Here is a 53,210-nt window from a genome sequence, read left to right as displayed (position 1 = left end):
GGTAATGACAATAACGAGAATAGAGCATCTACAACCATGGCATTACTGACTGAACACGAGCAGCGCCAAGTCGCCGAAGCGATCGCCCGGGTCGAGAAAACCACCGACGCGGAGTTGGTCACCGTGCTGGCGGCGCGCGCCGACGACTACGCCTACATTCCGTTGCTGTGGGCGAGCTTGATCGCGTTGGTGGTGCCGGGTGTGGTGCATTACCTGTCGGGCTACCTGACCATGTACACCTTGCTGGTGGCGCAGTGGGCGACGTTCATTGTGCTGTGCCTGGTGTTCCGCTTGCCCAAGGTCACTACTCGGCTGATCCCGCGTTCGGTACGCCACTGGCGTGCGTCCAACCTGGCGCGGCGGCAGTTTCTGGAGCAGAACCTGCACCACACGGTGGGCAGCACCGGGGTGCTGATTTTTGTCAGCGAGGCCGAGCGTTATGTGGAGATCCTGGTGGATGACGGGATTTCCAAGCGCCTGGATGACAGCAATTGGGACGCTATTGTCCAGGCGTTTACCCAGCAAGTTAAACAGGGGCAGACGCTGGCCGGGTTCATCGCCTGCGTTGAAGCCTGTGGCGAGTTGCTCAAGGTGCATGTGCCCGTTACCCAAACCCGCAACGAACTGCCCAATCGCCTGGTTGTACTCGAATAACTGCTTTTTTGTAGGAGCGAGCTTGCTCGCGAAAAACTCATCGACGCCGCGTTCATTCAGGACACCCGCGTTATCGTTGACGTTTTTCGCGAGCAAGCTCGCTCCTACACAAGGCAGCATCCTTATTCGGGTTGATTGACCGTTGATCAAATAACCCCGTGCCCTGAACCCCCATCCCGCCTAAAATGCCCGGCATTCTTTACCCGAGGCGTTTTTGTTCATGTCCGTCACCGCTCAACCTGCCCGCCCTGCGCCGGATCATCATGCCCAGTTCATCGAACTGTTGAGCGCAAGCTTGGCCCAGAACGCTTTTATCAAGCTGGTGCTGGCCAAGTACGTCGGTGAGGAAGCCGAGTTGCAGCGGCTGATCATCAAGCCGGTGGTGGTCAAGGAGCAGCCTTGCCTGTCGTTCGTCTATCGCTACAAGACCCGCGACATCACCAAGAACTTCCCCTTGGCCGACGGCGTGGCGGCGATCGCCGAGCTGTTGCCCAGCTCGTTCAAGAACGCGCACTTGCTGGCGCTGACCGACGAAGCCCAGTTGGAATACAGCAAGAAGAACAAAAGTTCGCTGTTCAAAAGCAAACCGCAGCAACTGCGCGAAGCGCCTTCAGCCGAGCATAACCGTGAAAAAAATCGCTTCCTCGACCTGAGCCGGCCGTTCCTCTCCGACCTGGGCGTGACCGACGCCAAGCAGGCGCTGATCCCCTCGATGTCGCGCAAGTGGAAGCAGATCAACAAGTTCATCGAAGTGTTCAGCCATGCGCTGACGTCGTCGCCGTTGCAACTCGACCGCCCGGTGCGTGTCGCCGATTTCGGCTCGGGCAAGGGTTACCTGACCTTCGCTATTCACGATTACCTGCGCAATACCCTCAAGGCCGAGGGCGAGGTCACCGGTGTCGAGTTGCGTGAAGACATGGTCACCCTCTGCAACAGCGCCGCTGCGCGCCTGGAGCATCCGGGGCTGGTGTTCAAATGCGGCGATGTACGCAGCGTGGCGCCCAGTGAGCTGGACGTGATGATTGCCTTGCATGCCTGCGACATCGCCACCGACTACGCGATCCACACCGGCATCCGTTCCGGTGCGTCGATCATCATGTGCTCGCCGTGCTGCCACAAACAGATCCGCCTGCAGATCCAGAGCCCGGCGTTGCTCAAGCCGATGCTGCAATACGGCCTGCACCTGGGCCAGCAGGCGGAAATGGTCACCGACAGCCTGCGCGCATTGTTCCTTGAAGCCTGTGGCTATGAGACCAAGGTGTTCGAGTTCATCTCGCTGGAACACACCAACAAGAACAAGATGATCCTGGCGGTCAAACGTGCCGAGCCTGTGGACAACGCGCAGCTATTGGCAAAAATCCAGGAGCTCAAGGCGTTTTATCACATCACCGAGCACTGCCTGGAAACCCTGTTGCGCGGGGATGGCTACCTGGCCTGAAATGGGCGCGGTTCCCTGTGGGAGCTTGCTCCCGTGACGGCCCTGGCGGCCAGCGCATATCTACCTGACGCCCCGCGATCAAATTGTGGGAGCTGGCTTGCCTGCGAAGACGGCCTGACAGCCGACCGGGATGTGGGATCAGACTGAGTACATATCCGTTATTTAGGTAACGGCCACTTAGGGTTCCGCCCTGACGGCGGCTCACTTTGCAAAAGCGGCAAAGTAAGCAAAACGCTCTTGCCCCACCACTCGGCACCTCGCCTAGGCTCGGTGTGCCCGTAATCCGCCAGTGATTTGGGGGGCCGCCGCCACGCGCCATCCATGGCGCGGGGCGGCTAAACCGGCATCCCTGCCGGTTTACCCCCCAAATCCCTGGCGAATTCCGGCCAGCGTGGTTTAACGGGGCGCCTGAGATCAAGATCACAAGCAGATCAAGATCAAGAGCGGCTCGCTTCGCATCGTGGTTACCGGTGGCTGCGGCGAACTGCACAGTTGTGTAGATACCTATGGCTATCGCAGGCAAGCCAGCTCCCACATTTGGAATGCGTGTGTGCTTAGAAGAACCGCGTCACGCTGATCTTCGCATCACGCCCCTTGGTATAGGCACGGTCGCCGCTCAAGGCCGGGCGGAAGTTTTTGTTGAACAGGTTGTCCACCGTGAAGTTCACCTCGGTGCCTTTGAGATATGCCTGCTGCGGCGCCCATTTGGCGAACAGGCCCTGGGTGTTGTAGCGCTTGTTGCCGTACTGGTCGTAGAACACATCGCCGATGCTGGAGCCCGGGCCGCCCGAGTATTTGTCGCTGGGCAGGCGGTCGGTGGCGCCGATGAATTGGCCCATCCAGCCCACCTGGGCATCCCAGGCCGGGATGTGAGTGCCCAGTACCAGCACCCATTTGGTCGGCGGAATATCCCGCGCGGCCACGTCCGGGCCCCAGGGATTGGTGTAGGCGCCTTGGTGCTGGCCCTTGGCATAGGCGAACGACACCGAGCCAAACAGGTAGGTGGAGTTGTAGATCGATTCGAGCTCAACGCCCTTGATGGTCAGGCTGCCGATATTGCGGTAGTTGGACATCGGCCCAGGCGGGCAAGCTGAAGCGATGCTGCCGCCATTGACAGCCTGGTTCTGGCAACCCACGCCGGTGGCCTTGAAGATCTCGTCTTCGACTTTGTTGTGAAACAGGGTGGTGCGCAGTTGCAAGTTGTCGTCCTGGGCGAGCAGGTTATCGAAGCTGGTGATGTTGCCCAGGGTGATCGAGGTGATGCGCTCCGGGTCCAGGTCGACGCTGGTGGCGGTGCGACTGCCCACGCCCTGCACTTCGTATTGTTCGTCGATCACCGGGGCGCGCCAGGTCTGGCTCCAGTTGGCGAACAGCCCCACACTCGGCGTCACGGTCCAGAATAGCGCCAGGCGTGGCGACCAGCCAGTGTAGGTGCGGTCGCTGTAGTCGTGACCCACTGCCGGGTTGTTGTAGTAGGGCGCATCGTTGCCTTCGCCGCGGTTGCGCACATGGTCGTAGCGCAGCGACGGCGTGATCGTCACGTCGCCCAACGTCACCGCGTCCTGGATAAAGAAGCTGTTGGTATCGACTTTGCCGTGGGGCATGAAGCCCGGCTGGAAGTGCCCGTAGTTGTAGCGCGGCGTGTTGTAGGTGGCGCCGGGCATCCACATCTCGGTTTCGCGGGTGTGCTTGCGGATTTGCCCGCCGACCGTCACGGCATGCTGCAAGGGGCCGGTGTCAAACAGGCTGACGTTACGGATATCCAGGAGCTTGTCGGTGTAGGCGGTGTCCATCTTGCGCCCGCCGGTGGCCAACTGGAAAAACGCCGTGGCGTCACGCTCATCGGTCTGCTCGGTGTTGGACTGGGAGTACTTGATGGTCAAGTCCACCAGCGGGTTGTCCAGCGGCTGGTATTCATACTTGCCCGACCAGGTGGTGTCGACCGTGTCACGGTGGGCGAGGAAGCGCTTCAACGCGCCTTCGTAGCCGTAGCGGTCGATGTTGAACTGGGTCGGTGGCGTGGGGTAACTGGCGGCGGAAAACGGGGTCCAGCGGTTGCTGTGGGAGCGCGAGTATGACAGCCCGACACTGTGCTCATCGGTAAAATGCGCGTTGACCTTGAACAGCTTGCCGTCCACATCCTGGGCGCTGTTGGGCAGGCGCTGGGGGTTGATCGGGTACTCATTGTTGTCGTTGGGCAATTTGGCGGCCACCTTCATATCGCCGCCGTCGCGTTGGGTCAGGTAGGCCAGCGCATCGAAACGGCCGTCGTCGGTACGGCCATAGACGGCACTGCTGTAGACCTGTTCATGGTCGTTGCTGGAGTAGCCATATTTGAGCATCGCACCGCTGTTGCGGCCGTCCTTGAGCAGGTCCGGGGCGTCCTTGGTGACCATGTTGACCGTGCCGCCGAAGCCGCCATTACCGGTGAACGGCGAGTTGGGGCCTTTTTCCACTTCAATGCGCTTGATCAGCTCGGGCTCGATAAACACCGTGCCTTGCTGGTAACGCTCAAAGCCTGTCTTGGTGGCACCGTCAACGGTCAGCGGCACGTCTTCGGCATCGCCGAAACCACGGATGTTGATGGTCTGGCCGCCGGGCTTCAGCGAGCCGCCCTGGCTGACACCGGGCAAGGTCTGCAACAGGCTGGGAATGTTATTGGACTGGTAACGGTCGATGTCGGCCTGGGTCAGGGTGGAGCGGTTGACGGTGCTGGCGTTTACCTCATTGCCGGTACCGATCACGCTCAGGGTGTCCAACTGGATTGCACCACCGGTGGTGGTTTTGCCCTCGTCGGGGCGCACCACATAGGTACTGCCGACCTTGATCAGGTTGAGCTCACCGTTTTTGAGCAGGGAACGGATGGCCACTTCCGGGGTGTAGTCACCGTCAAGCGCTGGGGCCTGCACGTTCTTGAGCAGGGTTTCATCGAACAGCAGCTGGATTTTCGCTTGCTGGGCCACCAGGCTCAGGGACGTGGCCAGCGACTGGGCCGGCAGGTGCAGCTTGAACGACTCGGCTTCGGCGCTGAGGCTCAAGGCCAGGCACGTAGCCATGAGTGTCGGTCGAATAAACAGGTGCGAAGCGTGGCAAGGCGCGCGAAACATGAAATCCCCCGGAGCGGCTAAATAGCCAAAAAGGTGTGCGTATCAAACACAGACAGGAGGAAGACGGGGCAGGCAAAAAAAACCACACATGCGAATGCAAAATATTCTCATGTGTGGTTTCTGCCGTTTATTTGCTCGGCTCGATTCTCATGATGCCATCCGCCGAGAGCACGGTTTTCACTGGCAACAGCGCGGGCAAGGCGTTGAGCAGGGCGTCCGGGTCGCTCACATCAAGGTTGCCCGACACCTTGAGCTGCGCGACGGCCTTGCTGACCTGCAACGGCGCCTGTGGACGGTAGAGGCTCAGTTCGTCGATCAGGCTGGCCAGCTCTCGATTGCGAAACGACAAATGCCCGCTGCGCCAATCGGCGATCTCTTCGGCGCTGAGGCTTTGCGATTGCACGGTGCCTTTGGCGTAGTTGTATGAGGCCCGTTGCTGGGCGCCGAGCAGGGTGACGGGGCTTTCGCCATTTGGCGCGAAAGCGACCTGGCCATGGGCAACGCTGACCACCAATTGCTGCTGCCCACGGCGCACATCGAAAGCCGTGCCCACCACCCGTACGCTCGACTCGCCGGCCTGCACGTAGAGGGGGCGTTCCTTGTCGGCGGCCACTTCGATGTACAGCTGGCCTTTGTCCAGATGCAGCACCCGTTGATGGGCGCTGAAGTCCACGCGGATATGGGTGTTGGCATTCACATACAAGGTACTGCCATCTGGCAGATTCAAAGTGCGCATGCCCTTGGCATGGGTGGCAACCTGGTTGTGATACAGCTCGCGCGGTGCGCCGATAGAGGTCGCCAGCACGGCGCAGAGCAGAGCAGCCGCCATCGCCAGGGCAGGGCGCCAAAGGCTGGGCTTGCGCTTGGGCAGTGCCAACGGTTTGTTCAATTGTTGCAACTGGGCGAGGTCGGCCCACAGCTGTTCGAATTCGGCATAGGCGCGCGCATGCGCGGGCACCGCCTGCCAGTCGGCAAAGGCTTTACGGTCGGCGCGGCTTGCTTCGTTGCGGTTGCGTGCAAACCAACTGGCGGCTTGGGCGTCGATGCAATCGCTCGCTTGGCTGTCCAGCGCGTCTGTGTCGCTCGGGCGGTTCATTCTGGCTGCTCCGTGCCGGGGGCGGGTTGAAGGCGGCGCTTGCAGTGCAGCAGGGCAAAGGCGATGTGCTTTTCCACCATGCTGGTGGAGATGCCCATGCGCGTTGCTATCTGCGCCTGGCTCAAGCCTTCGAAGCGGTGCAGCATAAGGGCTTCTCGTCGGCGCGGCGAGAGTTCGGCAAGGACTTCTTTCAACTGTTCCAGGCGTTGCAGGCGAAGGGCGGCGGCCATGGGGTCGTTGTGCTCGTCGGTGACCGGCTCGGCATCCATTTCGGCGTGATCAGGGTGGACGGTTTGCCGTACCTTCTGTTTGCGCCAGTGATCGCGCAGCAGGTTGCGCGCCATCTGGAACAGAAACGCTCGTGGCTGCTCGACCTTGGCACGGTCGCGGTAGCCCAGCCATTGGGTAAATACATCCTGGGCCATGTCCGCCGCGTCGCTGGCGTTGTCCGTGCGTTTACGCAGGAAATACAGAATGTCTGCATAAAACCCGCGACAGGCATCGGCCGCCGACGGGTCGGGCTGGGGACGAGACATGGATACCCTTCTTGACGAAGTACGACGTGGAAAAGTCGCGAATGATATCGAGAATTATTGTCATTTATCTCCAGCTAAATAGGTCTCCCGTGTTTGGCTGGAAAAAATTGGGGCATGGCCTTTAATCCTACAAGTTTGGGAGCGATATCCCACTCAAAGGAGAAAGTCATGGCTGGATGGTATGAGTTGAGTAAAAGCAGTAACGGGCAGTTTCGTTTCGTGCTTAAGGCGGCGAACGCAGAAACCATATTGACCAGCGAGCTTTACACCACCCGCGGTGCTACTGAAGCCGGCATTGCTTCAGTGCAGGCAAACAGCCCACATGATGAACGTTATGAGAAAAAAGTGGCCAGCAACGGCCAACCGTTCTTCAACCTCAAGGCGGCCAATCATCAAGTGATCGGCAGCAGTGAGCAGTACACCTCTACAGCCGCACGAGACAATGGCATTGCCAGCGTCAAGACCAATGGTCCCAGTGTCACTATCAAGGACAAGACCTGACGGTTGTGCAAGAAGACCTGCGCCCGGCTCGTGAGAGCCGGGCGTTTTTTATACCGATGACAGCAACGCTTTGAGCTGTCCGATCCCTGCCTCACCCAACGGGAACACCGGCAAGCGCGGATTACCCACCTCCAACCCGGTCAAGCGCAACCCGGCCTTGATCGTCGCCGGCAGCCCGCCTTTGAGGATGAATTGCAGCAAGGGCAACTGTCGGTAGAACAGCTCCCGCGCCTTGCTCAAATCATCGGCCAGTACGGCCTGATACAAGCTCAGGTTCAGTTGCGGGATCAGGTTCGGCGCCGCGGTGCACCAGCCTTTGGCGCCAGCCGCGAAGGCTTCCAGCGCCAGCGGGTTGCAACCGTTGTAGAACGGCACGTCACTCTGCAGTTTCAACTGGTGCATGCGCTGGATGTCGCCAGTGCTCTCCTTGACCATGGTCACGTTCTCGACCTGCTTGAGGATACGCAGGATCAGCTCCACCGACATGTCGGTGCCGCTGGTGGCCGGGTTGTTGTAGAGCATGATCGGCACGCCGATGCTGTCGCCGATGGCGGCGTAGTGAGCGAGGATTTCCGCGTCACTGAGTTTCCAGTACGAGGCCGGCAGCACCATGACCACATCGGCGCCGTGCTCTTCGGCGTAGCGGGCGCGGCGCACGGCCTTGGCGGTGGTCAGGTCGGACACGCTGACAATGGTCGGCACGCGCTTGGCGACTTTCTTGATGCTGTAGGCGCTGACTTCATCCCACTCGGCATCGCTCAGGTAAGCGCCTTCGCCCGTGCTGCCCAAGGGCGCAATGGCGTGGACGCCGCTGTTGATCAAGCGGTCGATGGAGCGCCCGAGGGCGTCGAGGTCAACGCGCTGGCCGTCGGCGCTGAAGGGCGTGATGGTGTAGCCGATGATGCCGTGAATGGTTGGGTTGGACATGGGGGAAACTCCGGTCGAAAAGGGGGGCAATCAGTTCAGGCAATCGGCGTGCTTGCGCAGGTTTTGCCGGGCGTAATAGTTGAACGCGGCGCCGTGGCGTTTGGGTTTGGAGATCCAGTCGTGGGCCTCGCGCCCCAGCTCCGGCAGGATCGGTTTGACGGTACCAGCAGACATCGCCAGCAACTGCAACTTGGCAGCCCGTTCGATCAACTGCGCAATCACGCAGGCTTCTTCGATGCTGGCCCCGGTGGACAACTGGCCGTGGTGCGAGAGCAGAATGGCGCGCTTGTCGCCCAGGGCCGCGGTGATGATTTCCCCTTCTTCATTGCCCACCGGCACGCCGGGCCAGGCCTCCAGGAACGCGCAATCTTCGTACAGCGGGCAAAGGTCCATGTGCGACACCTGCAACGGCACTTCCAGCATCGACAGCGCGGCAATGTGCGTGGGGTGTGTGTGGATGATGCAGTTTACATCCGGGCGGCCGCGGTACACCCAGGTGTGAAAACGGTTGGCGGGGTTGGGAATGCCATGGCCTTCCAGTACTTCGAGGTCTTCGTTGACCAGCAACAGATTGCTGGCCGTGATTTCGTCAAAACCCAGGCCCAGTTGCTGGGTGTAGTAGGTGCCGGGCGTCGGCCCACGTGCGGTGATCTGCCCGGCCAAGCCGGAGTCGTGGCCGTACTCGAACAGGATTCGGCAGGTCAGCGCCAGCTTTTGCCGGTCGGTCCACGTATTATCTGCCAGGCTGTTTTGCATCTGGCTCAGTGCTTGCCTGACCAGTTGGTCTTTTGGGAGTGCTAATGTCTTGGCCATATCGGTGTCCTTTGGGTGGTTCAATGGACGTCGGATTTGCTGGTCGCCCGCTGCTCGCAAGGTCGTTGGGTGAATGCAAATGACACTAAAGATGCTATATGACACTTTGTGTCATTGGCAAGCCTGTCTCATCGCTTTCTGCAGGGATTAACCGCAGCACATGTCTATCCGCTTGAAAATATTAAGAAAAAAACTTGGCGTGACCCTGGAGGCCTTGGCCGAAAAATCCGGGATGACCAAGAGTTACCTGTCGAAAGTCGAACGCGGGATTAATACGCCATCCATCGCTGCGGCGTTGAAACTCGCCAAGGCGTTGAACGTGAAGGTCGAAGAACTGTTCAGCGAAGACAACGTCAGCCTCGACAGCTACAGCCTGGTGCGTAGCCATGAGCGGCCCGACACCTCGCCGGGTTATGCGGTGCTGGCCCATCAAGTCAGCGAGCGCAGCTTGTTGCCGTTCATCATCTACCCGCCGGCGGAGTTCACCGACAAGACCTTCAAGGAGCACCTGGGGGAGGAGTTTTTATTCGTGCATGAAGGCCAGGTTGAGGTGGATTTCATGAGTGAGCGCGTGCTGTTGGCGCGCGGTGATGCGCTGCATTTCAACGCGCAGAAACCCCACCGGATTCGCTCGGTGGGAGAGGTGCAGGCGCAGTTGCTGGTGGTGGTGCACAGCGCTGAGGAGTGAGACTGAGCCCGACTTGAAATGCATTCAATGTGGGAGCTGGCTTGCCTGCGATAGCGGTTTATCGGTGCCCAATCTGTCGCTGACCCACCGCCATCGCAGGCAAGCCAGCTCCCACATTTTGCTCAGCGTTCTACAGGGACGGACAATGCCGGATTGCCCAGTGGGTGCGTACGCGCGGTAAAGAACCTCAGTTCCACATTAGAGCCCTCGAACAGCTCCAGATACCGCCGCTTCTGCTGACGAACAAACCCATCACTGCGCCCCGACACCGAGATCGCCAGGGTGCTGATGCTGGCCTGGCCGATAGCATCCACCAGGTGTTTATCCTGCGGCCCCAAGTCATGGCCGAAGATGCACAGCGCGCCTTCATGGCTCAACAGCTGTTCATAACAGAACGACAGATAATCCGAACTGCGGATACTTTTGAGTTTCTCCTGCACCTTGCCTTCACTGACAAACAGCGGCACATCGTCGAGGGTCTTGATCGTGTTGTTGATGGCAAAACTGCTGAGCAGGGTGCTGTCGGTGGACGGCAATTTGCGCGCCGTGCCGTCGAGGTTGCGCACCAGGTGCAGGCCTCCGTGCAGGTACAGGATGCGGGTGATGTCGGTGCGCGTATTGCGCAGGTCGAAGCTTGAGTCGGCGCTGCGAAACAGGTCGTCGATACCCGGTGCGTGCAGGGTCGCCCAGTAGTTGAGCAAATCGTAGTTACTGGTGAAGACGGTGGCGTAGGTGGCCAGCTCCGCGTTGATCGTCGCCAGCGTCGACGGTTGCACCAGGCGCCAGGGAATGTGCACGGCATGGATGGTGTTGATCAGTGCTTCCTTGATCGCGTAGTAACGGTTACGCGGCGCCGCCGAGCTGACCGCCAGGGCCTTGTTGACCCGGCTGGTGGTTTTCAAGGCGCCCAGGGCTTGCTCGAAACTGCGGGTTTGCAAGGCGTCGAACACGCTGAGCTCGGAGGCGCTCAGGGGTTTTTCTTCGACGGTACGGGCGTTTTCGAACAGCGAGTCGTAGGCAAAGTCTTCCCAGATCGTGCGGCTGGCGCCGTTGCCGATCAGAATCCCGCTGAAGTCGACGGCAGCGCGCAGGGAGCTCCAGTCTTCAAGGTGGGCGTCAATATCCTGGAAATCCTTCATTGCGGCGGGTCTACTCGAAATCGGCTGGGGGGTGACTTTATCACGAGCCGGCATTGATCCTGATCAAGATGCGCCAGGCGGTACAGGTTGATTCTGTCGGCATAAAGCCTTTGAGGATTGATCATGAGCAGCACGTTCTTTATCCCCGCCGTCAACATCATGGGTATCGATTGCCTCGACGAAGCGATGACCGCCATCCGCAACTACGGCTTTGGCAAGGCGTTGATCGTCACCGACGTCGGCCTGGCCAAAGCCGGTGTGGCCGGCATGATCGCCGAGAAGCTGGCGATGCAGGATATCGACTCGGTGATCTACGACGGCGCCAAGCCCAACCCCAGCGTGGAAAACGTCGAAAAAGGCCTGGCGTTACTGCAACAGAGCGCCTGTGATTTCGTCGTGTCCCTGGGCGGCGGTTCGCCCCATGACTGCGCCAAGGGCATTGCCCTGTGCGCCACCAACGGTGGGCGTATCGGCGACTATGAAGGCGTGGACCGATCGAGCAAGCCGCAACTGCCGCTGGTAGCCATCAATACCACCGCTGGCACGGCCAGCGAGATGACGCGTTTTTGTATCATCACCGACGAAAGCCGCCACGTAAAAATGGCCATCGTCGACCGCAATGTCACGCCGTTGCTGTCGGTCAACGACCCGGCCCTGATGGTCGGCATGCCCCAGGGCCTCACCGCCGCCACGGGCATGGATGCGCTGACCCACGCCATCGAAGCCTACGTGTCCACCGCTGCGACACCGATCACCGACGCCTGCGCGATCAAGGCCATCGAATTGATCAGCGCCAACCTGCGCCTGGCGGTGCGCGACGGCACTGACAAGGCCGCACGGGAAAACATGGCCTACGCGCAATTCCTCGCTGGCATGGCCTTCAACAATGCGTCCCTGGGTTTCGTGCATGCCATGGCCCACCAATTGGGCGGCTTGTACGACCTGCCCCATGGCGTGTGCAACGCGGTGCTATTGCCCCATGTACAAAGCTTCAATGCCAGTGTCTGCGCCAAACGCCTGAGCGACGTGGGCCGGGCCCTTGGTGCAGATATCAAGGGCATCACCGCCGAGGAGGGCGCCCAGGCTGCCATCGCGGCGATTCGTCGGTTGTCCCAGGACGTGGAAATCCCTGCGGGCTTGCGTGAGCTTGGCGCTAAGTTGCAGGACATTCCGTTGCTGGCCAGCAATGCGTTGAAAGATGCCTGCGGGCTGACCAACCCACGGCGGGCGGACCAGCGTCAGATTGAGGAGATCTTTCGTAGCGCTTTTTGATAGGGGCAGCCTTTGGCAGCACGCGGTAAGCTACACGCTCAATGCATTCAAGCATCAAGCGTGCGGCGTGCCGCTGAGGTCACTTCATGAGAGTTCTGTTATTCGGCGCCACCGGCATGGTGGGCCAGGGTGTGCTGCGCGAGTGCCTGCTGGCGGCCGATGTGCAGGAAGTGGTGGCCGTCGGCCGCACGCCCTTGACCCAAGAGCACGACAAGCTGCATCAGGTGTTGCACAACGACATGCTGGATTTTCAGCCCCTGGAAAACCTGTTGCAGGGTTTTGATGCATGTTTCTTCTGCCTGGGTGTTTCGTCGGCGGGCATGAAGGAGGCGCGCTATACCCACCTCACCTATGACCTGACCCTCGTGGCGGCCAGCACCCTGGCGCGGCTCAATCCGCAGATGACCTTTATCTATGTGTCCGGCGCCGGCACGGACAGTTCCGAAGCCGGCAAGTCGATGTGGGCGCGGGTCAAGGGCAAGACCGAAAATGCCTTGCTGCGCTTGCCGTTCAAGGCGGTGTATCTGTTCCGCGCCGGGATCATCCAGCCGTTGCACGGTGTGCGTTCGAAGACGCCGTTGTACCAATCCTTCTACAGCGTGCTTGGGCCGGTGCTTTCGTTTGTGCGGCGACTGAAACCGGATTGGGTGGTGAGCACCGAGACCGTCGGCCGTGCGATGTTGCAGGCGGCCAGCCAAGGCGCGCCGCAGCCCGTGGTGGAGCAGGCCCAGATCAATCGCCTGGCGGCTGAGCGCCGCTGAGCTGAATCAGCGCAACGCCGCTGATCAGCAGTAACGCGCCCAACGCCCGGGAGGTTGTCAACTGACGTTCCACCAGGCCGAACAGGCCGAAATGGTCCAGCAGCAACGACGCGAGAATCTGCCCGGCCATGGCCAGCGCAATGAAGCCCGATGCGCCGAGCTTGGGCAGCAGCATCAACGCCAATGAAATAAAACACACGCCAAAGGCACCACCGGCCCACATCCACAACGGTGCCTTGCTGATAAAGGCCAGGCTCGGCAGGGGTAAACGCATCGCCACAATCACCGGCAGCAGCACGATGATGCTCACCAGTAACGACGCCAGGGTGGCCCACAACGGATGGCCGAGCCCGCGCCCGAGATTGGCGTTGATCGCACTCTGAAACGGCACTACCGCGCCGGCGAACACCGCCAGCGCTAACAAACCTACCCAATGCAACACAGTCATCTCGACGCTCCCAAAGGTTTTGCTGGACTCTAGGGTATTCGTCGCGCAAATTTAAATTCCAAATTCTTATGCTGGACATGCAGTTGATGAATGATCTGCGCCGCGTCGACCTTAACCTGCTGGTGATCCTCGACGCCTTGCTCAGCGAGCAACACGTCACCCGCGCCGCCGAGCGCCTGCACCTGAGCCAGCCGGCGGTCAGCCATGCGTTGGCACGGCTGCGCGATATGCTGGGCGACCCGCTGCTGATGCGTCAGGGCGGCACACTGGTGCCAACCGCCCGCGCCCTGGAATTGGCGGCGCCATTGACCGAAGCTCTGGCCCAGGTGCAGGCATTACTGGCGCCGAATCGTTTTGATCCCGCCTCGGCCAAGCGCCGCTTTCGCGTGGCGATGTCGGACTACAGCGCGGCGATATTCCTGCCCGGCCTGGTTCGCGTCCTACGCCATGAAGCGCCCGGTATCGACTTGCAGATCATCCAGGCCAGCCGCGAAGGCATGGTTGAGAGTGTGCTCAATGGCGATCTCGATCTGGCTGCGGGCGTATTCCCCGACATGCCCGCCGAACTGCGGACTACGCCGCTGTTCGAAGAGCATTACACCTGCCTGGTCGACCCCACCAGCCTTGCGCCCAACGGAGTGCTGGACCTGCCAACATATCTGTCACGCCCCCATGTGCTGCTGGAGATGCGCGGCAGCGGCACGCCAGAAATCGAACGGGCGCTGACGGCCATTCGTGAACGCCGCCACGTGGCGATCAGCCTGCCGCACTGGAGCGTGGCGCCGCAGTTGATCCAGGGCACGGACCTGATTTTGACGGTCTCGTCCCGTGGTTTGATGAATATCGACGCTCGGCAATTGCTGGCCGTGCCACCGCCGTTTCATATTCCGTCGTTTGCCTTTGAGCTGGCCTGGCATACGCGGCGGGGTGGGGATGTGGGGTTGCAGTGGTTGATTGGCAGGGTGGTGGGTGTATTGTCCGCAGACCCACGATAACGCGAGAACACCTAGATGCTCAGCGGTTTCAACCACCTGACCCTGGCCGTCACCGATGTGCCGCGCAGCGTCAGTTTCTATCACGACCTGCTGCGCCTGCAGCTCGACGCAACCTGGGATAACGGTGCCTACCTCTCACTGCCTGGGCTTTGGCTGTGCCTGTCGCTGGACCCGTTGCGCTCGGCTGCTCCGGCGATGGATTACACCCACTATGCCTTCACTGTCGATGCTGCTGATTTCACTGCCTTGGTCGAACGTCTGCGCGCCGCCGGTGTACAGGAATGGCGAGACAACCGCAGCGAAGGCGAATCGTTTTATTTTCTCGATCCCGACGGCCATAAGCTCGAGGCCCATGTCGGCGATCTGGCCTCGCGGCTGCAAGCCTGTCGCGCCCAGCCCTATGCTGGAATGAAGTTTTACCCACCGCGCTGAAACATGCAGAATCGTTCACCCTCAAGCGTCTGTCGGAGCGTCTACCATGACCCCATCCTTGCTGTTCGCCGTGCTGGCGTCGGGTTTTATCTACGGCATTACCCCAGGCCCCGGTGTCCTGGCCGTATTCGGCATCGGTGCGGCCCGTGGCCGGCGTGCCGGGGCAGGATTCTTGTGCGGTCATTTGCTCGGCGATGTGGTGTGGTGCAGCACGGCGCTGATTGCCATCGTTGGTGCGCGGGAAGTCGGCAGCAGTGCGTTTGATGTGCTCGGCGTACTCAGCGGGGTGTATTTATTCTGGCTCGGCTGGCGTGCGATCCGCACCCAACGCCGCAATAGCGATGCCCCTCAGGGCGCGGCGCGCCATCCGTTCTGGCACGGTATTCTGTTTGGCTTGACCAACCCCAAGGCCTACCCGGTTGCCGTGGCGACGTTCACCGCGTTGCTGTCCAGCCGGGCCGAGTTGTTGACTTGGTCGATGCTGCCGACCTTGATCCTGCTGAGCTTTATCGGTGGTTTGCTGGCCTACGCGATCCTGATCGGCGTGGTGGGTGCACGACGGGTGCGCACGCTGTATCAACGCCATGAAATCCTGATCACCAAACTCTGCGGCGTGATGTTTATCGGCTTCGCCCTCAATGCCCTGGCGCACGCATTGCCGGGCCTGTTCGGCAGCAAACCGGCCTGAGGTGACGAAGACCGTTCGTCGCCCAGGTAAGTTTTTTCTAAACCTTTACCGTCCTGAAAATTCGAATTCAGGGCGGGTTATATGCTCCCGCGCCTATTTTTGCCCTGGAGGAACCCATCATGAGCCGCATGGCTATCCGGTTACGCACCGCCAGTTTCGCGATGCTGCTGGGCCTCGGCGCCAGCAATGCTTTCGCCCAGTCGCCTGCAGAATTCATCGAGCAGGCTTCGGCCAAAGGTATGGCCGATATCGAAACCAGCCGCATGGCCCACGCCAAGACCTCGTCCCAGGAAATCAAGGACTACACCATTGAGGTCATCAACGAGCGCACGCTGGCCAACCAGCACTTGGCGGCGATCGCCAAGAAGCTTGATTTGCCAGTGGCCCCACGGGAGAAGATCGTTGATAAAGCCGAAACCCTGATGCCTGAACTCAAGGACGGCGATTCGTTTGACGCTGCCTATACCGCGCAGCAGGTCAAGGAAAACGAAGACGCCATCGCTCTGTTCCAGAAAGAAGGCGCGGCGTCGGATGTGCCAGAGATAAAGGCACTGGTGGATGAGACGCTACCCAAGCTTGAAGAGCGCTTGCAAAAAGCCCGGGCCCTGGCGTCGACCTACGGTAAGGGCCATCAAGGCGACGGTTGAGGCCGCTGCCCGATCTGAAAAACGGCGGTGGGAGGGGACTCCCACCGCCGTTTTCATGCCGGGTTTCAGACGGGGTATGGGTCAATGCCGCCTATAACGCCAGTTCCGTCTGGCCTGTGCCTTCAAGTGCGAGTAAATACTGCTTGGCTGCCAACCCGCCCGCGAACCCGGTCAGTCCGCCGGAGGCGCCGATCACCCGGTGACATGGCGCAATGATTGAAATGGGGTTGCGCCCATTCGCGGCGCCGACGGCGCGCACGGCTTTGGGGTTGCCGATCTGCTGTGCGATCTGGCTATAGCTGCGGGTTTCGCCGAAGGGAATGGTCAGCAGTGCTTGCCAGACTTGCTTCTGGAAGTCAGTGCCGGTGAAGTCCAGTTCCAGTTCGAAGTGGTTACGCTTTCCGGTGAAGTATTCCTGCAATTGGCGCTCGGTTTCCAAGAGCACTGGGCTGTCGTCGGCTTCGATCAATTCACCCAGGCGCACGCGATTGGCACGTTCTACTTCCCAGAGGATGGCGTTGAGTTTGCCATCCCGCGCCACCAGAGTGAGTTCACCGACAGGGGAAGGCATGAGCTTGTATTGGTAGTCCATGAGCAGTTTCCTTGAAGGGCGTTGATGGGGACCACGCCACTGTAGTTCCACCAAGGGGGTTGGGAACTACGTTTCTTGCGGTCAAATTCTTGTCCAACTAGACATTCCAGTAAACCCAGCTGGAATAATGGGGGGACCAGTAGAGCCAGGCGATAATGTAAAGGGCCTTGAGTACTGACGCTGTACCTAACATGACCATAGAAATGACGTTGAGCAGGGTGACAAACAAAGCGAACACAGCCACGCCTGGGGTTGCGTGACGCCAGGCAAACCTCACGCCATACGCTGAGGCGGCAATCACTCCTGACTCCAGCAATAATCCGAGGGGGAAGGGCAGCCGTACAAACGAGACCAGCAGCGGCAAAACCAACACCCAGCCGGCTACTTGGCACAGTATGATTTTGGGTGTGGCTTTTTTGGTGTCCAGCATTGCCATGTTTCCAAGCTCTGGGCCGATGAGCCTACATTATCGTGAGGTGTTGCCGGTCTTCCTGTAAGACTTTGTTTAGGCGTACCTATCGCTCCTGCTGTAATGCCTTTCGCGCTGCGAATGCCAGAAACCCCGAGCAGCTTTTTCCTGTGGATGATTCAACAGGTATTCAACGATGCGATTCAACAGATAGCCGAGCAGCAGATGAGTGCTGGAGACTAAATTTTAGGCATAAAAAAACCGGTCACCAAGGACCGGTTTTTTGTGCAGCCTCCGCCAGAAACCCCCTGACGCAAGTGCAAATCTGAGTGGAGCGGGTAGAGGGAATCGAACCCTCAACTAAAGCTTGGGAAGCTTTCGTTTTGCCACTAAACTATACCCGCTCAGAGCGGCTGACTTTGTACCAGATGTTCAGCTGGATTTGAAGTTTTTCTTTGAAAAATGTGAGAGTTGCGTGTGGCGACACAGCTTGCTCGCCACAGTGTCGGGCCTGATTTCAAAGCGCCCATGCATGCTGCGCCTGGCCCTGGCTATACCGTAACGGGCTTGCGGGCCGCTGCCCTTTCAAGAAGCCCACCACGGCCTCACGGCTGTCGCGGCACGCGGCTTTATGTTCCATGTCCAGGAAGTGTCCCGTCGCCTGAATGGTGCTGAAGCTGCTCTTGGCCACATGCTGGCCAAACAGCTTGGCGTCGTCTGCACTGGTGTATTCGTCCCATTCGCCGTTCAAGAACAGCACTGGAATATCGATCTGCCTGGCTGCCTTGAGGTAGCACTGCCGGTCGCTGTTGAGCACGTGGCTGATGTGAAAGTGCATCTGCCCGTATTCGTGTGCGGCCAGGTTGCTGACATGGCGGTAGTTGAAGCGTTTGAACAGCGAAGGCAGGTGCTTGCCGATGGTGCTGTTGACCAGATGGCCGACGCGGTCGCGGTCGAGGTTGCCCAAGTAGTCGACGCCGCGTTCGAGGTAGTCACGCATCGGCGCATTGATCACCGGCGAGAATGAGCTGATCACGGCTTTTTCTACCCGACGGGGGCGCTGTGCGAGGGCAACCAACGTGGCGGCCCCGCCCCAGGAGAAGGACAATACGTGTTCAGCGGCGAAGTGGTCGAGCAGTTCAAGGAGGATCTGGCCTTCGACTTCCTTGGTAAGCATCTGCTCATGACGGTTATGGATTTTGGAACGGCCAGCGTAGGGCTGGTCGTACAACACCACATTGAATTGCGGGTACAGGCTTTTCACGGTTTGAGCGAAGGACGCTGTGGTCGCCATTGAGCCGTTGACCAGGACGATGGTCTTTGCCGCCGCGTCCGCGCGATAGAACTCCGTGTACACCCGATACTGACCCTGTATATCCAACACAGCGATTTCTGGCCTCATGTCGTAAGACTCCTGGCAAGCGGGTAGTGCGCGCAGATCACTCTGCACGAGCTTTATGACAGGTAGGCATACGCCTGGAAAATGAGGGCCCATGTCGGTCCGATGACGGCTGGCCGGCGGGTGTTGTTATGGCGGGCGGTTTGCCGGGAAGACCCATGGATCAAGCGCGGGCGAGGCAAGGTGTTTCTTGGAGGTTATAGGCGACTCATCAGTCATTATCTGGCTGAAGCCCTGATTCAAGCAGTACGGAACGCATGTCGCAAGGCGAGCGGCTGGTTTTTTGCCATCATCGGCTGAACGGTCGTCAGACTTTTAGGATCTCTTCGTCAGTCAGTGGTCGATACTGACCCGGCGCAAGCGACGCATCGAGCACTAAGGGCCCCATTCGCTCGCGGTGCAGGCCGATCACCTTGTTATCAAAATGACCGAACATGCGTTTGACCTGGTGATATCGGCCTTCGATGATGCTCAACCGCGCTGTCCTGGGACCCAGCAGTTCAAGTTCGGCAGGTTGGGTAGTGAGATCTTCGAAAGCGAAATACACGCCCGCCGCGAACGTCACCGCGTACTGCGGGCCGATGTCCTGTTCGGTTTGCACCTGGTACACCTTGGGCAACTTGGTCTGCGGTTGCGTGAGGCGCCGCGACCATTGGCCGTCGTTGGTGATCAGCATCAGGCCGGTGGTGTTGAAATCCAGGCGCCCGGCGATATGCAGTTCGGCTTTGTCGGGTTCGTCCAGCAGGTCAAGGACCGTGGAGTGTTGCGGGTCCGACGTGGCGCTGACGCAACCCTGGGGTTTATGCAGCATGAAATAGCGCGCCGGCTTGCCCGCTTGCAGGATTTCACCGTCAACGCAGACCTGGCTGAATTCACGTACGTCATGGTGAGGATCGCTGACCGCAACCCCTTCAACGGTCACCCGGCGTTCCACCAGCAACAGGCGCACTTGCTTGCGATTGAACTGTGGCAGGTTGCTGAGGAAGCGATCAACGCGCATTGCGGTTACGCAACTGTTCGTCCACCTGGGCGCAGCGTGGGCACAGGCAGGCTTTATTACGCAACTCATCCGGCAGGGCTTCAAGTACCGCCGGGTCGATGATGACGCCGTAGCACCAGCAGGCTTGATCGGCAGTGCGCGGATCGGCTAGGGAGCAGTCGTTGCGGGCACCACAGGCGGGGCAAAGGGTCGGTGTGGTCATGGGTCGGTTCAGAAGGAAATCGGGTAGGGCGCGTTAGTTGTTGCACGATACAGCGCGGCTGCGCGGCATTCCATCATCATGGCGTTTTGACGGGCTTTCACTTCGTCTGAAACAGGTGTTTCCACTTGTGTCACGAACGCACCAGATTCGGTTTTTGATGTCAGATGTTTCGTCATTCAGTGAAAGCTGAATGCCGCTCGCCAGCGTCGCTGGAGGAGCTCTTCCGCGGTCCAGGAGGCCGCCATGTATCGACGACTGCTGCTTATCGCTTTGCTCGGCCTGACCCTTTCAGCCTGCGTGCCCTATTACGATGGAGGCGCTTCCTACTATCGCTCCGAGGTCTACACCGCGCCGGCGCCAGCCTATTACTACGGCGGCACGCGTTATTACCCTTCTGGGCGCAGCTATTACGCGCCAGCGCCTCGCTACTATGCGCCACAGCCTCGCTACTATTCGGCGCCGCGCTACTACCAACCGGCCCCGCGCTATTACCCCCGCGCCGGGTACCGGCCCTACCCAAACCAGGGGTGGGGCGACCGCTGGGGCAATGGCGGGCGTGGACGCGGTTCCGACCACGGAGGTGGCCGCGGCGGTCACCGTTAAATATCTTGAAAAACAAGCGGCGCATCATGCGCCGTTTTTTATAGGTACCGTATGTCCGTACTGTCAGATTTAACAGCTATCTTTGAGGCGCTAGCTGTACTTCACTAACGAGGAGCCTTGTGCTTTTGCGTGGTGAGACTGAGCAGATGGAAACCCTATGTTCAAACAATTGATTTGCGTGCTCCTGCTGATGAGCTGCTTCATTGCATCGGCAAGAGCGGAGCAAGGCTGTCCTTATCCGTCGCAGGTCGCGTATGCAGACGGCCATTATCGCGCCCAGGACAATGGCCTGCGCTGGCAAAGCCCGAAGGTAGCGTCGCGTGGTGTTGTCGACGGGTTCATTGGCGCAATCTTCATGCCGGGCGACGGCGAGGAGAGAGGAAACGGCTACATGGACAAGTGCATCTACCGCACCAGTTGGAACGGTGTTGTAGCGTTGAGGCCAAGCAGCGGAAATGAGGTTATCAACATGTCGTTGACCAGCACCTTGTATTGGAGGCTGCAGCCCGATGCGTTCGAGTTGCCGGTGTATACGTGCGAGGACAGCCAGCCGGACAATTGCGCTTTCAAGGTCAACGACAAGCGTACAGACCTGTCAGTAGTCAGATAAATCCGCCAGAGGATTCCTACCTTCCCAGGCCTTGTCAAAGTGCGCCTGCACCACCGTTTCCGGGAGTGTGTTGATATCCGGCCAGTGCCAACGAGGCGCCTGGTCTTTGTCGATCAGGCGCGCCCGAACCCCTTCGGCGAATTCCGGATGACGGCAGCAGTTGAGGCTCAGGGTGTATTCCATCTCGAACACCTGGGCCAATGAGAGGTGACGGGCACGCTGGAGCTGTTCCCACACCAGATGCGCCGTCAGTGGGCAGCCCTCACTGAGGGTTTTGCCGGCCCGGCTCAATAGCGGGTCGCTGTGGTCGCGCAGCAGGCTCAAGGCGCGCCAGGCACACCGCACATCTCCTACATCAAGCCATTCGTCGATCTGTGCGCGGCGCGGTAGCCATTGCGCTTCGGGTTGATCACTGTTTGCCTCCTGCGCCAGGGCCTTGAGCAAGCTGTTGAGTTGCATCGCGCTCTGTTCCTGCCAGTTCAGCTGCAGCAGGCCATCGAGCAGATCGTCTTGCTGGTCATCACGCAGGAAACGGTCGGCCAGGCCCAAGTCCAGCGCGTCGCGACCGTTGATATGGGCGCCGGTGAGGCCCAGGAACAGGCCGAGCTTGCCCGGCAAGCGGGACAAGAACCAACTGGCCCCCACATCCGGGTACAAGCCAATGCTGATTTCGGGCATGGCCAAACGACTGCTTGGCGTAACGATACGCACGGCGGCGCTTTGCAACAGGCCCATGCCGCCGCCCAATACATAACCGTGGCCCCAGCAGATCAACGGCTTCGGGTAGGTGTGCAGGCGGTAGTCAAGACGATATTCGGCGGCAAAAAACTGCGCGGCCAGGGTCGGAACTTCGCCCGGCTGTTCACGGCAAGCCTGAGCCAGGCTGCGCACTTCGCCACCGGCGCAAAAAGCTTTGGGGCCGTTGCCGCGCAGCAGCACGCAGACGATCTGCGGGTCTTTGGCCCAGGCCTCCATGCGCTCATCCAGGGCCAGAATCATCGGCAGGGAGAGGGCGTTAAGGGACTTTGGCGCGTCCAGGCTGGCGATACCGATGCGAGCGCCGCCACTGCCGGTCAGTTCTTCGAAATGCAGGTTCATCGTGGCCTCAATCGAGAAGGTGAAGGATGAGTATGATCCCTTCGTGGGAAAGTGCCGGTGCTGTGTCAGATCAATTGACAAGCGGGGTCGGCTTTCCTAGGGTTCGCCTCATTCTTTTTTACAAGACAATTCAACTATGACCGATGGCGACCGTATCAAACTCGAACCCAGCTGGAAACACGCCCTGCGGGAGGAGTTCGAGAAGCCCTACATGGCGCAATTGCGCGAGTTTCTGCGCCAGGAACATGCCGCTGGCAAAGAGATCTACCCCCCCGGCCCATTGATTTTCAACGCGCTCAACTCAACGCCGCTGGACAAGGTCAAGGTCGTGATTCTCGGACAAGACCCGTACCACGGCCCTGGCCAGGCCCACGGCTTGTGCTTCTCGGTACAACCGGGCGTGCCGGCACCGCCGTCGCTGGTCAATATCTATAAAGAGCTCAAGCGCGACCTGAACATCGACATCCCCAACCACGGCTACCTGCAAAGCTGGGCCGACCAGGGCGTGCTGATGCTCAACACCACCATGACCGTGGAGCGCGCCAACGCCAACGCCCATGCCGGCAAGGGCTGGCAGTTCTTCACCGATCGGATTATCGAAGTGGTCAGTGAGCATCAGCCGCACCTGGTGTTCCTGCTGTGGGGCGCCCATGCTCAAAGCAAGCAGAAGCTTATCGACGCCACCAAGCATCTGGTGCTGACCTCGGTGCATCCGTCGCCGTTGTCGGCGTATCGCGGGTTTCTGGGCTGCGGGCATTTCAGCCGGGCCAACAAGTTTCTCGAGCAGAATGGCGAGGCCCCCATCGAGTGGCGTTTGCCACCGGTGTGAGGCCTGGCACATTCAACATGTGGGAGGTTTTAGAGGGGGGCTGGCTGACGGTTCCAGTGCCGAAACAAAGGCTCGGCCAAAAACAGCACGAACAACAAGCGCATCACCTGCATCGCCGTCACCAAGGGCACCGACAGCTGCAGGGTTTCAGCTGTCAGACTCATTTCAGCGATACCGCCTGGCATCATGCCCAGGGTCAGTGATCGCAGGTCGAGGTGAGTGAGGGCGCTCAAGCCCACCGCCGCTAACGTCGCCAGCAGCATGGTCAATGCCGTGCCAATCAAGGTGCGGCCCATGAACGATGGCGCGCGACGGAAGAACTGCCGATTGAAGTGGCAGCCCAAACCGCTGCCGATCAACCATTGGCCGATCTGACTGCCGCCGTCTGGCAGGCCGATGTGTAAATCCCAAGTCACACTGGCGATCGCGCTCACCAGCAATGGCCCGAACAGCCAAGGGTTGGGTTGGCGCAAGCGCTGCCAGCCCCAGGCAACCAGCGCACCCACCGGAAACAGCACGGCCAGCCACGCCCAGTCCACGGGCGCCGGATGGAACTGCGGCGCGCCGCCTCCGAGCAAATATTTGAAGATCGCTGGCACGCACAGCACCACCACCAGCACACGCAGGCTTTGCCCGGCCGCAACCCGGCTGAGCACCGCGCCATTGCGAGCGCCGAGGTTGACCATCTCCCCGGAACCGCCCGGCATGCTGGAGAAAAACGCCGTGGCGCGGTCTTCACCGCTGCGGCGCATCAACCACACGCCCACCACGCTCGACAAGCTGGTGACCAGTGCACCGAAGAAAATCAGGCCGAAGTGGCTCATCACCTGCTCGATCACCACCGGGGTGAAGTGCAGGCCGATGCCGATGCCCACCACCCATTGGCCGCATTTGCGCCCGCCGGGAATCTCTGCCAATTGCCAGGGCGTCAGGCAGCGCACCAGGATGATCGCCAGCAACGAGCCGACCATGTACGGCAAAGGCCAGCCCACCAGGCTGGCCAGGTAACCGCCGGCCAGGCCGACCAGCGGTGTTCCCCACCAATGTTTAAAGGTGACCTCAGACATCGGCCAGGGCACGACGCTGTTGCACGCGTTTACGCCAGATACGCAGCAGCGGTACAAGCAGCATGATTGCGGTCAGCACCCAGACGCCAAAGGTGATCGGGCTCGACCACAGGATTTCCAGCGCACCGTTGGAGATCGACAGCGCACGGCGCAGGTTCTGCTCCATCAGGCCGCCGAGGATAAAGCCCAGCAGCAGCGGTGACAGCGGGAAGTCCAGCTTGCGCAGGATGTAGCCGAAGATGCCGATTGCGATCATCAGGAACAGATCGAAGGTGGTGGCATGCACGGCGTACACGCCAATCGCGGTAATGATGGCGATCACCGGCACCAGCGCCCAGTTCGGCACGGCGAGGATACGGGTGAAGATGCGGATCATCGGGATGTTGAGCACGACCAGCATGATGTTGGCAATGAACAACGAGGCGATCAGGCCCCAGACAATGTCCGGTTGCTGTTGGAACAGCAGTGGGCCGGGGGTGATGTTGTACAGCGATAGGGCGCCGATCATCACCGCCGTGGTGCCCGAGCCAGGAACGCCGAGGGTCAGCATGGGTACCATGGCGCCGCAGACCGATGCGCCGATCGCGGTTTCTGGGGCGGCCAGGCCGCGCATGTCGCCCTGACCGAATTTGCCGCTGGCGCCTGCGATGCGTTTCTCGGTCATGTAGGCAACGGCCGAGGCCATGGTTGCACCAGCGCCCGGCAACACGCCGATGATAAAGCCCGACACGCCGCAACGAAGATTCACAGTGAGCACCGACAAGGCTTCCTTGGCGTTGAACATCATGCGCCCGGTGGCTTTCACTGCTTCCTGGCCACGGTGGGTTTTTTCCAGCAGCAGGAGAATCTCGCTGATGGAGAACAGGCCGAGCACCAGGACCACGAACTGGATACCGTCGGTCAGGTGAATATTATCGCCGGTAAAGCGGTACACACCGCTGTTGGCGTCGATGCCCACGCAAGAGAGGAACAAGCCGATCAGCGCGGCAACAAACGTCTTCAGCGGTTTGTCACCGGCCATGCCGCCCAGGCAGACAATCGCAAACACCATCAGGACGAAATATTCCGCCGGGCCGAACGCAATTGCCCACTTGGCCAGCAGCGGGGCGAACAGCACCATGCCGCAGGTGGCGATAAACGCACCGATGAACGAACTCCAGGCCGACAATGACAGTGCCACGCCAGCCAGGCCTTTGCGGGCCATCGGGTAGCCGTCGAGGGTGGTCATGACGGTGGAGGCTTCGCCCGGGATGTTCAGTAGAATCGAACTGATGCGGCCGCCGTATTCGCAGCCCAGGTACACGGCTGCCAGCAGGATCAGCGCCGACTCCGGCGGCAAGCCCAGGGCGAAGGCGATGGGGATCAGCAGTGCCACGCCGTTGATCGGGCCCAGGCCCGGTAACAGGCCGACCACGGTGCCAATCAGGGTGCCGCATAACGCGGTCACCAGGTTATAGGGGCTCAGCGCAACGCCGAAACCCTGGCCCAAATAGCCAAAAGTATCCATATCAGTTCTCCAGAACGTCGAGCAGGCCGAGGGGCAACGGTACGTCCATGGTTTTATCGAACAGCAGATAAAGACCGACGCTCATCAAGGTGATGATCACCACGCTGGGCAACCAGCGGCCGCCGTACAGCCGTGCCATCGGAATACCGATCAGCATGCTGCTGAGAATGAAACCCAAGGATTCGAATGTGCCGGCAAACACCAGCAGCAGGGCCACACAGATGCCGATCTTGATCAACGTGGGTTGATCCAGCGCGGGTTCATCGTCAGTGTGTTTGGTCGCCTGCGGGCGAATCATCATGTAGATGAGCGCCAGGCCCATCAGCCCGAGCAACAGCAGGGGGAAGGCTCTTGGCCCTACGGGTTCGTAGGAAAAAGCCGCCTGATACGGCCAGGCCATCAGCGCGAGGCCGATACAGGCCAGCAATAGCACGGCAGCGAAAATGCGTTGTAAGAGCATAGAAAACTCCAAGGCCCCTCTTGTAGGAGCGAGCTTGCTCGCGAAAAACGTCAACGATAACGCGTGCTCTCTGGACGCACGTGGATGTCCTTGGGTTCTTCGCGAGCACGCTCGCTCCTACAGGGGCATTACACAAAAGAGGGGCGATTACTGGATCAGGCCGAACTCTTTGGCCAGCACTTTGTAGTCAGCCACCTGTTTCTTCACGTAGGTGTCCAGCTCCTGGCCGGTCATGGCGAACGGGAACAGCTCGCGCTGGTCACGCAGCTTGGCGAACTCCTCGGAAGCCAGCAGTTTGTCGAAGGCGTCTTTCCACCAGGCGTAGTCGGCATCGCTGACCTTTGGCCCCAGGTAGAAGCCACGCACCACCGGCCAGACGATGTCGTAGCCTTGCTCTTTGGCGGTCGGGATATCCTTCATTTCCGGCTCATCCAGGCGTTGCTCGGAGAACACCGCCAGCAAGCGCATATCGCCGCTCTGGATATGCGGCATGGAGTCGGAGATGTCGGTACTGCCCACCTGGATATGCCCCCCCAGCAGAGCCGTAGCGATTTCACCGCCACCCTCAAGGGCGACGTAACGCAGTTCGCGCGGGTTGATCCCGGCGGCCTTGGCGATCAGTGCGGTTTGCATCCAGTCCTGGCTGCCGACGGTGCCGCCGGAGCCGATCACCACGCTGCCTGGGTCTTTCTTCAGGGCTTTGACCAGGTCGTCGAGGGTTTTGTAGGGCGAGTCGCTTTTCACCGCGATGGCGCCATAGCTGGTGCCCACTGCTGCCAACCAGCGCACGGCGCTTTCATCAAAACGGCCGAACTTGCCCTGGGCCAGGTTCAGCAGCGAACCGCTCGACCAGGCGACCAACGTGCCCGCATCCGCAGGGCGCTGGGCGACGACCGCGTTGTAGGCTACCGCGCCCACGCCGCCTGGCATGTAGGTCACACGCATCGGCTTGGTCAGCAGCTTTTGGTTCACCAGCGCGCTTTGCGCCAGTTTGCAAGTCAGGTCAAAACCGCCGCCTGGGGAGGCCGGGGCGATGCATTCCGGACGCTTGGGTTCGTCGGCGGCCAGCAGTTGGCCGGCGAACAGCATGCAGCCAGCGGCGAGGGCAAATTTACGCAGTGAAAGGGTCATGGTGATCTCCATCGTTTTTGTTATGAGGGGGTTACTACCAAAGTGCGACGCTGTAGCTGACCAGCAAGCGCATTTCATCTGCGTCACGGGCCGAATAGTTGGAACGATAGGTGGCGTTACGCAGGCGCACGGCCACATCTTTGAACGTGCCGCTTTGCACCACGTATTTGATCTCGCTGTTGCGTTCCCACTCCTTGCCGGTCTCGCCGTTCTTGAGCTTGATGTTGTCACCCGAGAGGTAACGGCTCATGAAACTCAAGCCAGGAATGCCCAGCTTGGCAAAGTCGTAGTCGTAGCGTGCCTGCCAGGAGTGTTCTTCGGCGCCGGCAAAATCGTTGATCTGCACGAAGTTGACCAGGTACGGGTCGCTGCCATCCACATACGGGAAGGCGCTGTCGCCGGACATGTGCTGGTAGCCGGCGCTGAGCTTATGGCCATTGAGGGCATAGCTGAACAGGCCGTTGAGGGACGTGTTGTCGATATTGCCGCCGCGGGCCGAGCCGGTGTCATCGCTGATTGCCAGTCGCAGGTCGGCGGCGAAAGTGCCAGGGCCCATCGGGCGTGAGGCGACCATGCCGAGGAAGTGTTGGCGATACACGTCGTCGAGTTGGGCGAAGTGGTAGCTGCCGGTGATCTTGTCGGCGAACTTGTAGTCGACGCCACCGAAGTTGAAGTGCTTGCCGGTGGCACCGCTGAGGAAGCGGCTGTTCTTGTTATTGAGCGCGATGTCTTCGTAGTTGGTGTCGTCGCGGTCCTTGGCTTTGTCCAGGCGACCACCAGTGAATACCAGGTTCTTGAGTTCCTTGGAGGTGATCAAGCCACCGTTGAAGGTCTGCGGCAGGATGCGCCCGTCGTTGGGCTTGAGGATCGGCAGTTCGGGGATCAGCGAGCCGATCTTCAGCTCGGTGGCGGAGATTTTCACTTTACCGGTCAGGCCCAGCTTGGAGTACTCGTTGGCGGCGCGGCCGTCATCGTGGGTCGGCAGCAGGCCGGTGCCGGTGCGGTCGGGGCTGGAGTCGAGCTTGACGCCGAGCATGCCCAGCGCATCCACGCCAAAGCCGACGGTGCCGTCGGTGTAGCCCGATTGCACGTTGAGCATGAAGCCCTGGGCCCATTCGTCGCGCTTGGATTGCTGGGCACTGGTACCGTCGCGAAAGTCGCGGTTGAAGTACATGTTGCGGGTTTCCAGGGTCGCGCTACTGTCTTCGAAGAAGGCAGCCTGGCTGAGCGGCGAAAAGCCGGCAAGGGCAGCGGCACTGGCGAGGGCGGTGTGGGTCAGGCGGGAAGAACGAACAGGCGGGCAAGCCTGTGGCTGGGTCGACAGCATCGTGGTGTACTCCGTTATTGTTCTTATTCTGGCGAAAACGCTTCGAGGCGTTTTTCGGGCGCTACGGGTCAGGCAACTCGGCGGGCATAGACCACCGTGGTTGGATGCTAAAGGGCGAAGCTTTCACTAACCTTTCAATCGCCTTTCAATGTTTTCGGGCTTCACAGGCCAGGTTGCGGCTGTAAACTGCCGGGCAAAGCGTGGCGTCGACCACCCCTGAACGAGGTAGAAATCCATGCGTGTCCTCCTGGTTGAAGACCATTTGCAGCTCGCCGAAAGCGTGGCCCAAGCGCTCAAGAGCATGGGTTTGACCGTTGATGTGTTGCATGACGGCGTGGCGGCGGACCTGGCCTTGAGCAGCGAGGAATACGCCGCGGTGATCTTGGACGTAGGGTTGCCGCGCCTGGATGGTTTCGAGGTGCTCGCACGTTTGCGGGCACGTGGAAAAAACCTGCCGGTGCTGATGCTGACTGCTCGCAGTGATGTAAAAGACCGCGTGCACGGCCTGAACCTGGGCGCCGATGACTACCTGGCCAAACCGTTTGAACTCACGGAACTCGAAGCACGGGTCAAGGCACTGTTGCGGCGCAGCGTGCTGGGCGGCGAGCGTCAGCAAACCTGCGGTGTGCTGGTGTACGACCTCGACACCCGGCGCTTCACGGTCGCAGGCGAGCTGATGACCTTGACCTCCCGAGAACAAGCGGTGCTCGAAGCGTTGATCGCCCGGCCGGGGCGCGTGATGAGCAAGGAACAATTGGCGTCCCAGGTATTCGGCCTGGACGAGGAGGCCAGCCCCGACGCCATCGAAATCTACGTGCATCGCCTGCGCAAGAAGCTCGATGGCCAACCCATCGCCATCGTCACCTTCCGCGGCCTTGGCTATTTGCTGGAAGCCCGTGATGCATAAGCCCAGCAGCCTGCGCTGGCGCTTGCTGTGCAACCTTGCGTTATTGCTGGTGTTGTTGATGCTCGCTAGCGGCATGAGCGCTTATTGGAACGGTCGCGAAGCCGCCGACACCGCTTATGACCGCACGCTGCTGGCCTCGGCACGCACCATTGCCGCCGGCTTGACCCAGGTGGACGGCACCCTCAGCGCCAATGTGCCCTATGTGGCCTTGGACACTTTTGCCTACGACAGTGCCGGGCGCATTTATTACCAGGTCAATGATATTGATCAGAAACTGATTTCCGGGTACGAAAACCTGCCTGGCCCGCCGCCAGGCACGCCCCGCACCGACGATTATCCAGCCTTGGCGCGGTTCTATAACGCCATGTACCTGGGCCAGCATGTGCGCGTGGTGAGCCTGCTCAAGGCCGTCTCGGAACCGAACATGAACGGCATGGCCGAAATTCGTGTTGCGGAGACCGACGAAGCCCGGGTGGCCATGGCCCGCAGCCTGATGGCCGATACCCTGCTGCGTCTGGGCATGCTCGCCATCGGTGCGTTATTGCTGGTGTGGTTCGCGGTGAGCGCCGCACTGCGCCCGCTGGAACGCCTGCGTACGGCCGTGGAAGAGCGCCAGCCTGATGACCTGCGGCCTCTGCCATTAGTGGAAGTTCAGGATGAGTTCGGCCCACTGGTGCGCTCGCTCAACCATTTCACCGAACGTTTGCGCGGGCAGTTCGAGCGCCAGGCGCAGTTTATTGCCGACGCTGCCCACGAGCTGCGCACGCCCCTGGCGGCGCTCAAGGCCCGGCTGGAACTGGGCCTGCGTGCCGAAGAACCAGCCACCTGGCGCAGCACCCTGGAAACGGCCGCCCAGGGCACCGACCGCCTGACGCACCTGGCGAATCAATTGTTGTCCCTGGCCCGCATCGAAAACGGTGCCCGCGCCATTGCCGAAGGCGGTGCGCAACTGCTCGATTTAAGCCAATTGGCCCGTGAGCTCGGTATGGCCATGGCGCCGCTGGCCCACGCGCGGGGCGTGGCCCTGGCACTGGAGGCCGACGAGCCGGTATGGCTGCGCGGCGAACCAACGCTGTTGAATGAGCTGCTCAGCAACCTGGTGGATAACGCCTTGGCCCATACCCCGCCTGGCGGCAATGTGATTTTGCGAGTGACGGCCCCGGCGGTGCTGGAAGTCGAGGATGACGGCCCTGGCATCCCACTGGATGAGCGGGACCGGGTGTTCGAACGCTTTTATCGACGCAGCCAGCAGGGCATGGGGTCGGGCTTGGGGCTGGCGATTGTCGGGGAGATTTGCCGTGCGCACCTGGCGCAGATCAGCCTGCATGATGGCGAGCTGGCGGGGCTTAAGGTGCGCGTGAGTTTTATCGCGGGTTGATCAGTAAAACATCGACCGCGCTTCGTCCAGTTCGCTGCGCAGGGCGTCGCTGTGCAGGTCTATGCGCAACTTCATGAGGGCCGGCAAGGCGGTAATCGGCACGGTCCCCAGGGGGTGGTCGGTGCCGCGGTGGCAGTACAGCGCGGCGACCTGCACCAGGTCGACGTAGTCCAGGCTTGCAGAGTCGCGTGTCAGGTCAAGGTATTGGCCCGGCACGTTCACCAGCATCTCAGGGAAGTCCCAGACCCGCAGCAGCTTGTCCCCCAGCACCGGGTGGATGCTGTCGATGACGTGGTTGAGGCTGACGGGGTCGGCCAGCAGCTCATAGTGATCCTCGGCATACGTGAGGATCGGCAGCACGCCGATCTGATGCACCAGGCCCCCCAGCGCCGCCTGGTCTGGCTTGAGCTGGCTGTGGCGACGGCACAAGGCGTAGCTCACGCCCGCCACCTCCAGGCTGCGGCGCCACACGTCGCGCATTTTCTGTTCGACCACCTCTGAGCGGGCGTGGAAGATCTGCTCCATCACCAGGCCGATAGCCAGGTTGCTGCTGTAGTTGGTACCGAGCCGGGTGATGGCGGTGTGCAGGTCGGTGACTTCCTGGCTGGCCCGTAGCAGCGGGCTGTTGACCACTTTGATCAGGCGCGCCGACAGGGCCGTGTCACGACTGATCACTTTGCTCAGGTGGCTGATGCTGATGTCCGGGTCTTCGGCGGCCTGGCGAATTTTCAGGGCCACCTCCGGCAATGTCGGCAGAACCAGGTCATCGTTGTCGATGGCCGTTACCAACGCTTGTTGGACTTTTTCCGCCAGCTTGTTCATTCATGCTCTCTAGGGTGCTGCAAAAAGTACGGCGATTAACGCTGGATCTCGCGGTCACGGTCCAGTTGGTAGGGTAGGTCAAGCAGATTCAAGCCCGGGCCTTCGAGGGTGCCCAAGCGCACGTCGCCACTGTCGGCAGCTTCGGCTTGCAGCACGGCGAGAAGTTCAATCGACTGGTCGGCTTTTGCTGCGATGACCACTTCGCCGATCGCGCTGTTATGGCTCGGGGAAAATAACGGAGTGCCTGGCTCGGGAAGCTCGTTGGCCTCCAGGCTCAGGCGATACAGGCGCCGCTTGAGTTTGCCCAGGTACTGCATGCGCGCGACGATTTCCTGGCCGGTGTAGCAGCCTTTCTTGAAGCTGACGCCGCCCACAGCCTGCAGGTTGAGCATCTGCGGAATGAACAGCTCGCGCGTCTGGGGCATCACCTGGCCGATACCGGCACGGATCTGGCCAAGCAGCCAGGCATTCAATTCAGCTTGTTGCAACTGCGCGGCCAATTGGCTGCGCACGGCGTCGGCGTGTTCGGCAGATACCCAGAGTTCGGCCCGGCCCGGGGAAACGCGGACGGCAATCGATGCCTCGTTGCGCGCCACGCTATCGGTCTCGACCGGCAGCGCGAGGCCCAGGGCGCTCAGGGCCGCGTCTGCGTTCGCCAGGCCGAAGCGCGCCCAGCCAGCGCTTTCGTCGGTGAGCTTGGATTTGGAGAACACCGCGTACTTTTTCAAATCCGCCAACTGCGGCTCAAGCAACTCGGTGGCCATGGCCAGGAGCACGCCATCACCCTGCAGCAGGATGCGGAAGCTCGACTGCATCCGGCCTTTTTGCGTGCAGCGCGCGCCCAGGCTGGCCTGGGTATCACTCAGGTAATTGAGGTTGCAGGTCAGTTGGCCCTGCAGGAACTTGGCAGCATCAGAGCCGCGGACGGCGAGAACGCCTTCGTGGGACAGGGAGCAGAAAAAAGCGGAGTCAGCCATGGGTCATCGCAGGTCAAAAAGTCATGGGTGCATCATAGAGGGGCGTCCGGCAAATGCATAGTTTCCATATAGGGCGACCAAAGCCGACTGTTCCAGTGTCGTCGGGGCTGTATACTTGCGCTCTATTTTAGGAGGGCTCCATGGTCGAAGATGTAGAAATCAATCGCCTCTACTGGCACAGCCGTCGCGGTATGCTGGAGCTGGATGTGTTGCTGGTGCCTTTCACCAAAGAGGTATACGCGACGCTCAATCAGGTGGACCGCGACCTTTACGTCAGGTTGCTCGAGTGCGAAGACCAGGACATGTTTGGCTGGTTCATGGAGCGCGCCGAATCCGAAGACCCGGAGCTGCAACGCATGGTTCGGATGATCCTGGATCGTGTCCAGCCCAAGTAATCGTTTCGAATGCCGCTGGCAGGCCTCGCGGCTGTTGCTGGCGGCCTATGTGCTTGCCCAACTGGTCGCGCTGGGCAGCCTGCTGGTTCTAAACCTGCCTTACTCAAGCCTGGGCATCCTGCTATGTCTGGCTCATTGTGCCTGGGTATTGCCGCGGCAAATCCTGCTCACTCACCGTTCGTCGATTCGTGGCCTGCGCCGTGACGACGATGGTTGGCAATTATGGAGCGCCGCACGCGGGTGGCACCCAGTGCAGCTGCGGCCCGACAGCCTGGCGTTGCCGCTGATCGTGGTGTTGCGTTACCGAGTGCAGGGTGAACTGCGAGTGCGGTCCATCTGCGTGCCAAAGGATGCGCAGGCCGCCGATGTGCACCGGCGCCTGCGGGTACGCCTGAAGTTCAGCCGCCGTAGGTGGTTGGCACCAGGATAGTGTCCCGGGCTTCGGGCAGCATCTGTGGGTAGTCGAGGGTGTAATGCAGGCCGCGGCTTTCCTTGCGCTCCATGGCCGACCGGATCATCAGCTCGGCCACTTGGGCCAGGTTGCGCAACTCGATCAGGTCGCGGCTGACCTTATAATTGCTGTAGAACTCGTCGATCTCATCCAGCAGCAAGCGCACCCGATGTTGCGCCCGTTGCAGGCGTTTGTTGGTGCGCACGATGCCCACATAGTCCCACATGAAGCGCCGCAGCTCGTCCCAGTTGTGGGCGATGATCACATCCTCGTCCGAATCGGTGACCTGGCTCGCGTCCCAGCGGGGCAGGGCGGCCGGTACCGGGATGCGCGGCAGTTGCTCAAGAATGTCCGCTGCCGCCGAGCGCGCATACACGAAGCATTCGAGCAATGAATTGCTGGCCATGCGGTTGGCGCCGTGCAGGCCGGTGAAGCTGGTTTCGCCGATGGCATACAGGCCCGGCACGTCGGTGCGGCCATGCTGATCGACCATCACGCCACCGCAGGTGTAGTGCGCGGCCGGTACCACGGGGATCGGGCCCTTGGTGATGTCGATGTTGAAGGTCAGGCAGCGTTCGTAGACGGTCGGGAAGTGGGTCTTGATGAAGGCTTCGGGCTTGTGGCTGATGTCCAGGTACACGCAGTCGATACCCAGGCGCTTCATTTCGTGGTCGATGGCGCGGGCGACGATATCGCGTGGTGCCAGCTCGGCGCGTGGGTCGAAGCGCTGCATGAAGCGTTCGCCATTGGGCAGCTTCAAATGTGCGCCTTCGCCGCGCAGGGCTTCGGTGATCAGGAAGCTCTTGGCCTGCGGGTGGTACAGGCACGTGGGGTGGAATTGGTTGAACTCCAGGTTGGCGACCCGGCAGCCCGAGCGCCAGGCCATCGCAATGCCGTCGCCGCAGGCACCGTCGGGGTTGCTGGTATAGAGGTAGACCTTGGCGGCGCCGCCCGAGGCGAGAATGGTGAAGCGTGCGCCATAGGTATCGACTTCACCGCTGGTGCGGTTGAGTACGTAGGCGCCCAGGCAGCGTTCGCCCGGCAGGCCCAGGCGTTTTTCGGTGATCAGGTCGACGGCGACGCGCTGCTCCAGCAATTGGATATTTGGACGTTGGCGGGCCTGGTCGAGCAGGGTCTTGAAAATCGCGGCCCCGGTGGCATCGGCAGCGTGAATGATTCGGCGATGGCTGTGGCCGCCTTCGCGGGTCAGGTGGAACTCAAAGCTACCGTCGTCGCTGCCGGCATGTTCATCGCGGGTGAAGGGTACACCTTGGTCGATCAACCATTGGATGGCTTCCCGGCTGTGCTCGACGGTGAAGCGCACGGCGTCTTCGTTGCACAGGCCACCGCCGGCGTTAAGGGTGTCTTCGACGTGGGATTGCACGGTGTCTGTGTCGTCCAGCACCGCAGCAACGCCGCCCTGAGCCCAGAAGGTCGAGCCGTTGGCCAGGTCGCCTTTGCTCAAAACCGCTATACGCAAATGGCTGGGCAGGGTCAGGGCCAGGCTCAAGCCGGCGGCGCCGCTGCCGATTACGAGGACATCGTGTTGAAACTGTTGGCTCATTTGACGGATTCCGCAAAAAGCGATCCAAAGGGGGGCGCAAACAGGACGCCTGGATCGGCGAATCAAAGGGTCACACGGGCCACTAGTATATAGAGGGGTGGAGCGGCACAATAGCCACGCCTTCGTGGCATTGTGAGATTATGCTGCGCAGCTTTGGGAAACGGCCGGTTGGCGGGACGGGAACTTTTTGCATAAGCCCCGACTCAATAGCAGGTTGCCCGAAAGCTGGGAAAACGTTGAGTTTATTGGCCCGTCGGGAGCATTGGACGCGTCACGAAACCGGCGACAAGATTATTCGCGCAGCCGGCACCGACCGTGCTGCGTTTTTCGTGTGTGCCAAATCAGTGCATGCCGGAAACTTGCTTGAAGGGGGAGAACTTTTGCGAAAAGCCCGAGTCTATGTTTGCAAGCCTGATCGTTTAGTTATGCAAGCCTCCTTCAAGTACAACGAGGAGTGTTCATGCTAACCCAGGAAGAGGATCAGCAGCTGGTCGAGCGCGTACAGCGCGGTGATAAGCGAGCATTTGATCTGCTAGTGCTGAAATACCAGCACAAAATTCTCGGGTTGATCGTGCGGTTTGTGCACGACACCCATGAAGCGCAGGACGTTGCGCAGGAAGCCTTTATCAAGGCTTACCGTGCACTTGGAAATTTCCGCGGTGACAGTGCGTTTTACACGTGGCTATACCGCATCGCCATCAACACGGCGAAAAACTATCTGGTGTCACGCGGTCGCCGCCCACCAGACAGTGATGTCAGTTCAGAAGATGCTGAATTCTACGATGGTGATCACGGCCTCAAAGATCTCGAGTCGCCGGAGCGTGCATTGCTGCGCGACGAGATCGAAGGCACCGTCCATCGCACTATTCAGCAACTGCCAGAAGATTTGCGTACGGCGTTAACTTTACGTGAATTCGATGGTCTGAGTTACGAAGACATTGCGAGCGTCATGCAATGTCCGGTGGGGACTGTGAGGTCGCGGATTTTCCGGGCCCGGGAAGCCATCGACAAAGCCTTGCAACCGTTGTTGCAGGAAAACTAAAGACAGCGGCGACAGCCAAGAGAGGAACCGCCATGAGTCGTGATGCCCTGCAGGAATCGCTGTCCGCAGTGATGGATAACGAAGCGGATGAACTGGAACTTCGTCGAGTGCTCAACGCATTTGATGACGCCGAAACCCGTGATACCTGGTCTCGTTACCAAGTCGCTCGGGCGGTGATGCACAAGGATCTCCTAATCCCTCGTCTGGATATTGCTGCGGCCGTTTCTGCTGCACTGGCTGATGAAGCCGTTCCGGCAAAAGCCTCGCGTGGTCCGTGGCGCAGCCTGGGTCGTCTGGCAGTGGCCGCTTCGGTGACCGTTGCTGTGTTGGCAGGTGTTCGCCTGTACAACCAGGACGAGATCGCAGGCAACGAGCTGGCCCAACAGACTCAGCAACCGGTCATGGCCGGTCCGCAAGTCAAAGGTCCGGCCGTGCTGGCTGGCTACAAGGAAAGCACTGATACCACCGGCCCTATGGCTAATGGTGTACTTCAAGGGCAATCCGGCTGGCAGGATCAGCGCCTTCCAGGCTACCTGCGTCAACATGCGCAGGAATCGGCTGCCAAAGGCACTGACAGCGCTCTGCCATACGCTCGTGCAGCAAGCCAGGAAAACCGCTGATTCGCTAAGGAGCCCTATGCGCGCCATACCGCTCCTTACGCTTTTGCTCAGTAGTTGGTTTGCACTATCCGCCCATGCCGATGAAGCCCAAGACTGGCTGATTCGACTTGGGCGTGCAGAGCAGCAGCAAAGCTTTGAAGGTACGTTTGTCTACGAACGTAACGGCAGTTTTTCTACCCATGACATCTGGCACCGTGTCCAGAATGGTCATGTCCGTGAACGCTTGTTGCAACTTGACGGCTCCGCCCAGGAAGCGGTCAGGGTTGATGGTCGGGCACAATGTGTCAGTGGCACGTTTGCGGTTGGTCTCGGTCAGTCACCTGAGGCACCCTCGCGTATTCTTGATCCAAAAAAACTCACTTCATTCTATGACCTGGCCGTTATTGGCAAATCGCGCGTGGCCGGTCGTCATGCGGTGATTGTGTCGATCAGCCCGCGTGATCCCTACCGTTATGGGTTTGAATTACACCTGGACCGTGAAACTGCGCTGCCGCTTAAATCCTTGCTGCTGAATGACCAAGGGCAGTTGTTGGAGCGTTTTCAGTTCACCCGTCTGGATGCTTCGGCCATTCCTTCTGACCAGGACTTGCAGCCCAGCGGCGACTGTTCGCCGGTAACGATGTCCGCCGCTAAAGCACCTGAGCTGTCTGCCACGCAAAGGTGGCATCTGGACTGGCTACCGCCTGGTTTCCAACAGATCAGCAGCGCTACGCGCAAAGATGCCCAAACGAAATCTACCGTCGACAGCCTGATGTATGACGATGGGCTCGCGCGTTTTTCGGTGTTTCTTGAGTCAGCCAACGGCGCTGATGTGAATGAAACCCGCGCTCAGCTTGGGCCGACCGTGGCAGTATCCCGGCGTTTGAATACGGTAGATGGCGAAATGATGGTCACGGTGGTGGGCGAAATTCCCATTGGCACTGCTGAGCGCATCGCGTTGTCGGTGCGTGGTGAAAAGGCCGCCGCCAAGCCCTGAGATTGTTAATCTTATGTTCATCCTGGTCTATCAATCTGGGCCCGAATTTCGTTGGGTGCTGGGCGTATGAAATCTCTGGATCAGCATTTTCACTTGCAAAAACTTCCCATGTTTTTTATAGGTCAGGGTTTGATGGCTCTGGCCTTGTTTGTTCGCGGAACAAAAATGCCGCTCGCAGTATCCGGCGTTTATTGAACCCTGTCGCTTAACCCTGCTCGTCGTAACGGGAGCTGTATGTCGATACCACGTTTGAAGTCTTACTTATCCATAGTCGCCACAGTGCTGGTGCTGGGCCAGGCCTTACCTGCGCAAGCGGTCGAGCTGCCTGACTTCACCCAACTGGTGGAGCAGGCCTCGCCTGCCGTGGTGAACATCAGTACCACGCAGAAGCTGCCGGATCGCAAAGTCTCGAACCAGCAGATGCCCGACCTGGAAGGCTTGCCGCCCATGTTGCGCGAGTTCTTCGAACGCGGGATGCCGCAACCTCGCTCTCCTCGGGGCGGCGGTGGCCAGCGCGAAGCCCAGTCCCTGGGCTCCGGCTTCATCATTTCGCCTGACGGCTACATCCTCACCAACAACCACGTGATTGCCGACGCCGACGAGATTCTCGTGCGCCTGGCCGACCGCAGTGAACTCAAGGCCAAGTTGATTGGTACCGATCCACGTTCCGACGTGGCTTTGCTCAAAATCGATGGCAAGGACTTGCCGGTGCTTAAACTGGGCAAGTCCCAAGATCTGAAGGCTGGTCAGTGGGTGGTCGCGATCGGTTCACCGTTCGGCTTTGACCACACCGTTACCCAAGGCATTGTCAGCGCCATCGGTCGCAGCCTGCCAAACGAAAACTACGTGCCGTTCATCCAGACCGACGTGCCGATCAACCCGGGCAACTCCGGTGGTCCGCTGTTCAACCTGGCCGGCGAAGTGGTGGGGATCAACTCGCAGATATACACCCGCTCCGGTGGCTTCATGGGCGTGTCCTTCGCGATCCCGATCGATGTGGCCATGGACGTCTCCAATCAGCTCAAAAGCGGCGGCAAGGTCAGCCGCGGCTGGTTGGGCGTGGTAATCCAGGAAGTGAACAAGGACCTGGCTGAGTCCTTCGGTCTCGACAAGCCGGCCGGTGCCCTGGTTGCGCAGATTCAGGACAATGGCCCTGCGGCCAAGGGCGGCCTGAAAGTCGGTGACGTAATTCTGAGCATGAACGGCCAGCCGATCATCATGTCGGCGGACTTGCCTCACTTGGTCGGCGCGCTCAAGGCCGGCGGCAAAGCCAAGCTGGAAGTGATTCGTGATGGCAAGCGCCAGAACGTCGAACTGACCGTTGGGGCAATTCCGGAAGAAGGCGCGACCCTGGACGCCCTGGGCAACGCCAAGCCAGGCGCCGAGCGCAGCAGTAACCGCCTGGGTATCGCCGTCGTTGAACTGACCGCCGAGCAGAAGAAAACCTTCGACCTGCAAAGCGGTGTCGTGATCAAGGAAGTGCAGGACGGCCCAGCCGCCTTGATCGGCCTGCAACCGGGTGACGTGATCACCCACTTGAACAACCAGGCAATCGATACCACCAAGGAATTCGCCGACATCGCCAAGGCGTTGCCGAAGAATCGCTCGGTATCGATGCGCGTCCTGCGTCAAGGCCGTGCCAGCTTCATCACCTTCAAACTGGCCGAGTAATCCGCTAGACCTATAAAAAAGCCCCGCTGCCGGTTACCGGCAGCGGGGCTTTTTTGTGGGCGGCGGGTTCAGCTCATCATGCCTTTCACCAAGCGCTCCTGTTCGATCAGCTCACGCTGACGGGCGTCGATGCGTGAGGACAACGGGAAGTTATTGCCGGCGCGCCGCTTGGCAAAGTCCAACTGCTGGATGGCTTGCTGGAAATCCCCCACCAATGCGAAATATTCGGCGCGAGCCTGATGCAGGCCAATGATGTTGCCGGACAAGCCGCGAGTCTCGGCGACCTGATACCACACGTCCGGATCGTCCGGTCGCGACTTGAGCAGCCCATCCAGTGCCTTTTCTGCATCGGCGGTACGGTTCTGTTTAAGCAGCAGGTCTACCCGCACCTGGTTCAGCGGATAGTTGCTGGGGTACTGGGTGAGCATGCGGTCGGTACGTTGCTGCGCATCCGGCATGCGGTTGCTGGTGATGTCCAGTTCGATTTGGGCCAGGTTGTAGGTAATGTCGTTGGGCGCCTTGGCCAGCAGCGGCGCCAGGCTTTCCCGCGCTTCCTTGAGTTGAGTACCCTTGATCTGAGCGATGGCCAGGCCATAACGCGCAACGTCATTTTTAGGGTTCTCATCCAGCTGGGCCTGGAAGCGCTTGGCGGCCAGACCAGGTGTGTCTTCGTACTTGAGCTGCACCCGTGCGCGAATCAGTTGATAGCGCAGGCTGTCTTCCTTGCCGCCAGGTTTGGCTTGTTCGGCGCGGTTGCGGGTGTCGGCGATACGCGATTCGGTTACCGGGTGAGTCAGCAGGAACTCCGGTGGCTTGGCGTCGAAGCGGTATTGGCGCATCAGCCGTTCGAACATCGTGGGCATGGAGCGCGGGTCGTAGCCGGCTTTCTCCAGGTTGAGGATGCCGATGCGGTCGGCCTCTTGCTCGTTCTGGCGAGAGAAGCGGCGCTGTTCCTGGATCGCGGCGGCTTGTGAGCCGGCAATCGCGGCGATACCGGCATCGCCGGCACCCGCAGCGGCGGCGATAATGCCGCCAAGCAGGGCGGCCATCATCGGCAGTTGCATGCGTGATTGCGCTTCCACGCCTCGGGCGAAGTGACGCTGGGACAAGTGCGCCAGTTCGTGGGCCAGTACCGACGCGTATTCACCTTCGGTCTGTGCATTGAGAAACAGGCCGCCGTTGACCCCGACGATCCCACCGGGAGCCGCAAAGGCGTTGAGCTGTGGGCTGTTGATCAGGATGAATTCCAGGCGCCGGTCATTGACCTGGCTGGTCTCCACCAGCTTGTACACGCTGGTTTCAACGTAATCCTTGAGTTGCGGATCATTGAGTTGCGAAACCTGGCCGCGCAGGTAGGCCAGCCAGGCGCGGCCCAATTGGTATTCCTGTTGCGGCGAGACTATGGCAGAGCTGGCGTCACCAAGTGACGGCAGGTCGTCAGCAAAGGCCGGGGAGGCCAGCAGGCAGGCCAGCGTCAGCAGGGTAGGGCGCAAAAAAGTCATGCACAAAGCCTTTCGACAAAGAGCTTACTGTAGCCGGACACTGAGCTTGGGACCAGATATTCTAAGCGGCCCGAATGTTTGCCTGGAGTAGCACCATGACCGACGTTGTAGCCTGTGACGCCGAACTCGACGCCAGCGGTCTTAACTGCCCTTTGCCGTTGCTCAAGGCCAAGCTGGAGCTCAATAAAATGGCCAGCGGTGCCGTGCTCAAGGTGACTGCCACCGACGCCGGCTCCCAGCGTGATTTTCGCACCTTTGCCAAGCTGGCCGGCCACACCCTGGAGCATGAAGACGCCGCCGAGGGTGTGTACCGTTATTGGTTGCGCAAGGCCTGACGGCCTTGTCGACGCAGAATCAGGCCTTATTCAGCGCCTGCGCTGCCGCCAACACGGCATCAACATGCCCCGGCACTTTCACTCCGCGCCATTCCTGACGCAGCACGCCTTGGCTGTCGATCAGGAATGTGCTGCGATCCACACCCAGGTATTCCTTGCCATACAGCTTCTTCAACTTGATCACATCAAACAGCTGGCAGACCGCTTCGTCCTTATCGCTGATCAGCTCGAAAGGAAATTCCTGTTTGCCCTTGAAGTTCTCGTGGGACTTCACGCTGTCACGCGACACGCCGAACACTTCGGTATTGGCGGCCTTGAATGCGGCGTACTGGTCACGAAAGCCTTGGCCTTCGGTAGTGCAGCCTGGGGTGCTGTCCTTCGGGTAAAAGTAGATCACCACTTGCTTGCCCTTGAGGGCCGCGAGGCTGAAGGTCTGGCCGCTGGTGGCCTGGGCCTCGAAATCGGCCACGGGTGTGTCGATGGCTACCGGCATAGAGAGGTACTTCCTTACATGGGGTTCTGTGGGCGCCATGGTTCGATCAAGGCGTCGAGGTTCAGGGCATCGGCGAAATCGAGGAACTGGTCGCGCAGCCAACTGATCTGTACGCCGGCCGGCAAGGTCACGGTAAAGGTGGCATTGAGCATGGTGCCGCCGGTTTGTGGCGCCTGGTAGGTGTCACAGGTCAGGTTTTCCAGCTCGACGTTATGGTCGATAAAGAACTGGCACAACTCGTTGACGATGTCCGAACGGTAGGCCGAGCTGACATAGGCCACGTAAGGCAAAGCCTGTGGGCGATTTTCCAGGGCGGCGCTGCGTACCACGTTGACGGTAAAGTCGTGCTTTTTGGCCAGGCCCGGCAGGCCGGTTTCAAGGCGTGCCAAGGCATCCCAGGAGCCAGAAATCTGCAGGACCAGCGCACTGCACTCGCCGTGGCGGGTCAGGCGGGAGGTCACGACGGCGCAGCGGTTCTCATGGCTGGCGCGGCACAGGACGTTGGTCAGCTCCATGGGGTTGGCGCCGAGGGCACTGATAACAAGGAATTGTTCGCGAACTGTGGGGGTGGACATGCAGCCTTCCTAAAGCGATGAGCGGTCGATACCGTGTGGGCTGTATCGATCAAAGGATCAAGGGTAGCGAAAAGCGTCGCCAAGGGCTAGGAGGTGGCGTTTTCATTGCGTGATCAGCCGGCTTCGGGCGGTGCTTTGGCCCGATGATGTCATTGCCCGACGTTTAGTTGCGCCAGAACGCATCCTCACGCGGTACTTCGCTTGTACAAGCATCTTGGCGCCAGTACCATTACGGCTCTCTTTTTCCGGCAGGAGCGGTTGCATGATTGCGGGCAGTATGGTGGCACTGGTCACACCCATGGATGCACAAGGTCGTCTCGACTGGGACAGCCTGGGCAAACTGGTGGACTTCCACCTGCAAGAGGGCACCAACGCCATTGTGGCGGTCGGCACCACAGGTGAATCGGCCACCCTCGATGTGGAAGAGCACATCCAGGTGATCGAGTTCGTGGTCAAGCGCGTTGCGGGCCGCATTGCCGTGATCGCCGGTACGGGCGCCAACTCGACGCGTGAAGCGATCGAGCTGACCAAGAACGCCAAGAAGGCTGGCGCCGACGCTTGCCTGCTGGTAACCCCGTACTACAACAAGCCGACCCAGGAAGGCTTGTACCAGCACTTCAAAGCTATCGCCGAAGCCGTTCAGATCCCGCAGATCCTCTACAACGTACCGGGTCGCACCGCGTGCGACATGAAGGCCGAGACCGTGATCCGCCTGTCCACCGTGCCGAACATCATCGGCATCAAGGAAGCCACTGGCGACCTGCAGCGCGCCAAGGACATGCTGGCCGGCGTGAGCAGCGACTTCCTGGTGTATTCCGGTGACGACGCCACCGCTGTCGAGCTGATCCTGCTGGGTGGCAAGGGCAATATCTCCGTGACCGCCAACGTGGCCCCGCGCGCCATGAGCGATATGTGTGCCGCCGCCATCGCGGGCGATGCAGCCACCGCTCGCGCTATCCACGAAAAGCTGATGCCGCTCAACAAGACACTGTTTATCGAATCCAATCCTATTCCCGTGAAGTGGGCGCTGTTTGAGATGGGCCTGATGCCGGACGGTATCCGTCTGCCGCTCACCCCCCTCAGCGAAGCCTGTCACGAACCGCTGCGACAGGCCCTGCGCCAGTCCGGCGTCCTGGTTTAATTGAGGAAGCACTACGCATGAAGCGATTGGCCGGACTTTCCGCACTTGCCTTGATTATCTCCAGCACCAGTGGCTGCGGTTGGGTATGGGGCCCGGAAGGCTACTTCCGTGACCGCGGCAGCGATTACCTGGAAGCGCAAGCAACCAAACCGATGCAACTGCCGCCTGATGTCAATGTCGCCAAGCGCCTTGACCCATTGTTGCCGATTCCACGCAACGTCGCCGACGACACGGTCAAGGGTGAGTACGTAGTGCCGCGCCCACAGCCGATCATGGCCGTGGCCGATGCCAGCGACTACAGCCTGCAGAAAAGCGGCGACAACCGCTGGATCGTGGCCCAGCGCCCACCTGCCGAAGTCTGGCCGGTGGCGGTGCAGTTCTTCCAGGACAACGGTTTCCGTCTCGACCAGCAGCGCCCGCAGACCGGTGAGTTCACCACCGCGTGGCAGCAAGGTCGCGAGCTGTCAGCCAACATGGCCCAGCGCCTGCTGGCGGGCGGTGTTGCCGCCGACAGCGAAGCCCGTGTGCGTGTACGCATCGAGCCTGGCGTGCAGCGCAACACCAGCGAAGTCTATGTAGTCAGCGCCGAGCGGCCTGCCGGCAGCACGGCTGACGTCGACTTCACGCCGCGCTCGGTCAACACCGGTGTCGACGCCGCGTTGGTCGACGAGATGCTGGCCAGCATGAGCCGTATCTCCGAGAAGGGCGGTTCCGTATCCTTACTCGCCGCCCGTGATTACGACACCCCTAGCCGCGTCAGCCTCACCGAAGACGGCAGCGGCAACGTCGTGCTGAACCTGGGTGAAGACCTCGACCGCGCCTGGGCCAGTGTTGGCCGCGCGTTGGAGCAGGGCCCTTGGCGCGTTGAAGACATCAACCGCAGCCTGGGCCTGTACTACATCAACGTGGCTGAAAAGGCTGAGAAGAAGGACGACGAGCCAGGTTTCTTCGGCAAATTGTTCGGCAGCGCGCCGACCAAGGAAGAGATCGAAACCCGTGCCGAGCGTTACCAGGTTCGTTTGAGCAAGGTGGGCGAAAGCGTGCAAGTCACCGTCGAGAAGAACATCAACACCGTCGCGCCAGCTGAAACAGCGCGCAAAGTGTTGGGCGTGATTCAAGACAACCTGGGCTGATTCGATGCGTTTTGCCGTTCTCGACAGCGGTAGCCAAGGGAACGGTACGCTGGTCGCCCATGATGACACGTACGTGCTGGTCGATTGTGGTTTCTCCCTGCGGGAAACCGAGCGGCGCCTGTTGCGCCTGGGGGTTCACCCCACGCAACTGAGCGCGATTCTGGTAACCCACGAACATGCCGACCATGTGCATGGCGTGGGTTTGCTGTCTCGGCGCTACAATCTGCCGGTGTACTTGAGTCGTGGCACGTTGCGCGGGATGCGCAAACCCATTGAGCCGGCAGGTTTTCTGGCCGGTGGCGAGCAACTGCAAATCGGTGCCCTGAGCATCAATGTCGTCGCGGTTGCCCACGATGCCCAGGAGCCCACGCAATACGTATTCAGTGACGGCCAGCGGCGTTTCGGCGTGCTGACCGACCTGGGTTCCTACTGCGCCAGGGTGCTGGACGGTTACCGGGACCTCGATGCCTTGATGATCGAGTCCAACCACTGCAGGGATCTACTGGCACGCGGTCACTACCCTTACTTTCTCAAGCAACGGGTGGGCGGCGAGCTGGGACATTTGAACAATCACCAGGCGGCATATCTGGTGTACGAGTTGGGCTGGCAAGACCTGCAACACCTGGTCCTGGCTCACCTCAGCAGCAAGAACAACCTGCCGACGCTTGCCCGGCAATGTTTTGTCGACACCCTAGGGTGCGACCCGGACTGGCTGCAACTGGCCGATCAAGATTCAGGGCTCGACTGGCGACACATCGCCTAGCCCACCTTACTCAAAGCGGAGCCCATCATGGAAAAACGTGAAGAACTCTACCGCGGCAAAGCCAAGTCGGTGTACAAGACCGACGACGCCAACCGCCTGATCCTGCTGTTTCGCAACGACACCTCGGCGTTCGACGGCAAGCGCATCGAACAGCTGGATCGCAAAGGCATGGTGAACAACAAGTTCAACGCCTTCATCATGCAGAAACTCGAAGCGGCCGGTATCCCGACCCAATTCGACAAACTTCTGGGCGACAACGAGTGCCTGGTCAAGAAGCTCGACATGATCCCGGTGGAATGCGTCGTGCGTAACTACGCCGCCGGCAGCCTGGTCAAGCGTTTGGGCGTGGAAGAGGGCCTCAAGCTCAACCCTTACACCTTCGAACTGTTCCTGAAGGACGACGCCAAGGGCGACCCGTTCATCAACGAATCCCACGTCGTGGCGTTCGGCTGGGGCACCGCTGAGCAACTGGCGCGCATGAAGGAGTTGTCCCTCAAGGTCAACGACGTGCTGAGCAAGCTGTTCGACGACGCCGGCCTGTTGCTGGTGGACTTCAAGCTCGAATTCGGCGTGTTCCACGACGGCTCCATCGTCCTGGGCGACGAGTTCAGCCCGGATGGTTGCCGCCTGTGGGACAAGGACACCAAGAAGAAGATGGACAAAGACCGCTTCCGCCAAGGCCTCGGTGACGTGATCGAAGCCTACGAAGAAGTCGCCAAGCGCCTCGGCGTACCGCTGTAATCGACGCAAGCATCTGATAGCACGGAAAAAAATCGCTTCGGCGCTTTGCATCCATCAATCATGCTGTTATGATGCGCGCCGTTGGAGAGATGCCAGAGTGGCCGAATGGGACGGATTCGAAATCCGTTGTACCTTCACCGGTACCTAGGGTTCGAATCCCTATCTCTCCGCCATTACATAGAAAAAAGCCCCGCAGCTGAATAAGCTGCGGGGCTTTTTCGTTTCCGGCCGTTATTAATGGCTGTTTCAGGGATTTGTTTTAGTCCTGCCTAGCGCTGTTCAAGGCGCTCAGACGCTTTGCGATAAGCCTGATCACGCTCACGTTTATCAACGGCGACCACGAACACCGTAATTTCCTGATCGATCACTTGATACACCAGCCTGTACTCGCTACTACGCAGTTTGATCTTGTAGCAGTCAGGCAGGCTATGGAGGCGATTAGCTTCAATACGTGGGTTGTTCAGGATTTCGACTAGCTTCTTTTTGAGTTGCTGACGGGGTGTCACCGAGCTTTTGCCATTCCTTCAATGCACGCGCATCAAAATCAAGGCTATAGGTCATCCAAAGAAACCTTCACGCGTTGAGGCGATGCAAGACGCTCACGTACGGTCGCCATCAAGGCTTCATCCTCTTCAGTCATCAGCACAGGCTTAAATGGCAACTGGCCGCGCTCGGCAACATATTGCAGCGCCTGGCGTATCAGTTCGGAAGGGGTGACACCGAGTTTCTCCAGCTCCAGGTAGGCGCGAGTTTTCAGGTCGTCATCGATACGGATGTTGATAGATGCCAAGGGATAGCTCCTTGTGTAATGACGTTGGTCATTACATTGGAGCAATCGGGTTTCATTGGCAAGTCTGTCTAGACATACGGCAATCGCTCTCATCTGTTGATCCTACTTTTTGCTCGTCGGCTTTGCCGGGCGCTTTTTATCGGTTTCTTTCACCGTTTCTCTTGGTCTTTTCTTCGCCTCTTGCTCTGTTACGTATTCACCTGTGACCGCATCGCGATATCTTGTTGGCATATAAGCACCCTTGACAGTATGCCGCCCCGGCGGCGACCTTTTTCAGGCTAGCTCAGAGGCTTATGCGCACAAGGTTCCCTGTGGGCATTCTGGTTACCAAGCTTTTCCGAAACAGGTGCTTACGTTATGCGGAGGCGGCAGTTTTCGGGCAGGGTTGCGTTGGCTGGGGTAGGGCGCTAACCTTCCGCCGTCGTCCTCATGGCGACCAGTTTTGACAGACTGATTTACAGGTGTACGTCCTCCATGCGATTACAGCGTTTCTGCTGTGACGTCGTTTTATGGCGGCTGTGCGTGGGGCATCTTCGGGTGCGCCGGGTCCTGTATACCGGTCTGTCAACCCGCGCACAGCTGCCACCTGATCCTGTTTGACAGCGGGATGTGGCAGTTCCCATTGCATACAGGAGCTACACAATGAGCAATCTCGATTCTGATTCCGAATTTTCCCCTCGTAAAATATTCCATGTAGGCGCTGACGTTGGCACCGAAGAAGCCCTCACAAACGCCACCGAAATCCTGTCATCCGCCCTGCAAACCGCTTACCAATGCGCCGAAGATCCAGTCAGCACGCAGTCACCCGTGATCATGGCCCTGGCTCAATTGATTGAGAACGCGCAAGCCCTGGTGGACGCTGTCCTCGAGCGTGATTTCCCCACGGCCCAATAAACACCTGCTCCGGAAACGAAAAAAGCCTGCTGAACTCAACGCTCAGCAGGCTTTTTTTTGGCTGCAACTCGGTCAGGCAGGCTGCGCCACCAAGCTGTTGCTCACCTTGCGGCCCAACACCAGCACGGTCGCAAACCCCAACCCCACCAACACAGTGGCCAGGCTCAACAACACCGAGCTGCCCATTTGGTCGACGATCCGCCCACCAAAGAACGAGCCCAGGGCAATGATCACCTGAAACAGCGCCACGAACAGCGGCATGCCTCGCTCCACATCCTTGGGCGCTACCACGAACATCCAGATACTGGCGCAGGCCGGGAAGGCGCCAAAGGCAAAGCCCCAGAGCGCGATCAGCACCACGGCGCCTGTCATACCGGTGGCGAAGTAGGGGAACAGTGCAGTGCTGGTACCGATCATCAGCGCGACCAGCAGCAGGGTGTTGCGTACGCTGCGGTTGGCGGCGAAGCCGGCGAACACATTGCCCAGCACGCCCGCCACGCCATACAGCAGCAACAATGAGCCAATCGTTGGCCCGTCGAAGCCGGAGCTGTGTTTAAAGAACGGCGCGACATAGGTATACGCAGCAAAGTGCGCCAGGCCGATCAGCAGTACGGCGATCAACCCGACCCGTGCTTGTGGGTTGATAAACAAAGCTGGCAGGTCACGGATCTGAATGGCTTTCTCAGGAGTGAGTCGCGGCAGCAGGAAGATTTGCGCCAACAGCACCGGAATGCCCACCAACGCCGTGACTAGGAAGGTCATCCGCCAGCCCATCAGGCCGCTGAGCCAGGTACCCACAGGCACGCCCAGAACGGTGGCCAGGGTCACGCCCATCATGATGATCGAGGTGGCCTTTGCTACGCCCACGCCCTTGGGCGCCAGCCGCCCGCTGAGGGCAATGGCCGTGGCCCAGAAGCCGCCGATGCTGATGCCGAGCAATACGCGGCCGAACAGCAGCAGGCTGAAATCATTAGCGAAGGCCACCACCGAGTTGGCGATGATCATCACCAATGTCAGGCCGATCAGCAAGTAACGACGGTCCATGGCGCCAATGCTGACCGACAGAAACGGCGCGGCGAGGGCAGCCATGATGCCGGGCAATGTCACCATCAATCCGGCGTGACCGGCACTGATGCCCAGATCGCTGGCGACGTCGTTGAGTACGCCCACCGGTAGGAATTCACTGGTCACCAGGGCAAAGGCACCCACGGCGACCGAAAGAATCGCCAACCACTGCTGTTTGACGCTTTGTTGATTATGTTCAGGATGCCCGCTAGGGGCCTGGCTCGCGCTTGGCATGGGATTGGGTTCCGGGAGGAATGTCGCCTGAAGCCAGGCGAGGAGGGAATGTGGGGCGATTATAGGAATCAGTGTCGGCAATCGTTCAGGCGCTCGTTTCGATAGTAATCATCAGTGCTATCGATGTGAGCAATCATTTTTCGGCCAACCGTTCCAGAAGGCACTCAATAAACACCCCCTCCGCCCGACTCAACTTCTGCTCCCGGTTCCACAACAGATGAATATCCACATCCGCAATCCCCTCATCCGGCGGCAACCGCCACAGCAGCCCGCGCTCCACATCGTCCGCCACCACATGAGTGGGTAAGCAGCCCAAGCCAAACCCGGCAATGACCAATCGCCGCACTTCTTCCAGGCTGGAGGATGACGCCACGATCCGCCCGCCAAACCCTTGCTGATCACGGAAAATAGTCAGCGGCGACAACATGCCGCCAATCTGGTCGCTGGTAAAACTCACGAAATTCTCCGATTGCAGATCCCCTTCGACTAACCCTGTGCGTCCGAACAATGGGTGGTGTTTTCCACAAAAGAACGCATAACGCTGACGCAGAAACAGATGCTGTTCCAGGCGCGGTTGTGGCCGGCGATTGAGGCTGAGCCCCAGGGTCGCGGTTTTTTCCAGCAGCGCGGCGACAATGTCGGAGCTGCGCATCACTTCTACTTCCAGATCGACCCGTGGATGTTCGCGATGAAAACCCGCGAGAAAGTCATCGAAAGTGTCGGAATTAATCCGGCTGATCATCAGCAAGCGCACTTTGCCGATCACTTCATCACCCGGCTTTTGCAGGGCGTTGCTCATCTGCGAGACCTGGCCGTACATCTCTCCGGCAATGGCGAAGATCTGCTCACCGGCTTCGGTGAGCACGAAGCGCGGGCCACGGCGCAGGATGAGCTGGCAATCCAGCTGTTCTTCCAGGCGCTTGAGCGCCTGGCTGATGGCCGGTTGCGTCAGATGCAGGCGGGCGGCGGCGCGGCTGATGCTCAGTTCCTGGCCGATCACGCGGAAGGTGCGCAGCAGGTTCCAGTCCAGGCGGTCATTGAGCAGAGGGTGAATATCGCGGCGGAATTCGGGCATGGCGGCGCTCGATAATAAGCAGTTCTTATAATCAAGATAATAAATAGAAAATTGACTAATCATAGCCCCTGGCCGAAAAATCGGGTTTAACGAGCGCCACCAGAGCGCACCGGTTTGACTTTCTCCTGCCAAAAAAATAACCAAAGGAGCCAGCCCCATGAAGCCTTCCGCTTCGCCGCAGCCTCGCCGTGCTGCGGCCGCCGCCTTTATCGGCACCATGATCGAGTGGTACGACTTTTACATCTATGCCACCGCTGCAGCGCTGGTATTCGGTCAACTGTTCTTCCCCTCCGACGATAAATTGTTCAGCACCATGGCCGCGTTCGGCACCTTCGCCGTTGGCTTTTTTGCGCGGCCGTTGGGCGGCATCGTGTTCGGTCATATCGGCGACCGCATCGGCCGCAAGAAATCCCTGGTGATTACCCTCGTGATGATGGGCGTGGTCACGGTGTGCATCGGCCTGTTACCGACCTATGCCCAGATCGGCGCTGCCGCACCGGTGCTGTTGATCCTGTTGCGAGTGGTGCAGGGTATTGCGGTTGGCGGTGAGTGGGGTGGGGCGGTGTTGATGGCTGGCGAGCACGCGCCGAAAGGGCGGCGTAATTTCTTTGCATCCTTCGCGCAGTTGGGCAGCCCGGCCGGTTTGATTCTTTCCTTGCTAGCGTTCAGTGCCGTCACTCGTTTACCTGAAGAGGACCTGCTCAGCTGGGGCTGGCGCCTGCCGTTCCTGGCCAGTGCCTTGCTGTTGATCGTCGGCCTCGCGATTCGCCTGGGTGTGAACGAGTCGCCGGAGTTCCTCGAAGACAAGGCTCTGGCGGAAAAAGCGCGAGCGATCAAGCAGGACCAAGCCCCCGTGCTGGAAGTGCTGAAGACCGCTTGGCGTCCATTGTTGTTGTGCATTGGCGCCAATACGTTGGGAATTGCCGGCGTGTATTTCACCAACACCTTCATGATTGCCTACAGCACTCAGCAACTTAATCTGCCGCGCTCGTTGATTCTGGAATGCCTGTTCTTCGTCGCCATTATTCAGTTCTGCGTCCAGCCGCTGGCCGCCTGGGTGGCGGAGAAGGTCGGCGCTACGCGGTTTCTGTGCGCCATGTGCGTGCTGGCAATGGCCTCGCCGTACCCGATGTTCGTCCTGGTTAGCAGCGCTCAGGCACCGTTGATCATCCTCGGCATTGCCCTGGCGGTGGTGTGCATGGCGTCGTTCTACGCCGTCATCGCAGGTTTTGTCAGCGGCCTGTTTGAAACCCGTGTGCGCTACACCGCGATCTCCCTGGCTTACCAGGTATGCGGCGCGCTGGCCGGCGGCCTGACACCGTTGATCGGCACCTGGCTGGCCCATCAATACTTGGGCCAATGGTGGCCGATGGCAGTGTTTTACAGCGTGATCGCGGCGGTTTCGTTGGTGTGCGTACTGGCCTTGTCCCGCCGCCATGCCACGGCCCACCGCCTGGAAATGGCACACAGTTGAGGGAGTCAGCAATGTTGAAGATTAATGGCGAGCGCCTGTGGCGTAGCCTGATGGACATGGCCGAGATCGGCGCGACCGCACGCGGTGGCAGCTGCCGCCTGGCGTTGAGCGCTGAAGACAAGGCCGGTCGTGAGCTGTTCAGCCACTGGTGTAAAGCAGCCGGCCTGACGTTGAGCGTGGATGCCATCGGCAACCTGTTCGCCCGCCGCGCGGGCACCGACAATGACGCCGCCCCGGTGATGATGGGCAGCCACCTGGATACCCAGCCCGAAGGCGGACGCTTCGATGGGGTGTACGGCGTGTTGGCTGGCCTGGAGGTCATCCGCAGCCTCGACGACCACGGCATCCAGACGCGCAAGCCGTTGGAAATTGCAGTGTGGACCAACGAGGAGGGCGCCCGTTTCACCCCGGCGATGCTGGGCTCGGCAGTGTTCACCGGCACACTTGCCCTGGACATGGCACTGGCAACCGCTGATGTAGACGGTATCAGCGTGAACGAGGCGTTGCGCACCACCGGCTACAACGGTGAGCGCCCGTTGGGTGGCGCAGTGGATGCGTATTTCGAAGCGCATATCGAGCAAGGCCCGATTCTGGAAGACAACGCCAACAGCATCGGCGTAGTCACCGGTGGTCAAGCGATTCGCTGGCTCGATGTACGGGTCGAAGGCATGGCCGCGCACGCTGGCACCACGCCGATGCCGTTGCGTAAAGATGCGCTGTACGGCGCGGCAAAAATGATCCAGGCCCTGGAAAACCTCGCTGCCGATTTTGCCCCACAGGGCCTTACCACTGTGGGTGAACTGAGCATCGCCAAGTCGTCGCGCAACACCATCCCCGGCTTGCTCAACTTTACCGTCGACCTGCGCCATCACCGCGACGCCGACATCGACGCCATGGAGCAGCAAGTGCGTGCACGCCTGCAGGCTATCGCGGACAACCGTGGCCTGAGCGTCACCATCACGCCTCACTGGATCAGCCCGGCTACGCCGTTCGACGCTGAGTGCGTGGCTTGCGTGCAGGCTGCGGTGGACGGCTTGGGCTACAGCCAGCAGACCATCGTCAGCGGCGCCGGCCACGATGCGATTCACCTGGCGCGCTATTGCCCCACCGCGATGATCTTCATCCCCTGCGTCGGCGGCCTCAGCCACAACGAAGCCGAGGATGTCTTGCCCGACGATGTGCGCCAGGGTACCGATGTCTTGCTCAACGCCGTCTTGAAACGCGCCGGGCATGTTCATTTCTAAAGGCCGACGCCGCACCCCTGTGGGAGCTGGCTTGCCTGCGATTGCGCACTGTCAGAGAGCAATGTACTGCCTGATTCACCGCCATCGCAGGCAAGCCAGCTCCCACAGGTTCTGTGTTTATCCAGGAGCAACTCATGAAGACGTTTTTTCACCCCGAACAACTCCTGCATCACCCGCGTAGCTACTATTCCCGCGGCCAGATGCGCACGCCCCAGGAGGTTCCCGAGCGAGCGCGCAACCTGCTGTTGGCTGCGCAAACCCTGGGCTTCGATATCCAGCAACCGACCGATTGCGGTATGGATCCTTTGCTCGCGGTGCACGGCGGCGACTACCTGGCTTTTCTTCAAGAAGCTCACCAGCGCTGGAAAGAAATTCCCGAAGACTGGGGCGACGAAGTCATGTCCAACATCTTCGTGCGTGAACCCAATGCCTTGCGCGGCATCCTGGCTCAGGCGGCACGCTACCTGGCCGATGGCAGTTGCCCCATCGGTGAATTGACCTGGCGCTCGGCTTATTGGTCAGCCCAAAGCGCCATCGCCGCAGCGGGAGACATCCTCGATGGCGCTTTGGGC

At 60.0% G+C, this 53,210-nt stretch carries 57 protein-coding genes, 2 tRNA genes and 2 pseudogenes; 31 read left to right on the top strand and 30 right to left on the bottom strand.

Annotated elements, in window-relative coordinates; genetic code table 11:
• Positions 1-36 precede the first annotated feature (36 nt).
• Positions 37-654, top strand: a complete 618-nt coding sequence (locus GIW79_RS20385) for a TPM domain-containing protein (RefSeq protein WP_034126537.1) — start codon at positions 37-39, stop codon at positions 652-654.
• 220 nt (positions 655-874) lie between these two features.
• A complete protein-coding gene (locus GIW79_RS20380; RefSeq protein ID WP_034126538.1) occupies positions 875-2,092 on the top strand; it encodes a class I SAM-dependent methyltransferase in 1,218 nt (405 codons plus the stop codon).
• Positions 2,093-2,646: 554 nt separating this feature from the next.
• Here the strand turns inward: GIW79_RS20380 and GIW79_RS20375 are convergent.
• From GIW79_RS20375 to GIW79_RS20365, 3 genes are all read right to left on the bottom strand, one after another.
• The gene (locus tag GIW79_RS20375; protein WP_329605973.1) at positions 2,647-5,199 is read right to left on the bottom strand and encodes a TonB-dependent receptor; all 2,553 of its coding nucleotides are present in this window, start codon (positions 5,197-5,199) and stop codon (positions 2,647-2,649) included.
• A 127-nt stretch (positions 5,200-5,326) separates the two neighbouring features.
• The gene (locus GIW79_RS20370; RefSeq protein WP_057975651.1) at positions 5,327-6,295 is read right to left on the bottom strand and encodes a FecR family protein; all 969 of its coding nucleotides are present in this window, start codon (positions 6,293-6,295) and stop codon (positions 5,327-5,329) included.
• Positions 6,292-6,831, bottom strand: a complete 540-nt coding sequence (locus tag GIW79_RS20365; RefSeq protein WP_034126541.1) for an RNA polymerase sigma factor — start codon at positions 6,829-6,831, stop codon at positions 6,292-6,294. Before GIW79_RS20365 ends, GIW79_RS20370 begins: the two co-directional genes overlap by 4 nt.
• Before the next feature lie 168 nt (positions 6,832-6,999).
• Between GIW79_RS20365 and GIW79_RS20360 the strand changes: the two genes are divergently transcribed.
• Positions 7,000-7,332 (top strand): YegP family protein, encoded by a 333-nt coding sequence (locus GIW79_RS20360; protein ID WP_054917601.1) that lies wholly within the window; start codon positions 7,000-7,002, stop codon positions 7,330-7,332.
• 48 nt (positions 7,333-7,380) lie between these two features.
• Here the strand turns inward: GIW79_RS20360 and GIW79_RS20355 are convergent, their stop codons facing one another.
• A complete protein-coding gene (locus tag GIW79_RS20355; RefSeq protein ID WP_057975652.1) occupies positions 7,381-8,259 on the bottom strand; it encodes a dihydrodipicolinate synthase family protein in 879 nt (292 codons plus the stop codon).
• A 30-nt stretch (positions 8,260-8,289) separates the two neighbouring features.
• Complete coding sequence (locus GIW79_RS20350; RefSeq protein WP_236454101.1) at positions 8,290-9,072, bottom strand: aldolase; 783 nt, start codon at positions 9,070-9,072, stop codon at positions 8,290-8,292.
• A gap of 160 nt (positions 9,073-9,232) precedes the next feature.
• Between GIW79_RS20350 and GIW79_RS20345 the strand changes: the two genes are divergently transcribed.
• Positions 9,233-9,760: a helix-turn-helix domain-containing protein gene (locus GIW79_RS20345; RefSeq protein ID WP_236454098.1), complete on the top strand. Its 528-nt coding sequence runs from the start codon at positions 9,233-9,235 to the stop codon at positions 9,758-9,760.
• Positions 9,761-9,882: 122 nt separating this feature from the next.
• On the opposite strand, the gene GIW79_RS20340 is transcribed toward GIW79_RS20345, so the two are convergent.
• Positions 9,883-10,899 (bottom strand): DUF4917 family protein, encoded by a 1,017-nt coding sequence (locus GIW79_RS20340; protein ID WP_236454095.1) that lies wholly within the window; start codon positions 10,897-10,899, stop codon positions 9,883-9,885.
• A 123-nt stretch (positions 10,900-11,022) separates the two neighbouring features.
• Here GIW79_RS20340 and yiaY point away from each other — a divergent pair, with 123 nt between their 5' ends.
• Positions 11,023-12,171 carry an L-threonine dehydrogenase gene (gene yiaY / locus GIW79_RS20335; protein ID WP_034126546.1) on the top strand — a complete coding sequence of 383 codons (1,149 nt, stop codon included), beginning with the start codon at positions 11,023-11,025 and terminating at the stop codon, positions 12,169-12,171.
• A gap of 86 nt (positions 12,172-12,257) precedes the next feature.
• Positions 12,258-12,932, top strand: a complete 675-nt coding sequence (locus GIW79_RS20330; RefSeq protein ID WP_197900785.1) for an NAD(P)H-binding protein — start codon at positions 12,258-12,260, stop codon at positions 12,930-12,932.
• Here GIW79_RS20330 and GIW79_RS20325 read toward each other — a convergent pair.
• The gene (locus tag GIW79_RS20325) at positions 12,904-13,380 is read right to left on the bottom strand and encodes a DMT family transporter (RefSeq protein ID WP_034126548.1); all 477 of its coding nucleotides are present in this window, start codon (positions 13,378-13,380) and stop codon (positions 12,904-12,906) included. The genes GIW79_RS20330 and GIW79_RS20325 overlap by 29 nt on opposite strands.
• Positions 13,381-13,457: 77 nt before the next feature.
• Between GIW79_RS20325 and GIW79_RS20320 the strand changes: the two genes are divergently transcribed.
• The 4 genes from GIW79_RS20320 to GIW79_RS20305 all read left to right on the top strand — a co-directional run bounded on the left by GIW79_RS20320 (position 13,458) and on the right by GIW79_RS20305 (position 16,142).
• Positions 13,458-14,375 carry a LysR family transcriptional regulator gene (locus tag GIW79_RS20320; protein WP_442968622.1) on the top strand — a complete coding sequence of 306 codons (918 nt, stop codon included), beginning with the start codon at positions 13,458-13,460 and terminating at the stop codon, positions 14,373-14,375.
• 15 nt (positions 14,376-14,390) lie between these two features.
• Positions 14,391-14,807, top strand: a complete 417-nt coding sequence (fos, locus tag GIW79_RS20315) for a fosfomycin resistance glutathione transferase (RefSeq protein ID WP_236454089.1) — start codon at positions 14,391-14,393, stop codon at positions 14,805-14,807.
• 46 nt (positions 14,808-14,853) lie between these two features.
• On the top strand, positions 14,854-15,495 hold the full coding sequence (locus GIW79_RS20310) for a LysE family translocator (protein WP_236454087.1): 642 nt from the start codon (positions 14,854-14,856) through the stop codon (positions 15,493-15,495).
• A 119-nt stretch (positions 15,496-15,614) separates the two neighbouring features.
• Positions 15,615-16,142, top strand: coding sequence for a DUF4142 domain-containing protein (locus tag GIW79_RS20305; protein WP_003189402.1), 528 nt, complete (start codon positions 15,615-15,617; stop codon positions 16,140-16,142).
• A 91-nt stretch (positions 16,143-16,233) separates the two neighbouring features.
• On the opposite strand, the gene GIW79_RS20300 is transcribed toward GIW79_RS20305, so the two are convergent.
• From GIW79_RS20300 to GIW79_RS20265, 7 genes are all read right to left on the bottom strand, one after another.
• On the bottom strand, positions 16,234-16,734 hold the full coding sequence (locus tag GIW79_RS20300) for a methylated-DNA--[protein]-cysteine S-methyltransferase (RefSeq protein WP_034126552.1): 501 nt from the start codon (positions 16,732-16,734) through the stop codon (positions 16,234-16,236).
• 97 nt (positions 16,735-16,831) lie between these two features.
• On the bottom strand, positions 16,832-17,164 hold the full coding sequence (locus GIW79_RS20295) for a hypothetical protein (RefSeq protein ID WP_236454085.1): 333 nt from the start codon (positions 17,162-17,164) through the stop codon (positions 16,832-16,834).
• Positions 17,165-17,473: 309 nt separating this feature from the next.
• Positions 17,474-17,547, bottom strand: a tRNA-Gly gene (locus GIW79_RS20285).
• Positions 17,548-17,660: 113 nt separating this feature from the next.
• Positions 17,661-18,545 (bottom strand): alpha/beta fold hydrolase, encoded by an 885-nt coding sequence (locus GIW79_RS20280; protein ID WP_054897622.1) that lies wholly within the window; start codon positions 18,543-18,545, stop codon positions 17,661-17,663.
• A gap of 304 nt (positions 18,546-18,849) precedes the next feature.
• Positions 18,850-19,542, bottom strand: a complete 693-nt coding sequence (locus tag GIW79_RS20275; RefSeq protein ID WP_236454081.1) for a 16S rRNA pseudouridine(516) synthase — start codon at positions 19,540-19,542, stop codon at positions 18,850-18,852.
• The gene (locus GIW79_RS20270; protein ID WP_089041245.1) at positions 19,532-19,744 is read right to left on the bottom strand and encodes a cysteine-rich CWC family protein; all 213 of its coding nucleotides are present in this window, start codon (positions 19,742-19,744) and stop codon (positions 19,532-19,534) included. The genes GIW79_RS20275 and GIW79_RS20270 overlap by 11 nt, the downstream gene beginning before the upstream one ends.
• 8 nt (positions 19,745-19,752) lie before the next feature.
• On the bottom strand, positions 19,753-19,920 hold the full coding sequence (locus GIW79_RS20265) for a hypothetical protein (protein WP_155718216.1): 168 nt from the start codon (positions 19,918-19,920) through the stop codon (positions 19,753-19,755).
• Between the two features lie 67 nt (positions 19,921-19,987).
• Between GIW79_RS20265 and GIW79_RS20260 the strand changes: the two genes are divergently transcribed.
• Together GIW79_RS20260 and GIW79_RS20255 are read left to right on the top strand one after the other, a co-directional pair.
• A complete protein-coding gene (locus GIW79_RS20260; RefSeq protein WP_236454078.1) occupies positions 19,988-20,347 on the top strand; it encodes a hypothetical protein in 360 nt (119 codons plus the stop codon).
• 157 nt (positions 20,348-20,504) lie between these two features.
• The gene (locus GIW79_RS20255) at positions 20,505-20,957 is read left to right on the top strand and encodes a DUF3757 domain-containing protein (protein WP_054897618.1); all 453 of its coding nucleotides are present in this window, start codon (positions 20,505-20,507) and stop codon (positions 20,955-20,957) included.
• Here GIW79_RS20255 and GIW79_RS20250 read toward each other — a convergent pair.
• Positions 20,943-22,055, bottom strand: a complete 1,113-nt coding sequence (locus tag GIW79_RS20250; RefSeq protein WP_054917625.1) for an enoyl-CoA hydratase/isomerase family protein — start codon at positions 22,053-22,055, stop codon at positions 20,943-20,945. The two genes, GIW79_RS20255 and GIW79_RS20250, sit on opposite strands and share 15 nt — an antisense overlap.
• 136 nt (positions 22,056-22,191) lie before the next feature.
• Here GIW79_RS20250 and ung point away from each other — a divergent pair, with 136 nt between their 5' ends.
• Positions 22,192-22,884: a uracil-DNA glycosylase gene (gene ung, locus GIW79_RS20245; RefSeq protein ID WP_020301023.1), complete on the top strand. Its 693-nt coding sequence runs from the start codon at positions 22,192-22,194 to the stop codon at positions 22,882-22,884.
• A gap of 29 nt (positions 22,885-22,913) precedes the next feature.
• On the opposite strand, the gene GIW79_RS20240 is transcribed toward ung, so the two are convergent.
• From GIW79_RS20240 to GIW79_RS20220, 5 genes are all read right to left on the bottom strand, one after another.
• A complete protein-coding gene (locus tag GIW79_RS20240; RefSeq protein WP_057975659.1) occupies positions 22,914-23,951 on the bottom strand; it encodes an AbrB family transcriptional regulator in 1,038 nt (345 codons plus the stop codon).
• On the bottom strand, positions 23,944-25,458 hold the full coding sequence (locus GIW79_RS20235) for a tripartite tricarboxylate transporter permease (RefSeq protein ID WP_003189428.1): 1,515 nt from the start codon (positions 25,456-25,458) through the stop codon (positions 23,944-23,946). The genes GIW79_RS20240 and GIW79_RS20235 overlap by 8 nt, the downstream gene beginning before the upstream one ends.
• Before the next feature lies 1 nt (position 25,459).
• Positions 25,460-25,918 (bottom strand): tripartite tricarboxylate transporter TctB family protein, encoded by a 459-nt coding sequence (locus GIW79_RS20230; protein WP_003189430.1) that lies wholly within the window; start codon positions 25,916-25,918, stop codon positions 25,460-25,462.
• A gap of 147 nt (positions 25,919-26,065) precedes the next feature.
• Positions 26,066-27,055 carry a Bug family tripartite tricarboxylate transporter substrate binding protein gene (locus GIW79_RS20225; RefSeq protein ID WP_161793218.1) on the bottom strand — a complete coding sequence of 330 codons (990 nt, stop codon included), beginning with the start codon at positions 27,053-27,055 and terminating at the stop codon, positions 26,066-26,068.
• A 28-nt stretch (positions 27,056-27,083) separates the two neighbouring features.
• Entirely contained in the window at positions 27,084-28,376 is a 1,293-nt protein-coding gene (locus GIW79_RS20220) for an OprD family porin (protein WP_236454074.1), read from the bottom strand.
• Between the two features lie 235 nt (positions 28,377-28,611).
• On the opposite strand from GIW79_RS20220, the gene GIW79_RS20215 reads away from it, so the two are divergent.
• Together GIW79_RS20215 and GIW79_RS20210 are read left to right on the top strand one after the other, a co-directional pair.
• On the top strand, positions 28,612-29,283 hold the full coding sequence (locus tag GIW79_RS20215) for a response regulator (RefSeq protein ID WP_014717358.1): 672 nt from the start codon (positions 28,612-28,614) through the stop codon (positions 29,281-29,283).
• Positions 29,276-30,661, top strand: coding sequence for a sensor histidine kinase (locus GIW79_RS20210; RefSeq protein ID WP_003189439.1), 1,386 nt, complete (start codon positions 29,276-29,278; stop codon positions 30,659-30,661). Before GIW79_RS20215 ends, GIW79_RS20210 begins: the two co-directional genes overlap by 8 nt.
• Here GIW79_RS20210 and GIW79_RS20205 read toward each other — a convergent pair whose 3' ends face one another.
• Together GIW79_RS20205 and ygfZ are read right to left on the bottom strand one after the other, a co-directional pair.
• Positions 30,662-31,483, bottom strand: a complete 822-nt coding sequence (locus GIW79_RS20205) for an HDOD domain-containing protein (protein WP_034126564.1) — start codon at positions 31,481-31,483, stop codon at positions 30,662-30,664.
• A gap of 35 nt (positions 31,484-31,518) precedes the next feature.
• Positions 31,519-32,460: a CAF17-like 4Fe-4S cluster assembly/insertion protein YgfZ gene (ygfZ, locus tag GIW79_RS20200; RefSeq protein WP_054917633.1), complete on the bottom strand. Its 942-nt coding sequence runs from the start codon at positions 32,458-32,460 to the stop codon at positions 31,519-31,521.
• Between the two features lie 140 nt (positions 32,461-32,600).
• Here ygfZ and GIW79_RS20195 point away from each other — a divergent pair, with 140 nt between their 5' ends.
• Both GIW79_RS20195 and GIW79_RS20190 read left to right on the top strand, forming a co-directional pair.
• Positions 32,601-32,855, top strand: a complete 255-nt coding sequence (locus GIW79_RS20195; RefSeq protein WP_003189444.1) for an FAD assembly factor SdhE — start codon at positions 32,601-32,603, stop codon at positions 32,853-32,855.
• Entirely contained in the window at positions 32,839-33,285 is a 447-nt protein-coding gene (locus tag GIW79_RS20190; RefSeq protein ID WP_197900775.1) for a protein YgfX, read from the top strand. Before GIW79_RS20195 ends, GIW79_RS20190 begins: the two co-directional genes overlap by 17 nt.
• On the opposite strand, the gene nadB is transcribed toward GIW79_RS20190, so the two are convergent.
• Positions 33,254-34,870 carry an L-aspartate oxidase gene (gene nadB, locus GIW79_RS20185; RefSeq protein WP_220382847.1) on the bottom strand — a complete coding sequence of 539 codons (1,617 nt, stop codon included), beginning with the start codon at positions 34,868-34,870 and terminating at the stop codon, positions 33,254-33,256. The two genes, GIW79_RS20190 and nadB, sit on opposite strands and share 32 nt — an antisense overlap.
• A 460-nt stretch (positions 34,871-35,330) precedes the next feature.
• Here nadB and rpoE point away from each other — a divergent pair, with 460 nt between their 5' ends.
• The 4 genes from rpoE (at position 35,331) to GIW79_RS20165 (ending at position 39,179) form a co-directional block, all read left to right on the top strand.
• Positions 35,331-35,912 carry an RNA polymerase sigma factor RpoE gene (rpoE, locus tag GIW79_RS20180; protein WP_003172477.1) on the top strand — a complete coding sequence of 194 codons (582 nt, stop codon included), beginning with the start codon at positions 35,331-35,333 and terminating at the stop codon, positions 35,910-35,912.
• A gap of 32 nt (positions 35,913-35,944) precedes the next feature.
• On the top strand, positions 35,945-36,532 hold the full coding sequence (locus GIW79_RS20175; RefSeq protein ID WP_034126575.1) for a sigma-E factor negative regulatory protein: 588 nt from the start codon (positions 35,945-35,947) through the stop codon (positions 36,530-36,532).
• A gap of 16 nt (positions 36,533-36,548) precedes the next feature.
• Positions 36,549-37,508: a MucB/RseB C-terminal domain-containing protein gene (locus GIW79_RS20170; protein ID WP_236454071.1), complete on the top strand. Its 960-nt coding sequence runs from the start codon at positions 36,549-36,551 to the stop codon at positions 37,506-37,508.
• Positions 37,509-37,742: 234 nt separating this feature from the next.
• The gene (locus tag GIW79_RS20165; protein ID WP_014717365.1) at positions 37,743-39,179 is read left to right on the top strand and encodes a DegQ family serine endoprotease; all 1,437 of its coding nucleotides are present in this window, start codon (positions 37,743-37,745) and stop codon (positions 39,177-39,179) included.
• Between the two features lie 68 nt (positions 39,180-39,247).
• Here the strand turns inward: GIW79_RS20165 and GIW79_RS20160 are convergent, their stop codons facing one another.
• Positions 39,248-40,681, bottom strand: a complete 1,434-nt coding sequence (locus GIW79_RS20160) for a M48 family metalloprotease (protein ID WP_003189458.1) — start codon at positions 40,679-40,681, stop codon at positions 39,248-39,250.
• 95 nt (positions 40,682-40,776) lie between these two features.
• On the opposite strand from GIW79_RS20160, the gene GIW79_RS20155 reads away from it, so the two are divergent.
• Positions 40,777-41,016 (top strand): sulfurtransferase TusA family protein, encoded by a 240-nt coding sequence (locus GIW79_RS20155; RefSeq protein WP_054897608.1) that lies wholly within the window; start codon positions 40,777-40,779, stop codon positions 41,014-41,016.
• A 19-nt stretch (positions 41,017-41,035) separates the two neighbouring features.
• Here the strand turns inward: GIW79_RS20155 and GIW79_RS20150 are convergent, their stop codons facing one another.
• Positions 41,036-41,509 (bottom strand): peroxiredoxin, encoded by a 474-nt coding sequence (locus GIW79_RS20150; RefSeq protein WP_003189461.1) that lies wholly within the window; start codon positions 41,507-41,509, stop codon positions 41,036-41,038.
• A 14-nt stretch (positions 41,510-41,523) separates the two neighbouring features.
• Positions 41,524-42,084 (bottom strand): glycine cleavage system protein R, encoded by a 561-nt coding sequence (locus GIW79_RS20145; protein ID WP_003189463.1) that lies wholly within the window; start codon positions 42,082-42,084, stop codon positions 41,524-41,526.
• 262 nt (positions 42,085-42,346) lie between these two features.
• Here GIW79_RS20145 and dapA point away from each other — a divergent pair, with 262 nt between their 5' ends.
• The 5 genes from dapA (at position 42,347) to GIW79_RS20120 (ending at position 46,035) form a co-directional block, all read left to right on the top strand.
• Positions 42,347-43,225 (top strand): 4-hydroxy-tetrahydrodipicolinate synthase, encoded by an 879-nt coding sequence (gene dapA, locus GIW79_RS20140; protein ID WP_236454068.1) that lies wholly within the window; start codon positions 42,347-42,349, stop codon positions 43,223-43,225.
• A gap of 17 nt (positions 43,226-43,242) precedes the next feature.
• Positions 43,243-44,358: an outer membrane protein assembly factor BamC gene (bamC, locus tag GIW79_RS20135; RefSeq protein WP_032892980.1), complete on the top strand. Its 1,116-nt coding sequence runs from the start codon at positions 43,243-43,245 to the stop codon at positions 44,356-44,358.
• A gap of 4 nt (positions 44,359-44,362) precedes the next feature.
• Positions 44,363-45,121 carry an MBL fold metallo-hydrolase gene (locus GIW79_RS20130; protein WP_236454065.1) on the top strand — a complete coding sequence of 253 codons (759 nt, stop codon included), beginning with the start codon at positions 44,363-44,365 and terminating at the stop codon, positions 45,119-45,121.
• Positions 45,122-45,148: 27 nt separating this feature from the next.
• Positions 45,149-45,862, top strand: a complete 714-nt coding sequence (gene purC / locus GIW79_RS20125) for a phosphoribosylaminoimidazolesuccinocarboxamide synthase (protein ID WP_027604309.1) — start codon at positions 45,149-45,151, stop codon at positions 45,860-45,862.
• 83 nt (positions 45,863-45,945) lie between these two features.
• Positions 45,946-46,035, top strand: a tRNA-Ser gene (locus tag GIW79_RS20120).
• 96 nt (positions 46,036-46,131) lie between these two features.
• Here GIW79_RS20120 and GIW79_RS20115 read toward each other — a convergent pair.
• Positions 46,132-46,423, bottom strand: a pseudogene (locus GIW79_RS20115) (type II toxin-antitoxin system RelE family toxin).
• Positions 46,413-46,652: a type II toxin-antitoxin system RelB/DinJ family antitoxin gene (locus tag GIW79_RS20110; RefSeq protein WP_054897605.1), complete on the bottom strand. Its 240-nt coding sequence runs from the start codon at positions 46,650-46,652 to the stop codon at positions 46,413-46,415. The pseudogene GIW79_RS20115 and the gene GIW79_RS20110 overlap by 11 nt, the downstream one beginning before the upstream one ends.
• Positions 46,653-47,294: 642 nt before the next feature.
• On the opposite strand from GIW79_RS20110, the gene GIW79_RS20105 reads away from it, so the two are divergent.
• The gene (locus tag GIW79_RS20105) at positions 47,295-47,546 is read left to right on the top strand and encodes a DUF6124 family protein (protein ID WP_054897604.1); all 252 of its coding nucleotides are present in this window, start codon (positions 47,295-47,297) and stop codon (positions 47,544-47,546) included.
• 72 nt (positions 47,547-47,618) lie between these two features.
• On the opposite strand, the gene GIW79_RS20100 is transcribed toward GIW79_RS20105, so the two are convergent.
• Positions 47,619-48,845 carry an MFS transporter gene (locus GIW79_RS20100; RefSeq protein ID WP_197900773.1) on the bottom strand — a complete coding sequence of 409 codons (1,227 nt, stop codon included), beginning with the start codon at positions 48,843-48,845 and terminating at the stop codon, positions 47,619-47,621.
• Between the two features lie 133 nt (positions 48,846-48,978).
• Positions 48,979-49,920 carry a LysR family transcriptional regulator gene (locus GIW79_RS20095; RefSeq protein ID WP_034126590.1) on the bottom strand — a complete coding sequence of 314 codons (942 nt, stop codon included), beginning with the start codon at positions 49,918-49,920 and terminating at the stop codon, positions 48,979-48,981.
• A 157-nt stretch (positions 49,921-50,077) separates the two neighbouring features.
• Here GIW79_RS20095 and GIW79_RS20090 point away from each other — a divergent pair, with 157 nt between their 5' ends.
• From GIW79_RS20090 to GIW79_RS20080, 3 genes and pseudogenes are all read left to right on the top strand, one after another.
• Positions 50,078-51,394, top strand: coding sequence for an MFS transporter (locus GIW79_RS20090; RefSeq protein WP_054897601.1), 1,317 nt, complete (start codon positions 50,078-50,080; stop codon positions 51,392-51,394).
• Positions 51,395-51,405: 11 nt separating this feature from the next.
• Positions 51,406-52,638, top strand: a complete 1,233-nt coding sequence (locus GIW79_RS20085) for a Zn-dependent hydrolase (protein WP_197880201.1) — start codon at positions 51,406-51,408, stop codon at positions 52,636-52,638.
• A 134-nt stretch (positions 52,639-52,772) separates the two neighbouring features.
• Positions 52,773-53,210: pseudogene (locus tag GIW79_RS20080) on the top strand (histone deacetylase family protein); the annotation flags it as partial.

This window comes from Pseudomonas sp. PA-7-1E (assembly GCF_021605325.1).
In the GTDB taxonomy this organism is placed as follows: domain Bacteria; phylum Pseudomonadota; class Gammaproteobacteria; order Pseudomonadales; family Pseudomonadaceae; genus Aquipseudomonas; species Aquipseudomonas fluorescens_BV.
This window is presented reverse-complemented; position numbering and strand designations above follow the sequence as displayed.

What these genes read in the sequence shown, in the direction of transcription:
- GIW79_RS20385 (WP_034126537.1), top strand. Translation starts at nt 37, where the DNA reads ATGGCATTACTGACTGAACACGAGCAGCGCCAAGTCGCCGAAGCGATC.
- GIW79_RS20380 (WP_034126538.1), top strand. Translation starts at nt 875, where the DNA reads ATGTCCGTCACCGCTCAACCTGCCCGCCCTGCGCCGGATCATCATGCC.
- GIW79_RS20375 (WP_329605973.1), bottom strand. Translation starts at nt 5,199, where the DNA reads ATGTTTCGCGCGCCTTGCCACGCTTCGCACCTGTTTATTCGACCGACA.
- GIW79_RS20370 (WP_057975651.1), bottom strand. Translation starts at nt 6,295, where the DNA reads ATGAACCGCCCGAGCGACACAGACGCGCTGGACAGCCAAGCGAGCGAT.
- GIW79_RS20365 (WP_034126541.1), bottom strand. Translation starts at nt 6,831, where the DNA reads ATGTCTCGTCCCCAGCCCGACCCGTCGGCGGCCGATGCCTGTCGCGGG.
- GIW79_RS20360 (WP_054917601.1), top strand. Translation starts at nt 7,000, where the DNA reads ATGGCTGGATGGTATGAGTTGAGTAAAAGCAGTAACGGGCAGTTTCGT.
- GIW79_RS20355 (WP_057975652.1), bottom strand. Translation starts at nt 8,259, where the DNA reads ATGTCCAACCCAACCATTCACGGCATCATCGGCTACACCATCACGCCC.
- GIW79_RS20350 (WP_236454101.1), bottom strand. Translation starts at nt 9,072, where the DNA reads ATGGCCAAGACATTAGCACTCCCAAAAGACCAACTGGTCAGGCAAGCA.
- GIW79_RS20345 (WP_236454098.1), top strand. Translation starts at nt 9,233, where the DNA reads ATGTCTATCCGCTTGAAAATATTAAGAAAAAAACTTGGCGTGACCCTG.
- GIW79_RS20340 (WP_236454095.1), bottom strand. Translation starts at nt 10,899, where the DNA reads ATGAAGGATTTCCAGGATATTGACGCCCACCTTGAAGACTGGAGCTCC.
- yiaY (WP_034126546.1), top strand. Translation starts at nt 11,023, where the DNA reads ATGAGCAGCACGTTCTTTATCCCCGCCGTCAACATCATGGGTATCGAT.
- GIW79_RS20330 (WP_197900785.1), top strand. Translation starts at nt 12,258, where the DNA reads ATGAGAGTTCTGTTATTCGGCGCCACCGGCATGGTGGGCCAGGGTGTG.
- GIW79_RS20325 (WP_034126548.1), bottom strand. Translation starts at nt 13,380, where the DNA reads ATGACTGTGTTGCATTGGGTAGGTTTGTTAGCGCTGGCGGTGTTCGCC.
- GIW79_RS20320 (WP_442968622.1), top strand. Translation starts at nt 13,458, where the DNA reads ATGCAGTTGATGAATGATCTGCGCCGCGTCGACCTTAACCTGCTGGTG.
- fos (WP_236454089.1), top strand. Translation starts at nt 14,391, where the DNA reads ATGCTCAGCGGTTTCAACCACCTGACCCTGGCCGTCACCGATGTGCCG.
- GIW79_RS20310 (WP_236454087.1), top strand. Translation starts at nt 14,854, where the DNA reads ATGACCCCATCCTTGCTGTTCGCCGTGCTGGCGTCGGGTTTTATCTAC.
- GIW79_RS20305 (WP_003189402.1), top strand. Translation starts at nt 15,615, where the DNA reads ATGAGCCGCATGGCTATCCGGTTACGCACCGCCAGTTTCGCGATGCTG.
- GIW79_RS20300 (WP_034126552.1), bottom strand. Translation starts at nt 16,734, where the DNA reads ATGGACTACCAATACAAGCTCATGCCTTCCCCTGTCGGTGAACTCACT.
- GIW79_RS20295 (WP_236454085.1), bottom strand. Translation starts at nt 17,164, where the DNA reads ATGCTGGACACCAAAAAAGCCACACCCAAAATCATACTGTGCCAAGTA.
- GIW79_RS20280 (WP_054897622.1), bottom strand. Translation starts at nt 18,545, where the DNA reads ATGAGGCCAGAAATCGCTGTGTTGGATATACAGGGTCAGTATCGGGTG.
- GIW79_RS20275 (WP_236454081.1), bottom strand. Translation starts at nt 19,542, where the DNA reads ATGCGCGTTGATCGCTTCCTCAGCAACCTGCCACAGTTCAATCGCAAG.
- GIW79_RS20270 (WP_089041245.1), bottom strand. Translation starts at nt 19,744, where the DNA reads ATGACCACACCGACCCTTTGCCCCGCCTGTGGTGCCCGCAACGACTGC.
- GIW79_RS20265 (WP_155718216.1), bottom strand. Translation starts at nt 19,920, where the DNA reads ATGACGAAACATCTGACATCAAAAACCGAATCTGGTGCGTTCGTGACA.
- GIW79_RS20260 (WP_236454078.1), top strand. Translation starts at nt 19,988, where the DNA reads ATGTATCGACGACTGCTGCTTATCGCTTTGCTCGGCCTGACCCTTTCA.
- GIW79_RS20255 (WP_054897618.1), top strand. Translation starts at nt 20,505, where the DNA reads ATGTTCAAACAATTGATTTGCGTGCTCCTGCTGATGAGCTGCTTCATT.
- GIW79_RS20250 (WP_054917625.1), bottom strand. Translation starts at nt 22,055, where the DNA reads ATGAACCTGCATTTCGAAGAACTGACCGGCAGTGGCGGCGCTCGCATC.
- ung (WP_020301023.1), top strand. Translation starts at nt 22,192, where the DNA reads ATGACCGATGGCGACCGTATCAAACTCGAACCCAGCTGGAAACACGCC.
- GIW79_RS20240 (WP_057975659.1), bottom strand. Translation starts at nt 23,951, where the DNA reads ATGTCTGAGGTCACCTTTAAACATTGGTGGGGAACACCGCTGGTCGGC.
- GIW79_RS20235 (WP_003189428.1), bottom strand. Translation starts at nt 25,458, where the DNA reads ATGGATACTTTTGGCTATTTGGGCCAGGGTTTCGGCGTTGCGCTGAGC.
- GIW79_RS20230 (WP_003189430.1), bottom strand. Translation starts at nt 25,918, where the DNA reads ATGCTCTTACAACGCATTTTCGCTGCCGTGCTATTGCTGGCCTGTATC.
- GIW79_RS20220 (WP_236454074.1), bottom strand. Translation starts at nt 28,376, where the DNA reads ATGCTGTCGACCCAGCCACAGGCTTGCCCGCCTGTTCGTTCTTCCCGC.
- GIW79_RS20215 (WP_014717358.1), top strand. Translation starts at nt 28,612, where the DNA reads ATGCGTGTCCTCCTGGTTGAAGACCATTTGCAGCTCGCCGAAAGCGTG.
- GIW79_RS20210 (WP_003189439.1), top strand. Translation starts at nt 29,276, where the DNA reads ATGCATAAGCCCAGCAGCCTGCGCTGGCGCTTGCTGTGCAACCTTGCG.
- GIW79_RS20205 (WP_034126564.1), bottom strand. Translation starts at nt 31,483, where the DNA reads ATGAACAAGCTGGCGGAAAAAGTCCAACAAGCGTTGGTAACGGCCATC.
- ygfZ (WP_054917633.1), bottom strand. Translation starts at nt 32,460, where the DNA reads ATGGCTGACTCCGCTTTTTTCTGCTCCCTGTCCCACGAAGGCGTTCTC.
- GIW79_RS20195 (WP_003189444.1), top strand. Translation starts at nt 32,601, where the DNA reads ATGGTCGAAGATGTAGAAATCAATCGCCTCTACTGGCACAGCCGTCGC.
- nadB (WP_220382847.1), bottom strand. Translation starts at nt 34,870, where the DNA reads ATGAGCCAACAGTTTCAACACGATGTCCTCGTAATCGGCAGCGGCGCC.
- rpoE (WP_003172477.1), top strand. Translation starts at nt 35,331, where the DNA reads ATGCTAACCCAGGAAGAGGATCAGCAGCTGGTCGAGCGCGTACAGCGC.
- GIW79_RS20175 (WP_034126575.1), top strand. Translation starts at nt 35,945, where the DNA reads ATGAGTCGTGATGCCCTGCAGGAATCGCTGTCCGCAGTGATGGATAAC.
- GIW79_RS20170 (WP_236454071.1), top strand. Translation starts at nt 36,549, where the DNA reads ATGCGCGCCATACCGCTCCTTACGCTTTTGCTCAGTAGTTGGTTTGCA.
- GIW79_RS20165 (WP_014717365.1), top strand. Translation starts at nt 37,743, where the DNA reads ATGTCGATACCACGTTTGAAGTCTTACTTATCCATAGTCGCCACAGTG.
- GIW79_RS20160 (WP_003189458.1), bottom strand. Translation starts at nt 40,681, where the DNA reads ATGACTTTTTTGCGCCCTACCCTGCTGACGCTGGCCTGCCTGCTGGCC.
- GIW79_RS20155 (WP_054897608.1), top strand. Translation starts at nt 40,777, where the DNA reads ATGACCGACGTTGTAGCCTGTGACGCCGAACTCGACGCCAGCGGTCTT.
- GIW79_RS20150 (WP_003189461.1), bottom strand. Translation starts at nt 41,509, where the DNA reads ATGCCGGTAGCCATCGACACACCCGTGGCCGATTTCGAGGCCCAGGCC.
- GIW79_RS20145 (WP_003189463.1), bottom strand. Translation starts at nt 42,084, where the DNA reads ATGTCCACCCCCACAGTTCGCGAACAATTCCTTGTTATCAGTGCCCTC.
- dapA (WP_236454068.1), top strand. Translation starts at nt 42,347, where the DNA reads ATGATTGCGGGCAGTATGGTGGCACTGGTCACACCCATGGATGCACAA.
- bamC (WP_032892980.1), top strand. Translation starts at nt 43,243, where the DNA reads ATGAAGCGATTGGCCGGACTTTCCGCACTTGCCTTGATTATCTCCAGC.
- GIW79_RS20130 (WP_236454065.1), top strand. Translation starts at nt 44,363, where the DNA reads ATGCGTTTTGCCGTTCTCGACAGCGGTAGCCAAGGGAACGGTACGCTG.
- purC (WP_027604309.1), top strand. Translation starts at nt 45,149, where the DNA reads ATGGAAAAACGTGAAGAACTCTACCGCGGCAAAGCCAAGTCGGTGTAC.
- GIW79_RS20105 (WP_054897604.1), top strand. Translation starts at nt 47,295, where the DNA reads ATGAGCAATCTCGATTCTGATTCCGAATTTTCCCCTCGTAAAATATTC.
- GIW79_RS20100 (WP_197900773.1), bottom strand. Translation starts at nt 48,845, where the DNA reads ATGCCAAGCGCGAGCCAGGCCCCTAGCGGGCATCCTGAACATAATCAA.
- GIW79_RS20095 (WP_034126590.1), bottom strand. Translation starts at nt 49,920, where the DNA reads ATGCCCGAATTCCGCCGCGATATTCACCCTCTGCTCAATGACCGCCTG.
- GIW79_RS20090 (WP_054897601.1), top strand. Translation starts at nt 50,078, where the DNA reads ATGAAGCCTTCCGCTTCGCCGCAGCCTCGCCGTGCTGCGGCCGCCGCC.
- GIW79_RS20085 (WP_197880201.1), top strand. Translation starts at nt 51,406, where the DNA reads ATGTTGAAGATTAATGGCGAGCGCCTGTGGCGTAGCCTGATGGACATG.